Origin of the sequence: Streptomyces sp. NPDC127097, assembly GCF_042724075.1 — a bacterium.
In the GTDB taxonomy this organism is placed as follows: Bacteria; Actinomycetota; Actinomycetes; order Streptomycetales; family Streptomycetaceae; genus Streptomyces.
In genome coordinates, this window is record NZ_JBHXFI010000042.1 from 1 (window position 1) to 56,416 (window position 56,416).

51 protein-coding genes, 1 pseudogene and 1 riboswitch (1 of these 53 cut by a window edge) are annotated in these 56,416 nt (G+C 71.2%); of the genes and pseudogenes, 12 read left to right on the forward strand and 40 right to left on the reverse strand.

Annotation, left to right across the window (positions count from 1 at the left end):
• The first annotated feature begins 635 nt into the window (after positions 1-635).
• Entirely contained in the window at positions 636-1,289 is a 654-nt protein-coding gene (locus tag ACFWJW_RS26780; RefSeq protein WP_387246193.1) for a phosphatase PAP2 family protein, read from the forward strand.
• A 53-nt stretch (positions 1,290-1,342) separates the two neighbouring features.
• Here ACFWJW_RS26780 and ACFWJW_RS26785 read toward each other — a convergent pair whose 3' ends face one another.
• From ACFWJW_RS26785 to ACFWJW_RS26810, 6 genes are all read right to left on the reverse strand, one after another.
• The gene (locus ACFWJW_RS26785) at positions 1,343-2,761 is read right to left on the reverse strand and encodes an NAD(P)/FAD-dependent oxidoreductase (protein WP_387246195.1); all 1,419 of its coding nucleotides are present in this window, start codon (positions 2,759-2,761) and stop codon (positions 1,343-1,345) included.
• 5 nt (positions 2,762-2,766) lie between these two features.
• The gene (locus tag ACFWJW_RS26790; RefSeq protein WP_387246197.1) at positions 2,767-3,612 is read right to left on the reverse strand and encodes an ABC transporter permease; all 846 of its coding nucleotides are present in this window, start codon (positions 3,610-3,612) and stop codon (positions 2,767-2,769) included.
• On the reverse strand, positions 3,612-4,550 hold the full coding sequence (locus ACFWJW_RS26795; RefSeq protein WP_387246199.1) for an ABC transporter permease: 939 nt from the start codon (positions 4,548-4,550) through the stop codon (positions 3,612-3,614). The genes ACFWJW_RS26790 and ACFWJW_RS26795 overlap by 1 nt, the downstream gene beginning before the upstream one ends.
• On the reverse strand, positions 4,547-5,710 hold the full coding sequence (locus ACFWJW_RS26800; protein ID WP_387246201.1) for an ABC transporter ATP-binding protein: 1,164 nt from the start codon (positions 5,708-5,710) through the stop codon (positions 4,547-4,549). Before ACFWJW_RS26800 ends, ACFWJW_RS26795 begins: the two co-directional genes overlap by 4 nt.
• Before the next feature lie 59 nt (positions 5,711-5,769).
• Positions 5,770-7,017, reverse strand: a complete 1,248-nt coding sequence (locus tag ACFWJW_RS26805; protein ID WP_387246203.1) for a PotD/PotF family extracellular solute-binding protein — start codon at positions 7,015-7,017, stop codon at positions 5,770-5,772.
• 154 nt (positions 7,018-7,171) lie between these two features.
• The gene (locus ACFWJW_RS26810) at positions 7,172-8,689 is read right to left on the reverse strand and encodes a gamma-aminobutyraldehyde dehydrogenase (RefSeq protein WP_387246205.1); all 1,518 of its coding nucleotides are present in this window, start codon (positions 8,687-8,689) and stop codon (positions 7,172-7,174) included.
• Between the two features lie 201 nt (positions 8,690-8,890).
• Here ACFWJW_RS26810 and ACFWJW_RS26815 point away from each other — a divergent pair, with 201 nt between their 5' ends.
• Positions 8,891-9,514, forward strand: coding sequence for an NADAR family protein (locus tag ACFWJW_RS26815; protein ID WP_387246207.1), 624 nt, complete (start codon positions 8,891-8,893; stop codon positions 9,512-9,514).
• A gap of 157 nt (positions 9,515-9,671) precedes the next feature.
• Positions 9,672-10,691 carry an adenosine deaminase gene (locus tag ACFWJW_RS26820; protein ID WP_387246209.1) on the forward strand — a complete coding sequence of 340 codons (1,020 nt, stop codon included), beginning with the start codon at positions 9,672-9,674 and terminating at the stop codon, positions 10,689-10,691.
• Between the two features lie 226 nt (positions 10,692-10,917).
• Here the strand turns inward: ACFWJW_RS26820 and ACFWJW_RS26825 are convergent, their stop codons facing one another.
• Positions 10,918-12,099, reverse strand: coding sequence for a spermidine/putrescine ABC transporter substrate-binding protein (locus tag ACFWJW_RS26825; protein ID WP_387246211.1), 1,182 nt, complete (start codon positions 12,097-12,099; stop codon positions 10,918-10,920).
• Positions 12,100-12,245: 146 nt separating this feature from the next.
• On the reverse strand, positions 12,246-13,700 hold the full coding sequence (locus ACFWJW_RS26830; protein ID WP_387246213.1) for a gamma-aminobutyraldehyde dehydrogenase: 1,455 nt from the start codon (positions 13,698-13,700) through the stop codon (positions 12,246-12,248).
• A gap of 170 nt (positions 13,701-13,870) precedes the next feature.
• On the opposite strand from ACFWJW_RS26830, the gene ACFWJW_RS26835 reads away from it, so the two are divergent.
• The 4 genes from ACFWJW_RS26835 (at position 13,871) to ACFWJW_RS26850 (ending at position 17,844) form a co-directional block, all read left to right on the forward strand.
• Positions 13,871-14,365: an Lrp/AsnC family transcriptional regulator gene (locus ACFWJW_RS26835; protein WP_006602804.1), complete on the forward strand. Its 495-nt coding sequence runs from the start codon at positions 13,871-13,873 to the stop codon at positions 14,363-14,365.
• A 2-nt stretch (positions 14,366-14,367) separates the two neighbouring features.
• The gene (locus ACFWJW_RS26840) at positions 14,368-15,729 is read left to right on the forward strand and encodes an aspartate aminotransferase family protein (protein WP_387246216.1); all 1,362 of its coding nucleotides are present in this window, start codon (positions 14,368-14,370) and stop codon (positions 15,727-15,729) included.
• Between the two features lie 214 nt (positions 15,730-15,943).
• Positions 15,944-16,684 (forward strand): ABC transporter ATP-binding protein, encoded by a 741-nt coding sequence (locus ACFWJW_RS26845; RefSeq protein WP_387246218.1) that lies wholly within the window; start codon positions 15,944-15,946, stop codon positions 16,682-16,684.
• Positions 16,666-17,844 (forward strand): hypothetical protein, encoded by a 1,179-nt coding sequence (locus tag ACFWJW_RS26850; protein WP_387246220.1) that lies wholly within the window; start codon positions 16,666-16,668, stop codon positions 17,842-17,844. Before ACFWJW_RS26845 ends, ACFWJW_RS26850 begins: the two co-directional genes overlap by 19 nt.
• A 215-nt stretch (positions 17,845-18,059) precedes the next feature.
• Here the strand turns inward: ACFWJW_RS26850 and ACFWJW_RS26855 are convergent, their stop codons facing one another.
• Positions 18,060-18,770: a VC0807 family protein gene (locus tag ACFWJW_RS26855; RefSeq protein WP_387246222.1), complete on the reverse strand. Its 711-nt coding sequence runs from the start codon at positions 18,768-18,770 to the stop codon at positions 18,060-18,062.
• Positions 18,767-19,411, reverse strand: a complete 645-nt coding sequence (locus tag ACFWJW_RS26860; protein WP_387246224.1) for a TetR/AcrR family transcriptional regulator — start codon at positions 19,409-19,411, stop codon at positions 18,767-18,769. Before ACFWJW_RS26860 ends, ACFWJW_RS26855 begins: the two co-directional genes overlap by 4 nt.
• Positions 19,412-19,847: 436 nt before the next feature.
• On the opposite strand from ACFWJW_RS26860, the gene ACFWJW_RS26865 reads away from it, so the two are divergent.
• Both ACFWJW_RS26865 and ACFWJW_RS26870 read left to right on the forward strand, forming a co-directional pair.
• Positions 19,848-21,014, forward strand: a complete 1,167-nt coding sequence (locus tag ACFWJW_RS26865) for an LOG family protein (RefSeq protein ID WP_387246226.1) — start codon at positions 19,848-19,850, stop codon at positions 21,012-21,014.
• Between the two features lie 164 nt (positions 21,015-21,178).
• Positions 21,179-22,117: a hypothetical protein gene (locus ACFWJW_RS26870; RefSeq protein WP_387246228.1), complete on the forward strand. Its 939-nt coding sequence runs from the start codon at positions 21,179-21,181 to the stop codon at positions 22,115-22,117.
• Between the two features lie 93 nt (positions 22,118-22,210).
• Here the strand turns inward: ACFWJW_RS26870 and ACFWJW_RS26875 are convergent, their stop codons facing one another.
• The 4 genes from ACFWJW_RS26875 to rlmN form a co-directional block, all read right to left on the reverse strand.
• Entirely contained in the window at positions 22,211-23,284 is a 1,074-nt protein-coding gene (locus ACFWJW_RS26875) for an ABC transporter ATP-binding protein (protein ID WP_387246230.1), read from the reverse strand.
• Complete coding sequence (locus tag ACFWJW_RS26880; protein ID WP_387246232.1) at positions 23,285-25,057, reverse strand: ABC transporter permease; 1,773 nt, start codon at positions 25,055-25,057, stop codon at positions 23,285-23,287. It lies immediately after the preceding gene.
• Complete coding sequence (locus ACFWJW_RS26885; protein WP_387246234.1) at positions 25,033-26,109, reverse strand: thiamine ABC transporter substrate binding subunit; 1,077 nt, start codon at positions 26,107-26,109, stop codon at positions 25,033-25,035. The genes ACFWJW_RS26880 and ACFWJW_RS26885 overlap by 25 nt, the downstream gene beginning before the upstream one ends.
• 103 nt (positions 26,110-26,212) lie before the next feature.
• A riboswitch (TPP riboswitch) is annotated at positions 26,213-26,333 on the reverse strand.
• Between the two features lie 34 nt (positions 26,334-26,367).
• Entirely contained in the window at positions 26,368-27,474 is a 1,107-nt protein-coding gene (gene rlmN / locus ACFWJW_RS26890; protein WP_026169186.1) for a 23S rRNA (adenine(2503)-C(2))-methyltransferase RlmN, read from the reverse strand.
• 241 nt (positions 27,475-27,715) lie between these two features.
• Here rlmN and ACFWJW_RS26895 point away from each other — a divergent pair, with 241 nt between their 5' ends.
• Entirely contained in the window at positions 27,716-28,513 is a 798-nt protein-coding gene (locus ACFWJW_RS26895) for a hypothetical protein (RefSeq protein ID WP_387246236.1), read from the forward strand.
• 71 nt (positions 28,514-28,584) lie between these two features.
• Here the strand turns inward: ACFWJW_RS26895 and ACFWJW_RS26900 are convergent, their stop codons facing one another.
• The 5 genes from ACFWJW_RS26900 to rpsB all read right to left on the reverse strand — a co-directional run bounded on the left by ACFWJW_RS26900 (position 28,585) and on the right by rpsB (position 33,246).
• Positions 28,585-29,751 (reverse strand): phosphatidate cytidylyltransferase, encoded by a 1,167-nt coding sequence (locus ACFWJW_RS26900; protein WP_387246238.1) that lies wholly within the window; start codon positions 29,749-29,751, stop codon positions 28,585-28,587.
• Complete coding sequence (frr, locus tag ACFWJW_RS26905) at positions 29,751-30,308, reverse strand: ribosome recycling factor (RefSeq protein ID WP_006602824.1); 558 nt, start codon at positions 30,306-30,308, stop codon at positions 29,751-29,753. The genes ACFWJW_RS26900 and frr overlap by 1 nt, the downstream gene beginning before the upstream one ends.
• Before the next feature lie 175 nt (positions 30,309-30,483).
• On the reverse strand, positions 30,484-31,254 hold the full coding sequence (pyrH, locus tag ACFWJW_RS26910) for a UMP kinase (protein ID WP_018087130.1): 771 nt from the start codon (positions 31,252-31,254) through the stop codon (positions 30,484-30,486).
• 162 nt (positions 31,255-31,416) lie between these two features.
• On the reverse strand, positions 31,417-32,253 hold the full coding sequence (gene tsf, locus ACFWJW_RS26915) for a translation elongation factor Ts (RefSeq protein ID WP_387246241.1): 837 nt from the start codon (positions 32,251-32,253) through the stop codon (positions 31,417-31,419).
• 108 nt (positions 32,254-32,361) lie between these two features.
• Positions 32,362-33,246, reverse strand: coding sequence for a 30S ribosomal protein S2 (gene rpsB / locus ACFWJW_RS26920; protein WP_387246243.1), 885 nt, complete (start codon positions 33,244-33,246; stop codon positions 32,362-32,364).
• Between the two features lie 340 nt (positions 33,247-33,586).
• Between rpsB and ACFWJW_RS26925 the strand changes: the two genes are divergently transcribed.
• Entirely contained in the window at positions 33,587-35,149 is a 1,563-nt protein-coding gene (locus ACFWJW_RS26925) for a murein hydrolase activator EnvC family protein (RefSeq protein WP_387246245.1), read from the forward strand.
• Positions 35,150-35,521: 372 nt separating this feature from the next.
• On the opposite strand, the gene ACFWJW_RS26930 is transcribed toward ACFWJW_RS26925, so the two are convergent.
• From ACFWJW_RS26930 to ACFWJW_RS27010, 17 genes and pseudogenes are all read right to left on the reverse strand, one after another.
• Positions 35,522-36,061: a TetR/AcrR family transcriptional regulator gene (locus ACFWJW_RS26930; protein WP_387246290.1), complete on the reverse strand. Its 540-nt coding sequence runs from the start codon at positions 36,059-36,061 to the stop codon at positions 35,522-35,524.
• Between the two features lie 128 nt (positions 36,062-36,189).
• Positions 36,190-37,026: an RNA polymerase sigma factor WhiG gene (whiG, locus tag ACFWJW_RS26935; protein WP_042149406.1), complete on the reverse strand. Its 837-nt coding sequence runs from the start codon at positions 37,024-37,026 to the stop codon at positions 36,190-36,192.
• A gap of 362 nt (positions 37,027-37,388) precedes the next feature.
• Positions 37,389-38,699, reverse strand: coding sequence for a DNA-processing protein DprA (gene dprA, locus ACFWJW_RS26940; protein ID WP_387246247.1), 1,311 nt, complete (start codon positions 38,697-38,699; stop codon positions 37,389-37,391).
• Positions 38,696-40,360 carry a YifB family Mg chelatase-like AAA ATPase gene (locus tag ACFWJW_RS26945; protein WP_387246249.1) on the reverse strand — a complete coding sequence of 555 codons (1,665 nt, stop codon included), beginning with the start codon at positions 40,358-40,360 and terminating at the stop codon, positions 38,696-38,698. Before ACFWJW_RS26945 ends, dprA begins: the two co-directional genes overlap by 4 nt.
• Positions 40,360-40,710: pseudogene (locus ACFWJW_RS26950) on the reverse strand (YraN family protein); the annotation flags it as partial. The gene ACFWJW_RS26945 and the pseudogene ACFWJW_RS26950, both read right to left, overlap by 1 nt.
• Before the next feature lie 558 nt (positions 40,711-41,268).
• Entirely contained in the window at positions 41,269-41,577 is a 309-nt protein-coding gene (locus tag ACFWJW_RS26955; RefSeq protein WP_003980220.1) for a DUF2469 domain-containing protein, read from the reverse strand.
• Positions 41,578-41,615: 38 nt separating this feature from the next.
• Entirely contained in the window at positions 41,616-42,092 is a 477-nt protein-coding gene (locus ACFWJW_RS26960) for an NUDIX hydrolase (protein ID WP_387246251.1), read from the reverse strand.
• A 151-nt stretch (positions 42,093-42,243) separates the two neighbouring features.
• Positions 42,244-42,972, reverse strand: coding sequence for a signal peptidase I (gene lepB, locus ACFWJW_RS26965; protein ID WP_387246253.1), 729 nt, complete (start codon positions 42,970-42,972; stop codon positions 42,244-42,246).
• 54 nt (positions 42,973-43,026) lie between these two features.
• Positions 43,027-44,007 carry a signal peptidase I gene (gene lepB / locus ACFWJW_RS26970; protein WP_387246255.1) on the reverse strand — a complete coding sequence of 327 codons (981 nt, stop codon included), beginning with the start codon at positions 44,005-44,007 and terminating at the stop codon, positions 43,027-43,029.
• Complete coding sequence (lepB, locus tag ACFWJW_RS26975; RefSeq protein WP_387246257.1) at positions 43,940-45,058, reverse strand: signal peptidase I; 1,119 nt, start codon at positions 45,056-45,058, stop codon at positions 43,940-43,942. The genes lepB (ACFWJW_RS26970) and lepB (ACFWJW_RS26975) overlap by 68 nt, the downstream gene beginning before the upstream one ends.
• A complete protein-coding gene (lepB, locus tag ACFWJW_RS26980; RefSeq protein ID WP_387246259.1) occupies positions 45,051-45,815 on the reverse strand; it encodes a signal peptidase I in 765 nt (254 codons plus the stop codon). The genes lepB (ACFWJW_RS26975) and lepB (ACFWJW_RS26980) overlap by 8 nt, the downstream gene beginning before the upstream one ends.
• 96 nt (positions 45,816-45,911) lie before the next feature.
• Positions 45,912-46,259: a 50S ribosomal protein L19 gene (rplS, locus tag ACFWJW_RS26985; protein ID WP_018087148.1), complete on the reverse strand. Its 348-nt coding sequence runs from the start codon at positions 46,257-46,259 to the stop codon at positions 45,912-45,914.
• Between the two features lie 132 nt (positions 46,260-46,391).
• Entirely contained in the window at positions 46,392-47,201 is an 810-nt protein-coding gene (gene trmD, locus ACFWJW_RS26990; RefSeq protein WP_387246261.1) for a tRNA (guanosine(37)-N1)-methyltransferase TrmD, read from the reverse strand.
• On the reverse strand, positions 47,201-47,746 hold the full coding sequence (rimM, locus tag ACFWJW_RS26995; protein ID WP_387246263.1) for a ribosome maturation factor RimM: 546 nt from the start codon (positions 47,744-47,746) through the stop codon (positions 47,201-47,203). The genes trmD and rimM overlap by 1 nt, the downstream gene beginning before the upstream one ends.
• Before the next feature lie 168 nt (positions 47,747-47,914).
• On the reverse strand, positions 47,915-48,154 hold the full coding sequence (locus tag ACFWJW_RS27000; RefSeq protein ID WP_003980229.1) for an RNA-binding protein: 240 nt from the start codon (positions 48,152-48,154) through the stop codon (positions 47,915-47,917).
• Between the two features lie 2 nt (positions 48,155-48,156).
• On the reverse strand, positions 48,157-48,597 hold the full coding sequence (gene rpsP / locus ACFWJW_RS27005; RefSeq protein WP_387246265.1) for a 30S ribosomal protein S16: 441 nt from the start codon (positions 48,595-48,597) through the stop codon (positions 48,157-48,159).
• Positions 48,598-48,753: 156 nt separating this feature from the next.
• A complete protein-coding gene (locus tag ACFWJW_RS27010) occupies positions 48,754-49,344 on the reverse strand; it encodes a hypothetical protein (RefSeq protein ID WP_085928598.1) in 591 nt (196 codons plus the stop codon).
• Positions 49,345-49,876: 532 nt separating this feature from the next.
• On the opposite strand from ACFWJW_RS27010, the gene ACFWJW_RS27015 reads away from it, so the two are divergent.
• Positions 49,877-50,743: a methyltransferase domain-containing protein gene (locus ACFWJW_RS27015; RefSeq protein WP_387246266.1), complete on the forward strand. Its 867-nt coding sequence runs from the start codon at positions 49,877-49,879 to the stop codon at positions 50,741-50,743.
• Positions 50,744-51,078: 335 nt separating this feature from the next.
• Here ACFWJW_RS27015 and ffh read toward each other — a convergent pair whose 3' ends face one another.
• From ffh to ACFWJW_RS27035, 4 genes are all read right to left on the reverse strand, one after another.
• Positions 51,079-52,638 carry a signal recognition particle protein gene (gene ffh / locus ACFWJW_RS27020; RefSeq protein ID WP_387246268.1) on the reverse strand — a complete coding sequence of 520 codons (1,560 nt, stop codon included), beginning with the start codon at positions 52,636-52,638 and terminating at the stop codon, positions 51,079-51,081.
• 97 nt (positions 52,639-52,735) lie between these two features.
• A complete protein-coding gene (locus tag ACFWJW_RS27025; protein WP_387246270.1) occupies positions 52,736-55,312 on the reverse strand; it encodes a [protein-PII] uridylyltransferase in 2,577 nt (858 codons plus the stop codon).
• 197 nt (positions 55,313-55,509) lie between these two features.
• Complete coding sequence (locus tag ACFWJW_RS27030; protein WP_042149346.1) at positions 55,510-55,848, reverse strand: P-II family nitrogen regulator; 339 nt, start codon at positions 55,846-55,848, stop codon at positions 55,510-55,512.
• A protein-coding gene (locus tag ACFWJW_RS27035; RefSeq protein WP_387246272.1) for an ammonium transporter crosses the window boundary here: on the reverse strand, positions 55,845-56,416 show its 3' end. 757 nt of this gene lie beyond the right edge of the window; only the last 572 of its 1,329 coding nucleotides appear in the window; the start codon falls outside the window, past its right edge; the stop codon is at positions 55,845-55,847. Before ACFWJW_RS27035 ends, ACFWJW_RS27030 begins: the two co-directional genes overlap by 4 nt.

The following is a 56,416-nucleotide window of genomic DNA, read 5'->3' on the forward strand; positions in this document are numbered from 1 at the left end:
GCCCGGGGCACGGCTCAGGTCGTGCCCCGGGCCGCGCCCCGTTCCGGGCGGTGGGCGGGCGGCCGGGCGGGCCAGTGGGGGGGGCCGGCCGTGCGGCCCGTGCGCGCCCCTGACCGCCCCTTCTTTCCGCCCCCCTTCTGTCCTCATTTCTGGGCTCATTTCCGCATGGACGCGCGTAGCTGGAGACATGGCGTGAAGAAGATGTGCGGGGCCGATGGCGGCCGGGTGATGCGCCTGTCGGGTGCGCTCGCCGTGCCGTACGGTTTCTGCAGATGAGAGAAACACCCCGCTCGCAGGGGACTGCGGGCGACGCCCGGTCGGCGCTTCCCCGGCTCCGATCAGGCCGTGCCCTCGCGCACAACACCGGAACCCCCGGTTCCGGGAATCCTCACCGATCGGATGTCCGCCCGCCCCATGCCCCCCGGGGCGCGCGGGACACCGGTCCACGCGGCCGCCTCGGAACCACCCCCCCTGTTCCGAGGCGGCCGACCCCTTTTCCGGGTTTTCCGGGTTCTCCGGGTTCTCCGGGTTCACCGGACTCTGCTGACGCACCGCGCTCCCCGGGCCCGTCCGGCGACGGCTCCCGGCGGCGCTCCCTGTGGTGGACCGGTGCCGTCAGCGCGCTGCTCTTCGCCGTGTTCACCTGGCAGGTGGCCGGCCACGGCCCGCTGCGCGTCCTCGACGAACGGCTCGGCCGCGCGCTGGCCACCGGTCATCTGCCCGCCGGGCCCGCCGAGTTCTGCGCCGATCTCGGCAACACGGCAGTGGCGCTACCGGTGTTGTGCGTGGTCATGGTGTGGGCGGGGTGGCAAGGGTGGCGCGGCAGGAGCCAGGAGGCGCCCAACGAGGGGGCCCGCGTGCGGTGGTGGCTGCCGCCGCTCGCCGCCGGCCTCACGCTGGCCGTGGTGCCCGCGCTGGTCGTCCCGCTCAAACGGTGGCTCGCCCGGCCGGGCCCGCCGGAGATGGCGGGCGGGGCGCCCGACGGCTTCTATCCGTCGGGCCATGGCGCCACGGCGGCGGTGGGTTACGGGGTGGCCGCGCTGTTGGTGCTCCGCGGGGTACGGCGGAGGCGGGCGGGCCGCTCGGCCGTCCCGCCGTTCGCGCCCGCGGTCGTCGCCGTGGTGGCGCTGATCGACGTGGCCGTCGGACTCGGTCTGGTGCGTCGCGGCTATCACTGGCCGTTGGACGTGCTCGGCAGCTGGTGTCTGGCCGCCGTGCTGCTGGCGGTGTGGTGTGCGGTGTGCGACCGGTGGGCGGGGGCGGGCGCCGGGCGGGCGTCGAGGCCCTGAGGTACGGCGCAGGGGGCGGACGGCTGCCCGCCGCCCGCCCCCTGCGCCGTGCCTCAGCTGTCGAAGCCCAGCCCCACCTTGTCCATGGCCTTCAGCCACAGATTGCGGCGGCCGCCGCGGCTGTCGGCCTGGGTCATGGACCACTGGGTGATCCCGATGCCGGCCCAGCGCAGCGGCTCGGGCGGGAAGGGCAGCGGCTTGCTGCGGACCATCTCCAGCTCCGTACGCTCGGTGCGCTCGCCGGACAGCAGGTCGAGCATCACATCGGCGCCGAAGCGGGTGGCCCCCACACCGAGGCCGGTGTAGCCGGCGGCGTAGGCGACCCGGCCGGCGTGTGCGGTGCCGAAGAACGCGGAGAAACGGGAGCAGGTGTCGATCGCGCCGCCCCAGGTGTGGGTGAAGCGCAGCCCCTCCAGCTGCGGGAAGCAGCGGAAGAAGTGCCGGGCGAGCTTCTCGTAGGTGGCGGGGTGGTGGTCGTACTCGGCCCGGACGCGGCCGCCGTAGCGGTAGATGATGTCGTAGCCGCCCCACAGGATGCGGTTGTCGGCGGTGATGCGGAAGTAGTGGAAGTGGTTGTTGGAGTCCGAGAGGCCCTGGCGGTTCTTCCAGCCGATGGCGGCGAGCTGCTCCTCGGAGAGCGGCTCGGTCATCAGGGCGTGGTCGTAGACCGGGGCGATGTACGGGCGGACCCGCTTGACCAGTGACGGGAAGGCGTTGGTGCCGAGCGCGACATGGCGGGCGAAGACCCGGCCGTAGGGCGTACGGACGGCCATGCCGATGCCGTCGGAGGCGAGGTCGGTGGCGGGGGTGCGCTCGTAGATCCGGACGCCGAGGCCGAGGCATGCCTGCTTCAGGCCCCAGGCGAGCCGGGCCGGGTTGACCATGGCGACGCCGTCGCGGTCCCACAGTCCGGCGCGGAAGGTCGGCGAGTCGACCTGGGCGCGCAGCTCGTCCTCGTCGAGGAAGGTGTGCCGGTCCAGGCCGAGCCCGGCGGCGTCCTCGGCGAACTCCTTGAGTTCGGCGACCTGGTGGGGCTCGGTGGCGATGTCGATCTCACCGGTGCGCTCGAAGGCGCAGTCGATGCCGTAGCGGGCGACCGCCTCCTCGATGGCGTCGAGGTTGCGGATGCCGAGCTCTTCGAGGGTGGCGAGTTCACCGGGCCAGCGGGCCAGGCCGTTGCCGAGGCCGTGGGTGAGGGAGGCGGCGCAGAAACCGCCGTTGCGTCCGGAGGCTGCCCAGCCGATCTCGGCGCCCTCGACGAGGACGACATCGCGCTGCGGGTCGCGTTCCTTGGCGAGCAGCGCGGTCCACAGGCCGGAGTAGCCGCCGCCGACGACGAGCAGATCGCAGGTCTCGTCGCCGACGAGGGCGGGTCGGGCGGCCGGCCGGTCCGGGTCGGTCAGCCAGAAGGGGGTGGGTTCGGCGTCCGCGAGCGCATGCGCGGCGGACGGGGTCATGGCAGCTCGTGCCATGGTTCTCAGCTCCTCTTGCTCCTCTTGCGGGCCCCGGCCAGCTGGCCGACGACTACACACACCACGGCGACCAGGAACATCGCCGTGCCGATGACGTTGATCTGAACGGGCGTGCCCCGCTGCGCCGATCCCCAGACGAACATGGGGAAGGTCACGGTGGAGCCGGCGTTGAAGTTGGTGATGATGAAGTCGTCGAAGGACAGGGCGAAGGACAGCAGCGCGCCGGAGGCGATGCCGGGGGCGGCGATCGGCAGCGTCACCCGGAGGAAGGTCTGGAGCGGCGAGGCGTAGAGGTCCTGGGCGGCCTGTTCCAGACGCGGGTCCATGCTCATCACCCGGGCCTTGACGGCGGTGACGACGAAGCTCAGACAGAACATGATGTGCGCGATGAGGATCGTCCAGAAGCCGAACTGGATGCCCATGTTGAGGAACAGGGTCGCCAGCGAGGCGGCCATGACGACCTCGGGCATCGCCATCGGCAGGAAGATCAGGGTGTTGACGCCGGAGCGGGCCCGGAAGCGGTAGCGGGCCAGCGCGAACGCGATCATGGTGCCGAGGACGGTCGCGCCGACGGTGGCCCACAGCGCGAGCTGAAGGCTCAGGCCCAGCGAGCCGCACAGGTCGGCGACGCCGCACGGATCGCGCCAGGCGTCCGTGGAGAAGCGCTGCCACTGGTAGTTGAAGCGGCCGTTGGGCTTGTTGAAGGAGAAGACCATCACCACGATGTTGGGCAGGATCAGGTAGCCCAGCGTGCACAGGCCCGCGATCGCGACGATGTTGCGGCGCAGCCGGCGCAGGCCCCGGTTCGGGGTGCGGACCGCGGTGGCTTCGGTGGTCCCGTGGACGGCCATCAGACCAGATCCTCCGTCCCCGACTTGCGGATGTAGAGCGTGACCATGGCGAGGATGGCCGCCATGAGGATGAAGGAGAGGGCGGCGGCGGTCGGGTAGTCCAGCACCCGCAGGAACTGCGACTGGATGACGTTGCCGATCATCTTCTGGTCGGTGGAGCCCAGCAGTTCGGCGTTGATGTAGTCACCGGCGGCCGGGATGAAGGTGAGCAGGGTGCCGGCGACGACACCGGGCATCGACAGCGGGAAGGTCACCCGGCGGAACGTGGTCGACGGGCGGGCGTAGAGGTCCCCGGCGGCCTCGTGCAGGCGCGGGTCGATGCGCTCCAGCGAGGTGTAGAGCGGCAGCACCATGAACGGCAGGAAGTTGTAGGTCAGTCCGCAGACCACCGCGAGCGGGGTGGCCAGCACCCGCTGTCCCTCGGTGAGGCCCAGCCAGCTGGTGACGTCCAGGACGTGCAGCGAGTTCAGCAGCCCGACGACCGGTCCGCCGTCGGCCAGGATCGTCTTCCAGGCGAGCGTACGGATCAGGAAGCTGGTGAAGAACGGCGCGATGACCAGGATCATCACGAGATTGCGCCAGCGGCCGGCCTTGAAGGCGATGAGATAGGCCAGCGGGTAGCCCAGGAGCAGACAGAGGGCGGTGGCGGTGGCGGCGTAGGCCACCGAGCGGATGAACTGCGGCCAGTATTCGCCGAGCGCGTCCCAGTACGTCGCGAAGTGCCAGGTGACCTTGAAGCCCTCTTCGAGGGAGCCGGTCTGGACCGACGTCGACGCCTGGTAGACGAGCGGGGCGGCGAAGAAGATGATCAGCCACAGGATGCCGGGGAGCAGCAGCCAGTAGGGGACGAGCCGCTTGCGGACGGGGGTCTTGCGCACCTCCAGGGGTGCCGTCCCGGCCTGGCCGTCCGGTGGTGCGGGCGTCTCGGTGGTGGTCACGCGGCCTCCTCGTCGAGGTCCGCGCCGGCCTGGATGTCCTGTGCGGCGTCCAGACCGAAGGTGTGCGCCGGGCTCCAGTGCAGGACGATCTCCGCGCCGGGGACGAGGCGCCCGTCGCGCTCCACGTTCTGCTCGTAGACGGCGAGTTCGCCCAGGCCGGGTACCTCGACGACGTACTGGGTGGAGACGCCGATGAAGCTGGCGTCCTTGATGCGGCCGGGCAGCCGGTTGCGGCCTTCGGCAATGGTGCCGGCGTCGTCGGTGTGTTTGAGGGCGACCTTCTCGGGCCGTATACCGGCCAGCACCTTCCCGCCGGTACGGGCCGGGGCGCTGCACCGGGCGGCGGGCAGCCGCAGCTTGGCGTCCGCCGCCTTGAGCAGCAGCTCGTCCCCGCCGGCCTCGACGACCTCGGCCTCGATGAGGTTGGAGGTGCCCAGGAAGTTGGCGACGAAGGTGGTGGCGGGGTTCTCGTAGAGGTCGGCGGGGGCGCCGAGCTGTTCGACCCGGCCGCCGTTCATCACGGCCACGGTGTCGGCCATCGTCATGGCCTCCTCCTGGTCGTGGGTGACATGGACGAAGGTGATGCCGACCTCGGTCTGGATGCGCTTGAGCTCCAGCTGCATCTGGCGGCGCAGCTTGAGGTCGAGGGCGCCGAGCGGCTCGTCGAGCAGCAGCACCTGGGGGTGGTTGATCAGCGCGCGGGCGACCGCGACGCGCTGCTGCTGGCCACCGGAGAGCTGCTGCGGCTTGCGGCGCGCCATCGGGCCGAGCTGGACCAGGTCGAGCATCTCCTCGACCTGCTTCTTGACGGACTTGATGCCGCGGCGGCGCAGCCCGAAGGCGACGTTCTCGTAGATGTCCAGGTGCGGGAAGAGCGCGTAGTTCTGGAAGACGGTGTTGACCTGGCGCTTGTACGGCGGCAGCACCGTGACGTCCTGGCCGGACAGCTCGACGGTGCCGGTGGTGGGCTCCTCCAGTCCGGCGATCATGCGCAGCGTGGTCGTCTTGCCGCAGCCCGAGGCGCCCAGGAGCGCGAAGAAGGAGCCCGCGGGGACGGTCAGGTCGAGCGGATGGACGGCGGTGAAGGAGCCGTAGGTCTTGCTGATCCCTTGGAGGCGGACGTCGCCGCCGCTGCTCTGGGGGGTCGCGGAGTGGGTCATGTCGGTCGTCCCGTGGGTCGGAGGGCGAAACGGCTCGGGCGGGCCTGCGAGGTGGGGGATCAGGCGCCGGTGAGGTCGGAGAACTTCTGGGTGAACGCCTTGTTCTCCTTGGCGGACAGGGCGCGGAAGGAGTGGGACTTCTCGGCCATCTCCTCGTCCGGGATGATCAGCGGGTTGGCGGCCGCCTTCTTGTCGATCTTGGCGAGTTCCTCGCGTACGCCTTCCACGGGGCAGACGTAGTTGATGTACGCCGCGATCTTCGCCGCCACCTTCGGCTCGTAGAAGTAGTCGATGAGCCGTTCGGCGTTCTGCTTGTGGCGGGCCTTGTTCGGCACCATGAGGTTGTCGGTGGACGTCATGTAGCCCGCCTTGGGGACGGCGAAGCCGATGTCCGGGTTGTCGTTCTGGAGCTGGACGACGTCGCCCGCCCAGGCCACACAGGCGGCGAGGTCGCCCTTGTCCAGGTCGGTGGTGTAGTCGTTGCCGGTGAAGCGGCGGATCTGCTTGGAATCCACGCCCTTCTGGATCCGGGCGATCGCCGCGTCGTAGTCGTCGGCGGTGACGTCCTCGGGCTTCTTGCCCATGTCCAGCAGGGTCAGCCCGACGCTGTCGCGCATCTCCGAGAGGAATCCGACCCGGCCCTTGAGCTTCGGGTCCTCCAGCAGCTGGCTGATCGAGTCGACCTTGCGGCCCCCGGTGGCCTTCTTGTTGTACGCGATGATCGCCGGGATGCCCTGCCAGGGGTAGGAGTGCGCGCGGCCGGGGTCCCAGGCGGGGTTGCGGAACTGCGGCGAGAGGTGGGTGTAGGCGTGCGGCAGGTTGGCCGGGTCCAGCGACTCGATCCAGCCGAGGGAGATCATCCGCGCGCACATCCAGTCGGTGAGCACGATCAGATCCCGGCCGGTGTCCTGGCCCGCCGCGAGCTGGGCCTGGATCTTGCCGAAGAACTCGTCGTTGTCGTTGATGTCCTCGGTGTATTTGACCGCGATGCCGGTGCGCTTGGTGAAGTGCTCCAGGGTGGGCCGGTGCTTGCCGTCGTCGGTGACGTCCATGTACTCGGTCCAGTTGGAGAAGTTGATCCGCTTCTCCGCCCTGGAGTGGTCCGCGGAACGGCCGGCGTCCGTACGGCCCGCGGGCGGGATGCCGCAGGCCGACAGGGCGCCGAGGCCGCCGATCGCGGCCGCCATGGCGCCGCTCGCACGCAGCAGGGAGCGGCGGGTCATGGCGAGCCGGCCATCGGTCAGGCTGCGGCGCACGGCGGTGAGTTCGGCCGGGGACAGGGGTTCGGGCTGCTCGTGGTGCTCCATGCGCAGTGCCCTTTCAGGGGATGAGCCCGGCGCTCGGCCGGTGGTGACGATGCCGCGCGGCGCTGGCCGCTGGGTGGGCCCGTGGTGGGGGTGGGGCCAGTGGGGGGCTCGGTGGTGCTGGTGGTGCTGGGTGGTGCCCTGCGGCGGACAGCCCTTACGGGCGGTCCCCGAAGATCGTGCGGTGCCAGTCCTTGCGCGCGACCGCGGTGTTGTCGTACATCACGTGCTTGACCTGGGTGTACTCCTCGAAGGAGTAGGCCGACATGTCCTTGCCGTAGCCGGACGCCTTGGCACCGCCGTGCGGCATCTCGCTGAGGATCGGGATGTGGTCGTTGACCCAGACGCAGCCCGCGTTGATCTCGCGGGTGGCGCGGCCGGTGCGGTAGACGTCCCGGCTCCAGGCGGAGGCGGCCAGCCCGTAGGGGGTGTCGTTGGCCAGCGCGATGCCCTCGTCGTCGCTGTCGAAGGGCAGCACGACCAGCACCGGACCGAAGATCTCGGACTGCACGATCTCGCTGTCCTGCGCGGCCCCGGCGATCAGCGTCGGCCGGTAGTAGGCGCCCTTGGCCAGCTCACCACCGGGAGCCTCGCCACCGGTGACGACCGTGGCGTAGCCGCGCGCCCGGTCGACGAAGCCCGCCACCCGGTCGCGCTGGGTGTGCGAGATCAGCGGGCCCAGGTCCGTGGACGGGTCGAAGGGGTCGCCGAGCCGTACGGTCGCCATCAGGTCGGCGACGCCGCTGACGAAGGCGTCGTAGAGCGGGCGCTGGACGTAGGCGCGGGTGGCGGCGGTGCAGTCCTGGCCGGTGTTGATCAGCGATCCGGCGACCGCTCCATGGACGGCGGCCTCCAGATCCGCGTCGTCGAAGACGACGAAGGGGGCCTTGCCGCCGAGTTCGAGGTGCAGCCGCTTGACCGTGCCGGTGGCGATCTCGGCGACGCGCTTGCCGACGGCGGTCGAGCCGGTGAACGAGGTCATCGCGACGGAGGGGTGGCCGACGAGGCGCTCACCGGCGTCCCGGCCCGCCCCGGAGACGATGTTGAGCACCCCGTCGGGCAGCCCGGCGCGCTGGGCGGCCTGGGCGAACAGCAGCGAGGTGAACGGGGTGATCTCGGCCGGCTTCAGCACGATGGTGTTGCCCGCGGCGATGGCCGGCAGCACCTTCCAGGCGGCCATCTGGAGCGGGTAGTTCCAGGGGGCGATGGAGCCGACCACACCGATCGGTTCGCGGCGGATGACGGAGGTGTGGTCGGCGCTGTATTCGCCGGCCGCCTTGCCCTCCAGGTGACGGGCGGCGCCCGCGAAGAAGGCCGCGTTGTCGATCGAGCCCGGTACGTCGAACTCGTTGCTGAGCTTGATCGGCTTTCCGCAGTTCAGCGATTCCGCGTAGGCGAGATCGGCGGCGTCCTCGGTGAGCGCGGCGGCGAAACGGTGCAGGGTGTCGGAGCGCTCCCCCGGGGTGGCGCCGCCCCACTCCGGGAACGCCTGCCGGGCGGCGTCCACGGCCGCGTCGACATCCGCCGTCCCCGCGAGCTCGTAGGAGTACACCGTCTCGCCGGTCGCCGGGTCCACGACGTCCTGGGTGCGGCCGGAACTGCCGGCGCGGAGACCGCCCGCGATGAATTGCGCGCCCTCGGCGAACCGCTCGGTGACATCGAATCGGTGATCCATGGTGCTCTCCTCCGCCGGGCGCCGGAGCCGCTCAGCGGCATTGTCTGGCGTAGCTATTTCCGGAATCGATGGCCGATCTTGACAGAGGTAAGCGACCTCAACAAGGGATTCCGTTGTTGCCTTTTGGTTACGCGACGGATTCTGCGATTTCACCCTCGGGGACCCCGACACGTTGTCAGTGCCCGCTGACAGAATCCCGGCATGATGCACGACAGCACGGGGATCACCACGGGGGACGCGGCCGGGACGGTCGCGGACGGGCCCCGCTCGGTCGAGGAGCTGCGCCGGCGGACGGCCACCGGCAAGCGTCGCAAATACGTCCATTTCTGGGGCCACAGCCCCCGGCGCGACGGCAGCCTGGGTGTGAGCTGCTTCAGCCAGTGGTGGCCCGCCCCCTTCACCGTCGAGGGCGTCCGCTACGCCACCGCGGAACACTGGATGATGGCCGGCAAGGCCCGGCTGTTCGGCGACGCGGAGGCCGAGCGGCGGGTACGCGCGGCGCGCCACCCCCAGCAGGCCAAGGACGCCGGGCGCACGGTCCGCGGCTTCGACGAGGAGACCTGGCGGCGGCACCGCTTCGGCCTGGTCGCCGAGGGCAGCGTCCACAAGTTCGGCCAGGACGCCGCCCTGCGCGAGTATCTGCTCGGCACGAACTCCCGGGTGCTGGTCGAGGCCAGCCCCGTGGACCGGATATGGGGCATCGGCCTCGCCGCCGACGACGAGCGGGCGGCGGACCCGGCGCGCTGGCGGGGTCTGAATCTGCTGGGCTTCGCGCTGATGGCGGCCCGCCAGCGGCTCCGGGAAGCGGCCGGCGCGGGGGCATAGGACAAACCGTGCGGCCCGGCCGGGGGCGGACGATGTCCGCATGCGGGCGGCCGGTTGCGGGCGATATCCACGGCCCCCGCCCCGGCCGGCCCCGTCCCGCTTAGCATGGCCAGGCCGTTCCGCGCACCCCTGCGCGCCCTTTGACCAGGAGGAACCGTTGTCCGATCTCGATGCCTTCATCGCGGGCCTGCCCAAGGCGGAGCTGCACGTCCACCACGTCGGATCGGCCTCCCCGCGCATCGTCTCCGAACTGGCGGCGCGGCACCCCGACTCCGCCGTCCCCACCGACCCCGAAGCGCTGGCCGACTACTTCACCTTCCGCGACTTCGCGCACTTCATCGAGGTCTATCTCTCCGTCGTGGACCTGATCCGCGACGCCGAGGACGTCCGGCTGCTGACGTACGAGGTCGCCCGCGACATGGCGCGCCAGCAGATCCGCTACGCCGAGCTGACCCTCACCCCGTTCAGCTCGACCCGCCGCGGTATCCCCGACGCCGCGTTCGTCGAGGCCATCGAGGACGCCCGGAAGGCGGCGGAGTCGGAGCTGGGCGTGGTGTTGCGCTGGTGCTTCGACATCCCCGGTGAGGCGGGGCTGGAGTCCGCGGAGGAGACCGCCAGGATCGCCTGTGATCTTCAGCCCGAGGGCCTGGTCTCGTTCGGTCTCGGCGGCCCGGAGATCGGGGTACCGCGCCCGCAGTTCAAGCCGTACTTCGACCGCGCCCGCGCGGCCGGTCTGCACTCCGTACCGCACGCCGGGGAGACCACCGGCCCCGGCACGATCTGGGACGCCCTCAACGAGCTGGGCGCCGAGCGCATCGGCCACGGCACCAGCGCCACCCAGGACCCCCGGCTGCTGGCCCATCTCGCCGAGCACCGCATCCCGTTGGAGGTCTGCCCCACCTCCAACATCGCCACCCGCGCGGTGCGCACCCTGGAGGAGCACCCGCTCAAGGAGATGGTCGACGCGGGCGTACTGGTCACCATCAACAGCGACGACCCCCCGATGTTCGGCACGGACCTCAACACCGAATACGCCATCGCCGCCCGCCTGCTGGGCCTCGACGCCACCGGCCTGGCCGCCCTCGCCAAGAACGCCGTCACCGCATCCTTCATGGACACCGCCGCCAAGGCCCGCCTGACGGCCGAGATCGACGCATACACGACGTCCTGGCACTGACCACCACGCAGCCCCGCCCCACACAACGCCACATCACCCAGCACCACATCACTCAACGCCAGGGAACCAACTACTCTCCGTAATCGTTGCCGGAATATAAGGAGGCCCCTCACGGCAGCGAACACCGCACGGCACACAGCGCCGCACGGTCAGAACACACGCACAGTCAGAACACACCACACGGCCGCCACACCCCACAGACCCACAGGCCCACTGGCTCACAGGCTCACAACCCCACGATCCCGTTCCACTCCTTGGCGAACTCGGTCCGCTCCTTCGATGTGATGTCGCGGGCGATGGCCAGCCGCTTGCGCATCGCGTCGTCGGGGAAGATCAGCGGATCCTCGGCGAGCGCGGCGCGTTCCTTGTCCTTGGAGGAGGCCAGGATGTCGCGCGCGGCCGGCACGGGGCAGACATAGTTGACCCAGGCGGCCAGGTCCGCGGCCACCTCCGGGCGGTAGTAGTGGTCGATCAGCCGCTCGGCACTGCGCTTGTGCTCCGCGAGGTCGGGGATCAGCAGGCTCTCGGCCCAGAGCTCCGCGCCTTCCTCCGGCACCACGAACTCGATGTCCGGGTTGTCGGCCTGGAGCTGGATCACATCGCCCGAGTACGCCTGCGCGGCGAGCACGTCCCCGGAGTCCAGGTCCTTGATGTAGTCGTTGCCGGTGAACCGCCGGATGTGGCCCTTGCTCACCAGGCGGCGGATCCGGTCGGTCATCCGGTGGAAGTCGTCGGCCCTCCAGCGGGTGACGTCCACCCCGTCGCCCTGCATGAGCAGGGCGAATGATTCATCGAGCCCGGAGAGCAGGGTGACCCGGCCGCGCAGGTCGTCCTTCCACAGGTCGGCGGTGTGCTTGATCTCCCGGCCGAGCTTCTTGCGGTTGTAGGCGATGCCGGTGATCCCGGACTGCCAGGGCACCGAGTGTGTGCGGCCGGGGTCGAAGTGCGGGTTCCGCAGCAGCGGATCGAGATGCCGGGCGACGTGCGGCTGGGCGGCGCGGTCCATTTCCTGGACCCAGCCCAGCCGGACGAACCGGGCGCACATCCAGTCGCTCATGACGATCAGATCGCGGCCGGTGCTCTGGTGGTTCATCAGCGCCGGGCTGATCTTGCCGAAGAACTCGTCGTTGTCGTTGATCTCCTCGGTGTACGTGACGGAGATCCCGGTGCGCCGCTCGAAGGCGTCCAGGGTGGGGCGGCGCTGTTTGTGGTGGTCGTCGACGTCGATGTAGAGCGGCCAGTTGGCGAAGGTGAGCCTGCGGTCCCGTGCCGACCGGTCCGGACCTCCGCGGTCCGCCGCCTCGACGTAGGCCGGCGGCACCCCGCATCCGGTCATGGCGGCCAGCGCCCCCGTCACACCCAGTCCGACCGTGCCCCGGAGCAGCGCCCGCCGCGAATGATCTGCCATGGCGTGCACTCTCACGTGCCGCGGGCGGAGGCGGCAAGCGACAGAGCGTCAGTTGCCGGGCCTCCGCCCGCGACGGTGTGTCGAGCGTTCCGTGGCGCCCGACCGTGCAGATCTCCCGGGTCAGCCGGCCGGACCGGCCGGCCGGCTCAGCCGTCCAGCGAGGTCATCACGTGCTTGATCCGGGTGTAGTCGTCGAAGCCGTAGGCCGAAAGGTCCTTGCCGTAACCGGACTTCTTGAATCCGCCGTGCGGCATCTCGGCGACCAGCGGGATGTGGGTGTTGATCCACACACAGCCGAAGTCGAGGCTCTTGGACATCCGCATGGCGCGGGCGTGGTCCTTGGTCCACACCGAGGAGGCCAGGGCGTACTCGACGCCGTTGGCCCACTCCACGGCCTGCTTCTCGTCGCTGAAGGACTGGACGGTGATGACCGGGCCGAAGACCTCGTGCTGGACGATCTCGTCGTCCTGCTTGAGCCCGGAGACGACGGTCGGGGCGAAGAAGTAGCCCTTCTCGCCGACCTGTTCGCCGCCCGCCTCGATCTTGGCGTGTGCGGGCAGCCGCTCGATGAAGCCCTTGACCTGCTTGAGCTGGTTGGCGTTGTTCAGCGGGCCGTAGAGCACGTCCTCGTCGTCGACCGCGCCGGTCTTGGTCTCCGAGGCGGCCTTGGCCAGTGCGGCGACGAACTCGTCGTGGATGGACTCGTGGACGAGGACGCGGGTGGCGGCCGTACAGTCCTGGCCGGCGTTGAAGTAGCCGGCGACGGAGATGTCCTCGACGGCCTTGGGGATGTCGGTGTCCTCGAAGACGACGACCGGGGCCTTGCCGCCCAGCTCCAGGTGGACCCGCTTGAGGTCCTTGGAGGCGGACTCGGCGACCTGCATACCGGCGCGTACCGAGCCGGTGATCGAGGCCATCGCCGGGACCTTGTGCTCGACCATCAGCCGGCCGGTCTCGCGGTCACCGCAGATGACGTTGAACACGCCGCGGGAGTGGCCCAGTTCGTCCAGCACGCTGCCGATGATGTCGGCGATCAGCACCGTGGAGGCCGGGGTGGTGTCGGACGGCTTGATGACGACGGTGTTGCCCGCGGCCAGCGCCGGGGCGAACTTCCACACGGCCATCATCATCGGGTAGTTCCACGGCGCGACCTGGGCGCAGACGCCGACCGGCTCGCGGCGGATGATGGAGGTGAAGCCGTCCATGTACTCGCCGGCCGAGCGGCCTTCGAGCATCCGGGCGGCACCCGCGAAGAAGCGGATCTGGTCCACCATCGGCGGGATTTCCTCGGAGCGTACGAGCGCGACCGGCTTGCCGCAGTTCTCCGACTCGGCGGCGATCAGCTCCTCCGCCCGCTCCTCGAAGCGGTCGGCGATCTTCAGGAGGACCTTCTGGCGCTCGGCCGGGATCAGGTCGCGCCAGGCGGGGAAGGCGGCCTCGGCGGCGGCCATCGCCGCGTCCACGTCGGCGGCGGCCGAGAGCGGGGCGGTGGCGTACGCCTCACCCGTGGCGGGGTTGACCACCTCCGTGGTCCGCCCGTCGGCGGCGTCCCGGAACTCCCCGTCGATGTAGTTGCGCAGACGACGCAGTGCGGTGGTCACTGTGCGCCCCCTTCAGTCAGAAGTCTGGTGGTTTGGACATCCACCCTAGCCATGGAACCCACGTTTTCAACACACCCGCCACCCAGGAACAACGGAATCAGTGAAATTCTGATCGCTACACGACTAATTTCATCGGTTTGGGGTTGCAAGACCGACGAGGCTCGTGCACAGTGAACGACGTGGCGGCCTCTCGAAACAGTCATGACAGAACCGGAACCCCGACGATCGACTCCGTCTCCCTGGCGATCATCGAGCAGCTCCAGGAGGACGGGCGCCGTCCGTACGCCGCGATCGGCAAGGCCGTCGGCCTGTCCGAAGCGGCGGTACGCCAGCGCGTACAGAAACTGCTCGACCAAGGCGTGATGCAGATCGTCGCGGTCACCGACCCCCTCACGGTCGGTTTCCGTCGGCAGGCAATGGTCGGCATCAACGTCGAAGGTGACCTCGACCCCGTGGCCGACGCCCTGACGACCATGGAAGAGGTCGAGTACGTCGTCATGACGGCAGGCTCCTTCGATCTCCTCATCGAGATCGTCTGCGAGGACGACGACCACCTTCTGGAAATGATCAACAAGCGGATCCGCACGCTTCCCGGCGTCCGATCCACCGAGAGCTTCGTGTACCTCAAGCTCCGGAAGCAGACCTACACCTGGGGAACGAGATAGCAATGAGCGGCGACCTCTCCAAGACGGCATACGACCACCTGTGGATGCACTTCACCCGCATGTCGTCGTACGAGAATGCCCCCGTGCCCACGATCGTGCGCGGCGAGGGCACCAACATCTACGACGACAAGGGCAAGCGCTACATCGACGGGCTCGCCGGCCTCTTCGTGGTCAACGCCGGCCACGGCCGGGTGGAGCTCGCCGAGACCGCCTTCAAGCAGGCGCAGGAGCTGGCCTTCTTCCCCGTGTGGTCCTACGCCCACCCCAAGGCGGTGGAGCTGGCCGAGCGGCTGGCGCACGAGGCCCCCGGTGACCTCAACAAGGTCTTCTTCACCACCGGTGGCGGCGAGGCCGTCGAGACCGCCTGGAAGCTGGCCAAGCAGTACTTCAAGCTCACCGGCAAGCCGATGAAGCACAAGGTGATATCCCGCGCGGTGGCCTACCACGGCACCCCGCAGGGCGCCCTGTCCATCACCGGCCTGCCCGGCCTGAAGGCCCCCTTCGAGCCGCTGGTCCCCGGCGCGCACAAGGTCCCGAACACCAACATCTACCGCGCCCCGATCCACGGCGACGACCCCGAGGCGTTCGGCCGCTGGGCCGCCGACCAGATCGAGCAGCAGATCCTCTTCGAGGGTCCGGAGACGGTCGCCGCGGTCTTCCTGGAGCCGGTGCAGAACGCCGGCGGCTGCTTCCCGCCGCCGCCCGGCTACTTCCGGCGGGTCCGCGAGATCTGCGACCAGTACGACGTACTGCTCGTCTCCGACGAGGTCATCTGCGCCTTCGGCCGCCTCGGTACGACGTTCGCCTGTGACAAGTTCGGCTACGTCCCGGACATGATCACCTGCGCCAAGGGCATGACCTCGGGCTACTCCCCGATCGGCGCCTGCATCATCTCCGACCGGCTGGCCGAGCCGTTCTACAAGGGCGACAACACCTTCCTGCACGGCTACACCTTCGGCGGCCACCCGGTCTCCGCGGCCGTCGGTGTCGCCAACCTCGACATCTTCGAGCGTGAGGGTCTCAACCAGCACGTCCTCGACAACGAGGCCAACTTCCTGAACACCCTGGAGAAGCTGCACGACCTGCCGATCGTCGGCGATGTCCGCGGCAACGGCTTCTTCTACGGCATCGAGCTCGTCAAGGACAAGACCACCAAGGAGTCCTTCAACGACGAGGAGACCGAGCGCGTCCTGTACGGGTTCCTCTCCAAGGCGCTGTACGACAACGGTCTCTACTGCCGCGCCGACGACCGTGGCGACCCGGTCATCCAGCTCGCCCCGCCGCTGGTCGCCGACCAGTCGGTCTTCGACGAGATCGAGCAGATTCTGCGCACGGTGCTCACCGAGGCATGGACCAAGCTCTGACCCTCACGGCACCTAACGGTCCACTCGTACACAATTGAATATCCAGCGGCCCGGATTCGCTCACTTCAAGCCATACGAGTGAATCTGGGCCGTTGTGCTGCCAAGCGGCGAATACCGGGGGTCACCAATCCTTACCGTGCTTGTGACCGATACCCTCCATGGTCGTTCACCCGGTCGGGGGAACGATTCGACGCCTACAACAAGAGGTGCGCAGATGGTGGCCCCGCCTGACAACGACGTTCTCTGGGCCCGCGGCCTGCACCACGCGTACGGCGGCACCTCCGCCCTCACCGGAGTCTCCGTCGGCGTCCCCGAAGGCGAGATCCTCGCCGTCACCGGCCCGCGCGGCAGTGGCAAGACCACCCTGCTGAAATGTCTCTCCGGTCAACTCGTCCCGGCCGAGGGCGAGGTGTGGTTCAACAGCTCCCCCGTGCACACCCTCTCCTCCCCCGGCCGCGAACGGCTGCGGCTGGACCGGTTCGGCTGGATCGACACCGAACCGCACCTCGTCGCCGAGCTCACCGCCTGGGAGAACGCCGCCCTCCCCCTCCTGCTCCGGGGCACCGGCACCCGCTCCGCCAAGCACACCGCCCTCGAATGGCTGGACCGCCTCGACGTCGGCATGTGCGCGAACCGCCGGCCCGCGCAGCTCGACCAGTCCCAGCGCCAGCGGATCGCCATCGCCCGTGCGCTCGCCGCCACGCCGCAGGTGCTGTTCGCCGACGAGCCGACCGCCCCGCTGCACCGCGCCGACGGCACCCAGGTGCTGCGCACCCTCACCACCGCGGCCCGTTCGCACCAGATCACCGTGGTCCTGGCGACCCATGACCCCGATGTCGCCACGCTCGCCGACCGGTCCCTCGCGCTCCTCGACGGCCACCAGTCGAGCGGTGCGCCCGACACCACCGGCGCCTCCGATGAGGAAAGCAGGGCAGAGTGCTCGCTCTCCGTCTAGCCCGCGGCTCGCGCCCCCTCGTCCTGCTGCGCCGCCTCGCCGTCACCGCCGCGGCGGCCGGCACCGGCTTCCTTCTGCTCTCCACCCTCGGCCATGCCGCCGGTCATCCGTCCGCGGCCGACGAGTCGCTGGTGCGCCTGCTGTGGTGCGCGGCCCCGCTCGCCGCCACCGCCCAGTTGGCGGTGTCCACGGCGCGTACGGACCCGGCCGCCCGCCTCCAGCGCGGGATGACCGCCGCCGGCCTGGGCCCCCTCCGGCTCACCCTGCTCGCCACCGCCTCCACCGCGCTGACCTGCTTCCTCGGCGTCGCGCTGGCCCTGCTGGCCTTCCTCCGGCTGCGCGGCGACCTCGGCCCGGGCCAGCTCGGCGGCCCGTCCGCCCTCGGTCTCGACCGCGACCTGCTCGGTACCGGCCACCCGGTGCCGCTCGTCGGCGCCCTGCTGCTGCTGGCGACCGTGCCGCTGACCGCCGCGGCCGCGACCGCCGTCTCCCTGCGCCCCCGTGACGAGGCCGGCGCGCCCGAGCGCGACAGCCGCCCCAGGACCGCCCCGCCCTCCGGCCTCCCCTGGGGCATCGCGCTGGCCGCGGCCGGCCTGGCGATCGAGGCGTACACCAGCCGCGGCGCCCACGCTCCCGGCGGCCTGCTGCCGCTGCCCGGCCGGCTGGTCGGCAGCCCGCCCGGGGTGCTGGCCGGCTGGGCGCTGTCGGCCTTCGGTCTCGTGCTGGCGGGTCCCGGGCTGGTGCATCTGTGCGGGCGGCTGCTGTGTGCCGGCCGCCCCGGCGCCCTGCGTCTGCTGTCCGGTCGTGTGCTCCAGGAGGAGTCGCACCGCCTGGGCCGCCCGCTCGGGGTGCTGTGCGCGGTCGCCTCCGCCGCGTATGCCGCCATGAAGGTCTACGAGGCTTCGCCCGCCAGTCCGTTCGGCCCGCTCACCGCGGTCGGCGCGGCGGTCGTCCTCGCCTGTGTCACCGCCAGCGCGCTGACCGCCGCGGTGGAGTCCCGCTCGGCCCGTGCCCACACCACGGCGGCCCTCCGTCGCCTGGGCGCCTCCGCCTCGGTGCTCCACCGCGCCGCGGCCCTGCGCTTCCTGGCACTGGTCCTCGTCCTGGCCCCCCTGACCTGGACCGTCGCGGAGATGGCCACACTTCCGCTGGTGCGTTGAGGGCACCGGGCCGGGGCGGTCCGTCCCGCTGACGGCGCCGTCCCCGTCATCGCGGCCGCGTCCCGGCGCGCCGCCGTCGGGCACCGGCGCGGACGGCTCCGTGGCGGCGAGTTCGGCCGTCCGCACCCCGGCCGGGCCCAGCTCGTTGGCGAGCCGCAGGCCGGTCGGGCCCGCCCCCGCGATCAGCGCCTCGACGTCGGGGTCCGCGGCTCCCGCTACAGCTTCATGCCGTGCCGGGTGAGGTACCAGTTGTGCCAGGTGAGCAGCCCGCCGAGCAGTGCCAGCCAGAGCACGGTGCTGGTGAGGGGAAAGGCGTCCACCGGGATCGTGTACGCCAGCACCACCCGCAGTACCGCGTCGAGCAGGAAGACCGCGCCCCACACCGCCGTGACCAGGCGCAGGTGGTGACGGAACGTCGGCTCCGCGTCCCACCGCGCCTCCCATTGGGCCAGGCCGGCCTCGCCGACCTTGGCGATGACGATGCCGCGCGAGGCCGACATGATGAACGGGCGCCGGGTGAGCAGCGTGCCGAGCACCCAGAGCCCGATCGCGGCGGTCAGCCAGCTGTCGCGGATCATCACCACCCGTGGGCTGCCGCTGATCAGGGACAGCAGGGTGCCGGCCACCACCAGGCTCAGGGTGAACACGGCCATCGCCTCCACGCGGCGCCGGCGCACGATGCCGTAGCCGATCCACGGCAGCAGCAGCACACCGCCGGCGACCATCGAGAGCCACTGGCCGGCGCCGGCCGCGCGCAGCCCGTAGTAGGAGCCGAGCGGGAGGACGAGTTCGAAGAGCAGCTGTGCGGCGAGCCGCCGGCGCAGCGCGGCCGTGCGGCCCGGGACGGGCGTCGTGGCGGGCCCGTCGGTGTCGGTCTGCGGTGCGTGTGGCGTGGCCATGGTGTGTTCCCCCGTGTCTGTGGTCATGCCGTGCTTCTGGTGGCGCGGTCGAACAGATCCGCCAGTTCGCGGCCGGCGGCCCGCACGTCGAGGCCGGGATCGTGGGTGGCGCGGCGCACCACGTCGTCGATGGCGGCGCGGATCGCCCGCATCATCACCCAAGGGTCGAAGTCGCGGAACTCGCCGGTCCGTTGTGCCTTGCGGAGCTGTTCCACCTGGACGGCGAGGTTGGCCTCCGTCGTGTCGAGGAAGGCGACCATGCCGGGGTCGCCGCCGCGGAGGTTGGCGAGGATCTCGACGATCGCCGCGAGGTGGTTCGGGTAGGCGGCGAACAGGTCGAGGTTGCCCTCGATGGAGGCGCGCAGCCGGGCCGCGTAGCTCTCGTGGGCCTCGATACGGGGGCGGAGGTAGCCCTCCGCGAGCCGCATCACCTCGGTGACGACCTCGCGCATCAGGTCGTCCCGCCCGTCGAAGTGGTACGAGATCATCCCCGTGCTGCTCAGCCCGGCGTGCTTCGCGATCTTCGCGAAGGAGGCCCGGTGGTACCCGGTTTCGGCGATGACCTCGATCGCCGCGGCGACGATCTGTGCGCGGCGTCCCGTCTCCGTGAAGGAGGGCCCGGCCCCGCGCGCCGCCTTTTGCTTGGCCGTGCTGTTTTTTGCTTGCATGAGCAAGAAGGTAGCGAGGTTTGCTCGGCCGAGCAACACCAGGGCGGCGGAACAGAGAGCGGCGAGTGCCGTGCGACCACGGACGAGGGCCGGAAAGGTACGGCAGCGGACGGGCCTAGGGGGTGTCGTTTGGATCATGGTGGATCAGGGAGCGGGGTCTGGTGCACTTCGCTCGCTGCGCTCCCTCCGTCTCGGCTCCTCATTGGGCCACCGGATGCCGAGCGCGATCGCAAGGCGGAGGAGGGAGTCGACGCGGAGCGGTTGGGGTCTCCCCTGCTCGAGCGAAGCCGAGAGCTTGGGGAAGAGTGACGACAACGCGGATGGGGGTCCCCCCCGCGCCGTTCAGGCGTGGGGGAGTGCGTGCCAGGCGTCGCGAGGCAGGCGGGACTTTGAAGACAGGCCCTAGCCCCCTTGGCGGCGGCACCCCGGCCCTAACATGTCGGACGTGCAGTCGAATTCACAGCCGCCGGCGCCCCGCCGCACCCACGCCCATGCCGACCACGACGACCGGGAGATCGAGTCCCTGGAGGAGTTCGACCGGGTCGTCGCCTCGGGGAGTCTCGCCGGACATCGCGTCCAGTCGGTCGACCTGACGGACCGTACGTTCGCGCTGCTCAGCGCGGACACCACGGAGTCCGTGTTCCTCGGCTGCACCATGGAGCCGGACGCCGCCGCCAAGGTGCGTGCCGGTGGCGCGCTGGTCTTCCCGCCCGTGCCGGGCCTGCCGTTCGATCCGTACCGGGGCGGTCTGTACGGCCCGGACGAGCTCTTCGAGGGGCTGGCCGACGGCGGCTTCGACGCGACCCCGGACGCCCGGACCTACCGCTGGTACCAGGAGACCAAGTCGGACGGCGACATCTTCGCCTCGATGCTGCGCAGCATCCACGACGACGCCGTGTCCGACGCCCTGGACGAACACCTCGCCGGTGCCCAGGTGGTGGGCATCATGGGCGGCCATGCCCTGGAGCGCGGTTCCGCGGCGTACGCGGGCGCGGCCCGGCTCGGGCGCCGGCTCACCCGCGACGGGCTGACCGTGGCGACCGGCGGCGGCCCCGGCGCGATGGAGGCGGCGAACCTCGGGGCGTACGCCGCGCCCTTCGAGGACGAGATGCTCGACTGGTCACTGGCGCTGCTCGCCAAGACCCCGCACTTCAGCCCGTCCGTCACGGACTGGGCCCGGGCCGCCTTCGAGATACGCCACAGCCGGCCGGGCGGCGGCATCTCGGCCGGCATTCCCACCTGGTTCTACGGCCATGAGCCGCCGAACGCCTTCGCGTCCCACATAGCCAAGTACTTCGTCAACGCGGTGCGCGAGGACGGGCTGCTGGCGCGCTCCAACGCCGGCGTCGTGTTCCTGCCGGGCGCGGCCGGGACCGTACAGGAGATCTTCGACAACGCGACCCCGAACTACTACCGGTCGCGGGGCGAGCCGACGCCGATGGTGCTGGTGAACCGCGCGCACTGGACGGAGCAGCTCCCCACCTGGCCGCTGCTCCAGGCGCTGGCCGCGGACCGGCCGATGGCGTCCCGGATCGCCCTGGTCGACTCGGTGGACGAGGCCCCGGAGGCGCTGGCCCGCCTCCGTGACCGGGCGCCTTCCTGACCCGTCCGCCGCCCGCCGGCCTCCCGGCGTCGACGGCTCTGCGCGACTGCGGTTCGGCGGCGCGCCGGTGTATTTGCCGGCGGAGGCAACTCCCGTCCCCGAATGCACGTCTGCCAGGAAGGTAATGAACGAGTAATGCGGACAGCGGGCGAACGGAGCTCTTGGTGATCATCGGCCTTCTGACGGCCGTGGCGGCGTCGGCCTGCTACGGCACGGGATCGGTCCTCCAGGCGGTGGGCTCCCGCAAATCCGCTCGCCGGGAGGCGGCCGAGTCCTCCACCGCCGGGGTCACCCAGCATGGCGGGCCCAGCCTGTCATCGACCGCGAAGGCGGCCGTGACCTGGGAGTTCATGGTCGGCACGGTGCTGGACTTCGTCGGGTTCGGACTGGGCGCGCTGGCCGCCCGGATGCTGCCGCTGTTCCTCTCCCAGACCGTGATCAGCGCCAATCTCGTGATCACGGCCGTACTGAGCATCAAGCTTCTCGGCATCCGGCTCAGCCGGGCCGAGTGGTCCTCCATCGCGGTGGTCTGCGCGGCCCTGGTGCTGCTGGCCACGGCCGCGGGGCCGGAGGGCAGCGGCCACACCCCGATCGCCGCCCACTGGTGGCTGCTGGTCGCCTCCGTCGTGCTGATCGGCGGCGGCATCCTGATCGTGCGGCTGCTCGGCGGGCGGGCCGCGATCCTGGCGGGTCTGCTGTCCGGTCTGGGGTTCGGTGCGCTCGGCGTCGGCGTACGGGTGCTGAACGGGGTGGACCCCTTCCATCTGCCGTCGCTGCTCGGCGACCCCGCCCTGTACGCGATTCTCGTGGCCGGCATCGGGGGCATGTATCTGCACACCGTCGCCCTCCAGATCGGCTCGGTGAACGGCGCCACGGCGGCGCTGGTGGTGGGCGAGACGGTGGTCCCCGGCATTCTCGGGGTGCTGTGGCTGGGGGACTCGTCCCGGCCGGGCTTCGCCTGGGTCGCCGTCCTCGGCTTCGTGGTGGCGGTGGCCGGCGCCGTCGCGGTCGCCTGGTTCGGCGAGCCGGAGCCGGAGCCCGGCGCGCCCGGGGCCGTGGCGCCGGAGGCCGGCGAGCGGCCCACGGAGGTCGCGGCCCGCTGAGGCGCGTCTCCCTTCCCGGCCGGCGCGACTGCCGGACGTGGGGCGCCTGTTGAGCGGCCCACGCCCCGGCGCCCCACGGGTCCGCCCCTGTGGTCAGCCTGCCGGGGCGGAGGCGTCCAGTACCACCACGTCCTGCGCCTGGAAGGCGATCCCCACCCGCTCGCCCACTTCGGGCGCGTCCCGCAGCGCGCAGGCCGCCTCCACCTGCGGTCCGGCGGCCGGCTGGAGCAGCAGCGCGACATGGGTGCCGCGGAAGGTACGGGCCGCGACCGTGCACGGCAGGCCGTCGGCGGCGGCCGTCAGCCGTACCCCGGCCGGGCGGACGAGCAGCCGGCACGGCCCGTCCGGGGTGGCCGCCGGAACGGGCACCTTCCCCCAGGGGGTGGCGGCCGCCTCGCCCTGCACCGTCGCCTCGACCACGTTGTCGAAGCCGAGGAAGCGGGCGACGAATTCGGTGGCGGGCCGCTGCCAGACCTCCAGCGGGGTGCCGGACTGCGCGATCCGGCCGTCCTGCATCACCACGACCCGGTCCGCGAGCGCGAACGCCTCCCCCTGGTCGTGGGTGACGGCCAGCACGGTCGTCCCCAACTCCTGGAAGAGCCGCCGGAGTTCGACGACCAGCCGTTCCCGCAGCCCGCGGTCGAGCTGGCCGAGCGGCTCGTCCAGCATCAGCAGACGGGGGCGGGGGGCCAGGGCCCGGGCCAGGGCGACGCGCTGCTGTTCGCCGCCGGACAGCGAGGCCACGGCGCGCCGCTGGGCGCCCGGCAGCCCGACGAGGTCCAGGAGTTCGGCGACCGTACGCTCCTGGCCGGCGCGCGGGGTACGCCGCATCCGCAGCCCGAAGGCGACGTTTCCCGCGACATCGCGCTGCGGGAAGAGCTGGTGGTCCTGGAACATCAGGCCGACCCCGCGCCGGTGGGTGGGCACCCCCGACTGGTCCCGCCCCTCCAGCGACACCCGTCCGGCGTCGGCCTGTTGGAGCCCGGCGACCACCCTCAGCAGCGTGGACTTGCCGCTGCCGCTCGGCCCCAGGACGCAGACGATCTCCCGGGCGGCGACCTCCAGATCGACCGCGTCCAGCGCGGGACGCCCGTCCGCGCCGAAGCGGACGGTCACCCCGCCCAGCCGCAGCAGCTCCCGTGCCGTGCTCCCGGCCCGTGCCGTCATCTAGAACTCCCCGGATCGGTCGAGGGGGCGCAGCCGCTCCAGTACCAGCAGGGCGGCGGCGCACACCACCATCAGGATGGTCGACAGGGCCATCGCCTGCCCGTAGTTGAGCTCCCCCGCACGTCCCAGCAGCCGGGCCACGGCCACCGGCAGCGTCGGCCGGTCCGGCCGGGCGAGGAAGACCGTCGCGCCGAACTCACCGAGCGACACGGCGAAGGCGAAGCCCGCGGCGATCAGCAGCGCCCGGCGCACCATCGGCAGGTCGACGGCGCGCCACACCTGCCAGGGCGAGGCGCCGAGCACGGCGGCCGCCTCCCGCAGCCGGCCGTCGACCGCCCGCAGCACCGGCAGCATCGTCCGGACCACGAAGGGCACCCCCACCAGCGCCTGGGCGAGCGGCACCAGCCACCACGAGGCACGCAGATCGAGCGGCGGCTCGTCGAGGGTGATCAGAAAACCGAAGCCGACGGTCACCGCGGAGACTCCCAGGGGCAGCATCAGCAGTGCGTCGAAGCCGCGGACGAACCGGCTGATGACGGGGGTCCGCCCGGACGGGCCGCGGCGCAGCCGGGGAAGGGCCAGCGCGGCGGCCGCCAGTCCGCCCACCACCAGCGCGATCCCGGTGGCCGCGGCCCCGTAGGCGAGAGAGTTCCACAGCGCGTCCAGGGGGGCGACGGCGAAGGTGCTGTCGGCGTTCGCGGCGGAGCCCAGCGCGGCGTAGAAGACCGCCCCGTAGCCGTCCGGCCCGGCGAACGAGCGCTCCACGAGCACCACCAGCGGCGCGAGCAGCAGAACGGCGATGACCGCGAACGTCCCCCACAGCAGCGCCCACTGACCGCGGCCGCGCGGCCGGCGGGCCGTCTGCGAGGCGTCCACGAGCCGGAGCGCGGATTCCCGGCGACGGACGGTCCAGGCGTGCAGCGCCAGGACGCCCAGCACCGCGGCGAACTGGATCAGGGTGAGGACGGCGGCCGTCGGCAGATCCAGGAAGTCCGCGGTCTGCCGGTAGATCTCCACCTCCAGCGTCGAGAAGGTGGGGCCGCCCAGGATCTGCACCACCCCGAAGGAGGTGAAGGTGAACAGAAAGACCATCAGGGCGGCGGCCGCGACGGCCGGCCCCAGCGCGGGCAGCGTCACCCGCCGCCAGGCCGCGAACCGCCCGGCTCCCAGCACCCGCGCCGCCTCCTCCTGCCGCGGGTCGAGCTGCCCCCAGAGCCCGCCGACGGTCCGGACGACCACGGCGTAGTTGAAGAAGACATGCGCCAGCAGGATCGCCCACACCGAGGTGTCCAGACGCACGCCCCACAGGTCGTCCAGCAGCCCGCCCCGCCCGACCAGCGCCAGGAACGCCGAGCCGACGACGACGGTCGGCAGCACGAACGGCACCGCCACGACCGCCCGCAGCAGTTGTTTGCCGGGGAAGTCGAAGCGCGCGAAGACATAGGCGCCGGGCAGCGCGATCAGCAGCGTCAGCCCGGTCGAGGCGGCCGCCTGCCAGCCGGTGAACCACAGCACCTGCACGACATCCGGGTCGCTCAGCACGGCACCGAACCGGCCGAGCTGCCACTGTCCGCCGTCCTTGAGCCCCCGTCCGACGATCGCCACGACGGGATAGGCGAAGAACAGCGCGAAGAAGGCGAGCGGCACCGCCATCAGGCCGAGCCGCACCGCCGTCCCCCGCGCGGGCCTGCCACGCCGGGCGCCCGTGGCGCCCGTGACGTCCGTGGCGTCCGTACCGTCCGACCGCGTTACTTCAGAACGAGCGAGGACCACTGCTTGATCCACTGTTCGCGGTTCTCGGTGATCGTCCCGGGCGCCAGGGTGGTGGGCTTGTCGATCGTCGTGCCGTACTTGGTGAACAGCTCCGGCACCGCGGCGTCCTGACGGGCCGGGTTGACGAACATCGTCAACGGCACGTCCTCCTGGAACTTCTTGCTCAGCAGGAAGTCCAGCAGCGCCTTGCCGCCCTTCTCGTTCTTCGCGCCCTTCAGCAGACCGCCGAATTCGATCTGCCGGAAGCAGGTGCCGGCCGCGACACCGGTCGGGGCCTCCTTGGGCGCCGGCTTCTTGCCGAGCACCTCGGCGGGCGGGCTGGAGGCGTAGGAGACCACCAGCGGCTTGTCGCCCTTGCCCTTGCCCGCCGCGGAGCCGGAGAACCGGTCGTTGTACGCCTGGTCCCAGCCGTCGACGACCTCGACGCCATTGGCCTTGAGCTTCTTCCAGTAGCTCTGCCAGCCCTTCTCCCCGTACTTCGCGATGGTGCCGAGCTGGAAGGCGAGGCCCGGGGAGGAGGTGGCGGAGTTCTCCGTGACGAGCAGCCCCTTGTACCGGGGCCGGAGCAGATCGTCGAAGGTCTTCGGCGGTGCGATCTTGTGCCGGGTGAAGTAGCCGCGGTCGTAGTTGACGCAGATGTCGCCGTAGTCGAGCGGGGTGACCCGGTGCTCGCCCTTGTCGAGCTGAAGCCCCGCGGGGACGCTCTCCAGCCCCTTGGCTCGGTAGGGGCTGAAGAGGCCCTCGTCCAGACCGCGCGAGAGCAGCGTGTTGTCGATGCCGAAGAACACATCGCCCTGGGGGTTGCCCTTGGACAGGACCGCCTGGTTCACGGCCTTGCCGGCGTCCCCGCCCTTGAGCATCGTGACCTTGTAGCCGCTCTCCTTCTCGAAGGCGGCCAATACGGACTTGGAGACGTTGAACGAGTCATGGCTGACGAGCGTGACGGTCTTGGCGTCCGCGCTGCCGCCGCCCGAGCCTCCGCAGCCGGCGAGGGCGGTCATCCCGACCGCGGCGGCCACCACCGTCGCGGCGATCCTGCTCCTGGTGCTCACTGATTTCCTCCTGGCTGGCCAGGAAGAGACGCGGCCCTGCCCGGTGTCCACGGCTCCCGGCGTCCGGGGACGCGGGGAGGGAACTCCGGGCAGGGCGCAACAGCATGAGTGACGACCGAACTTCCTACCCGGAATGACCCGGGCGAGGTTCAAGGGTCTGCGGGCACCGTAGGACTACGACGCTTCCGCACTCTCAGCGCTGTGGCGCTCCCCTGTCGGAATGTGCATTTGTTCGACCACACCGTATCAGCGGGGTGGTCAGCGCTCCGAGGCCGCGAGCTGCCCGCAGGCGCCGTCGATCTCCTGGCCGCGGGTGTCGCGGACGGTCACCGGCACCCCGTGCGCCTCGATGGCCTGGACGAACGCCCGCTCGTCCTCGGGCCGCGACGCGGTCCACTTCGAACCGGGCGTCGGATTCAGCGGAATCAGGTTCACATGGACCCGCTTGCCCTTCAGCAGCCGCCCCAGCAGGTCACCGCGCCACGCCTGGTCGTTGATGTCCCGGATCAGCGCGTACTCGATCGAGATCCGCCGCCCGGACTTCTCGGCGTACTCCCACGCCGCGTCCAGTACCTCCCGCACCTTCCAGCGCGTGTTGACGGGCACCAGCGTGTCGCGCAGCTCGTCGTCCGGGGCGTGCAGCGACACGGCCAGCCGGCACTTGAAGCCCTCGTCGGCGAACCGCAGCATGGCCGGCACCAGCCCGACCGTGGAGACGGTGATCCCCCGCTGCGACAGCCCCAGCCCGTCCGGCTCGGGATCCGTCAGCCGCCGGATCGCGCCGACCACCCGCTTGTAGTTGGCGAGCGGCTCCCCCATCCCCATGAAGACGATGTTGGACAGCCGCGCCGGCCCGCCCGGCACCTCCCCGTCGCGCAGCGCACGCATCCCGTCGACGATCTGGTGCACGATCTCGGCGGTGGAGAGATTACGGTCCAGCCCCGCCTGCCCCGTGGCGCAGAACGGGCAGTTCATCCCGCACCCCGCCTGCGACGAGATGCACATGGTGACCCGGTCCGGGTACCGCATCAGCACCGACTCGACGAGCGTCCCGTCGTGCAGCTTCCACAGCGTCTTGCGCGTGGTGTCGTCATCGCACGAGATGTGCCGCATGACCGTCATCAGCTCCGGCAGCAGCTCACTCGCCAGCTTCTCGCGCGCCGCCGCCGGAATGTCCGTCCACTGCGCCGGATCGTGCGCATAACGGGCAAAGTAGTGCTGCGACAACTGCTTGGCACGAAACGGCTTCTCCCCGATCGCCGCCACCGCTTCACGACGCTCGACGGGACTGAGATCAGCAAGGTGCCGCGGCGGCTTCTTGGCCCCGCGCGGCGCGACAAAAGTAAGTTCTCCGGGTGCAGGCATGGTGGGTCCAGTGTGGCAGATCGTCCGGCGCGGCCCAGGCCGCAGGCGGTGAGAGGACGGTCACCGCCAGGGCGCGGGGTGCCGCGGGCGGACCAGGCCCCTCCCCGCCGTACGGATCCCGATCCGCCGCCGTACCCCTCACCGAAGGGACGCACCAGGCGTATCCGCAGCCCCGTGGCCTCGTTGGCCACCGCGCCGGTGGTGGCGGGTGTGGTGTGGGGTACGTCAGGAGCGTGGAACAGTGGCTGTGACCCGTTGGATCGTGATCAACATCCCTTCCTGGTTGCTGCTGGCAGGGCTCGTCGTCGTGATCGCGGGCGGGACCGCGGTCGTCCAGGCACTCGTCCGGCACCGGGTCCCCCGCATCAAGCAGGGCAAGCAGAACGAGATCGCGCAATTCCTCTTCCCCGTGATCGCGGTCGTCTACGGGTTCCTCATCGGCTTCATCGTCCTCGCGCTCTGGGGTCAGGTGAACACGGCGGACCAGACGACACGGACCGAGGGCGCCATGGTGGCGCAGCTGGCCAGGGGCCGCGAGGTGTTCGGCAAGGCCGAGAGCGCACGGATCAGGCAGAGCCTGCTGGCGTACGGACGGGCGGCGGCCGCCGAGTGGCCCAGCGCCGCGGCCGGCGGCACCACGCCCGAGGCCGAGAACGCGCTGAACCGCCTGCACAGCACGTACGAGAGCATCCGGCCCCGCGACGACACCCAGCGGGCCTTCCTCACCAGCTCCATCGCGTCCCTGAAGGAATTGAGCGTCGCACGCACGGAACGGCTGCTCGAGGCGCGCACCAACATCGGCCCACCCCTGTCCCTGTGGCTGGCGATCCTGCTGACCAGTGGACTGGTCCTCGGTTTCTCCGCCACCTTCGGCTCCGAGCAGGCCCTGATCCACTACGGGATGGTCGCGGCGGTGAGTGTCCTCGTTGCCACCAACCTGTTCCTCGTCACGGAACTCTCGTATGCCTTCCTCGGCGAGTTCGCCACGTCGCCGGAGCCACTGCGCGCGGCGGTCGAGGTGCTGTCGCCGCCTCGGTAGACGGGCGGCGGACACGGAAGAGGGCAGGGAGAGGAATCCTCTCCCTGCCCTCCGCCGCGAGAACCCTGTGGTCAGCCGGCTCCCACGAAGATCACGAACAGCAGCCAGACGACCGGTGCGGTCGGCAGCAGGGAGTCGAGCCGGTCCATGATGCCGCCGTGGCCGGGCAGCAAGGTGCCCATGTCCTTGATGCCGAGGTCCCGCTTGATCATGGATTCGCCGAGGTCGCCGAGGGTCGCGCTGGCCGCGACGGCGAGGCCGAGCAGCAGGCCCTGCCACCAGGCGCCGTCCGCGATCAGGAACTCCATGCACAGCGCGCCGGCCGCCATCGCGAAGAGCACCGCGCCGACGAGTCCCTCACGGGTCTTGCCGGGGCTGATGCGCGGGGCGAGCTTGTGCTTGCCGAACCGCCAGCCGACCGCGTACGCACCGGTGTCGCTGACGACCGTGAGCAGCAGGAACGTCATCACCCGCTGCGGCCCGTCGGCCTCGGCCGCGAGCATCAGCGCCACGAACGTCGCGAGGAAGGGCACGTAGAACGCCGCGAAGACGCCGGCGGTGACGTCCCGCAGATAGTTCTCGGGCGCCTCGGTCATCCGCCAGACGAGCACGGCGAGGGCGGTGAGCGCCATCGCCACCCAGGCTCCCTCGGCGCCGCGGACATAGCCGGCGACCACCATGGCGGTGCCGCCGACCGCGAGCGGCACCAGCGGCACCCTGATGTCCTTGCGCTCCGCCAGCCGCGAGGTCAGCTCCCACAGGCCCACGACCACGGCGATCGCTATCACGCCGATGAAGACGGGCTTGTAGACGAAGAGCGACGCAACAATGATCACGCCGAGGCCGACGCCGACCCCTATGGCGGCGGGCAGGTTGCGGCCCGCGCTCTTCTTCTTCGGCTTCTCTGAGTCCGGCGAGCTGTCGGACCCGGAAAGAGAGGTGGGCATGGGCTCCTGCGGCTTTTCGTCGCGGAACAGGGGGCCGCTCCGTCGAGCAGCCCCCCGGTCGTCCAGGTGATCCCGGTTGTCCCGGATATCCCGATGTTCCCGGTTGTCATCCTGGTGTCCGCCTTGCCCGGGCACAAAGGGCATGGGCCGAGTCTGCGCCGCATCGCCCCAGTCGTACACCGGACCCGCCGGAGCGGGGGGCGCCGCCCCGCGAAGCGAGGGGGCCGGTCCGTGGTCGGGCGGTCCCCATTGACCGGCGCCGGGCGGGGCCCCCCAGGAAGACTCGTTCATCAGACCTCGAGGAGCTCGGATTCCTTGTGCTTGAGCAGCTCGTCCACCTGCGCGACGTACTTCGCGGTGGTGTCGTCGAGCTCCTTCTCGGCGCGGCGCACCTCGTCCTCGCCGCTCTCCTTGTCCTTGACCAGCTTGTCGAGGGTCTCCTTGGCCTTGCGCCGGACGCTGCGGATCGAGATCTTCGCGTCCTCGCCCTTGTTCTTGGCGACCTTGATGAACTCCTTGCGGCGCTCCTCGGTCAGCTCCGGGAACGTCACTCGGATGATGTTGCCGTCGTTGCTCGGGTTGACGCCGAGGTCGGAGTCGCGGATGGCCTGCTCGATGTTGCGCAGCGCGCTCTTGTCGAACGGGGTCACCACGGCCATCCGCGGCTCGGGCACCGAGAACGACGCCAGCTGGTTGATCGGCGTCATGGCGCCGTAGTAGTCCGCCACGATCTTGTTGAACATCGCCGGGTGCGCACGCCCGGTGCGAATCGCGGCGAAGTCCTCCTTGGCGACCACGACGGCCTTCTCCATCTTCTCCTCGGCCTCGAGGAGGATCTCTTCGATCACCACTTGCTCCTGGTCTTTTCGGTAAGAAGCAGAGCCTCGCCCCTGCCGCGCGTCTTCTCCTGCACGGTGTCCGACCGGCAGGCCGTTGTCCATCCCCGTACCGGGGTCCTACCCCGGTCGGGAGTTGCCGCCCGTACGGGCCGATGCCCGTACGGAATCACGGCAGTTGAGGCCGTCAGGCCCGGGTGTCCTGATCGCTGACGAGCGTGCCGATCTTCTCACCCTTCACCGCACGGGCGATGTTGCCCTCGGCGAGCAGTTCGAACACGAGGATCGGGAGCTTGTTGTCCCGGCACAGCGTGATGGCGGTGGCGTCGGCGACCTTCAGGTCGCGGGTGATCACCTCGCCGTATTCGAGCGCGTCGAACTTCACCGCGTCGGGGTTCTTCTTGGGGTCGGAGTCGTAGACGCCGTCCACCCCGTTCTTCCCCATCAGCATGGCCTCGGCGTCGATCTCCAGGGCACGCTGGGCGGCGGTGGTGTCGGTGGAGAAGTACGGCATGCCCATACCGGCGCCGAAGATGACGACCCGGCCCTTCTCCAGGTGGCGCACCGCACGCAGCGGAATATACGGCTCCGCGACCTGTCCCATGGTGATGGCTGTCTGGACGCGGGAGTCGATGCCCTCCTTCTCCAGGAAGTCCTGGAGGGCCAGACAGTTCATGACCGTGCCGAGCATGCCCATGTAGTCGGAGCGGGCCCGGTCCATGCCGCGCTGCTGGAGTTCGGCGCCGCGGAAGAAGTTGCCGCCGCCGATCACGATGGCGATCTCGTAGCCGTCGCGCACCACGGCGGCGATCTCGCGGGCCATCGCGTGCACGACGTCGGGGTCGACGCCCAGTCCCCCGCCGCCGGCGAACGCTTCGCCCGACAGCTTCAGCAGGAAGCGTCGCCTGCCGCCGTGACCGGCATGGTCTGTGTGCGCGCCGTCGGCACCGTGAATCATTGAGCTCTCCTCGTGCACATACGAAGAAGGCCATTGCCGTGGGTCTGGTTCAGATCCCTCTGCGGCAATGGCCTCCTCGTCACATCTGCGGCCGGCCGTTGAGCGGCCGACTGCGTACGACCCTAGCGGGGTCGTAGGTCATTCGCTGCCTTCGCGACAGGCTCAGATGCCGACCTTGATGCGCGCGAAGCGCTTCAGGGTGACACCGGCCTCCTGGAGGACCTTCTCGACGGACTTCTTGTTGTCGAGCGCGTACGGCTGGCCGAGCAGCGTCGCGTCCTTGAAGAAGCCGTTGAGGCGACCCTCGACGATCTTCGGCAGGGCGGCCTCGGGCTTGCCCTCCGCGCGGGTGGTCTCCTCGGCGACACGCCGCTCGGCCTCGACGACCTCGGCCGGCACGTCGTCCTTGGCGAGGTACTTCGGGGCGAACGCGGCGATGTGCTGCGCAATGCCCTTGGCGACCTCGGCGTTCTCCTTGTCGAGCTCGACGAGGACACCGATCTGCGGGGGCAGGTCGGGCATGGTGCGGTGCATGTACGCCGACACGTAGCCGTCGGAGAACTGCGCGAAGCGGTCCAGGACGATCTTCTCGCCGAGGTTGGCGTTGGCCTCGTCGACGAACGCCTGGACGGTCTTGCCGGCCGCGATCTCGGAGGCGAGCAGGGCCTCGATGTCGGCCGGGGAGGTCTTCGCGACGTGCGCGGCGATCTCGTTGGCGACGGCCTGGAACTTCTCACCCTTGGCGACGAAGTCCGTCTCGCACTTCAGCTCGACGATGACACCGGAGGTGTTGTCGCCGGCGATCACGGAGACCACCGCGCCGTTCTCGGCGGACCGGCCCTCGCGCTTGGCGACGCCCTTCTGGCCCTTGATGCGCAGCGCCTCGACGGCCTTGTCGACGTTGCCCTCGGCCTCGTCCAGGGCCTTCTTGCAGTCCATCATGCCGGCGCCGGTGAGCTCGCGGAGCTTCTTGACGTCAGCGGCGGTGTAGTTCGCCATGGTCTGTGAATCTCTTCTCGAAATCTCGAAGTCGAAAGATCTACGGGTGGACGGCGGGGGCGGCGCCGGTGGCGCCCTCCCCCGCCGTCATCAGCCGGATGCTGCGGGTCAGGCCTGCTCGGCCGGCTTCTCGGCCTCGGCGGCGGGGGCCTCCGCGGCGGGAGCCTCGGCGGGCTTCTCCTCGGCCTTGGGGGCCTCGTCGTCAGCCTTCTTCTCGCCCTCGAGCAGGTCGCGCTCCCACTCGGCCAGCGGCTCGGCGGCAGCGGCCTTCTCGCCGGGCTTCTGGTCGCCGGTGGCGGCACCGGAGCGGGCGATGAGGCCCTCGGCGACGGCGTCGGCGATCACGCGGGTGAGCAGGGTGACGGAGCGGATCGCGTCGTCGTTGCCCGGGATCTTGTAGTCGACCTCGTCCGGGTCGCAGTTGGTGTCGAGGATCGCGACGACCGGGATGTTGAGCTTGCGCGCCTCACCGACGGCAATGTGCTCCTTCTTGGTGTCCACGATCCAGACGGCGCTGGGCACCTTCTGCATCTCGCGGATACCGCCGAGGGTCTTCTCCAGCTTGGCCTTCTCGCGGGAGAGAACCAGGAGCTCCTTCTTGGTGAGGCCGGAGGCGGCCACATCCTCGAAGTCGATCTGCTCGAGCTCCTTCAGGCGCTGAAGGCGCTTGTAGACGGTCGAGAAGTTGGTCAGCATGCCGCCGAGCCAGCGCTGGTTCACGTAGGGCATGCCCACGCGGGTCGCCTGCTCGGCAATGGCCTCCTGGGCCTGCTTCTTCGTGCCGACGAACATGACCGAGCCGCCGTGGGCGACGGTCTCCTTGACGAACTCGTAGGCGCGGTCGATGTACGACAGCGACTGGAGCAGGTCGATGATGTAGATGCCGTTGCGCTCGGTGAAGATGAAGCGCTTCATCTTCGGGTTCCAGCGGCGGGTCTGGTGCCCGAAGTGGACGCCGCTCTCCAGCAGCTCCCGCATCGTGACGACGGCCATGGCCGTACTCCTTGTTGTTCTCGGTTCCACTGCGGCCGGTCGGCCGCGGTGCCTGACGCCCCGACGCGCCTGCCGGGGAAGACACCTTGCGGAGCCGTCCGAGGACCGAGGGGCGCGGCCGTCGTGCTGCCCGAACGGGACTGGTGCACTGACGGCGGGGCGTGCGAAGTCGACCCGGTGACCCGGATCGCCACCAGAAGTGTACGGGACTGCCGATGCACCGGGCGACACGCACCATTTCGAGCCCCGCCCGAGTGACACCGTTGTCCACAACCGCCCCGTCATCCACAGCTTCAGACCAAGATCCACACGCCGCGGCGGACTGCGTCACCGTCAGCACATGCGACGAAACACGCGACGAAACCCACGACACGACCCGCGACGCCATCCGGTCCCGACCAGGCTCTCCCGTGCCTCCTTCACCGGCTTCACCGGCTTCACCGGCTTCCGGGGACGCCACCCGCGACCGGGCGACGGTGGGCGGCCAAAGCACCGCAGCCGAGCGGGTCGCGGGCCGGGCCCCCTTCCGGCTGCCCCGCACTGGCCCCGGGCCTCGTCCCCGTTCCCCTTTCGGCGTCGGTCCCGGTCTCGCTGCTCGCCCCCGCCCCCGTCCCGCTTCCGGTCGCTCGCGCCTCTACCGGGACCGCGCGGGGAGCCGAAGGGCTACGGGCCGAGCTGCTTCTTCCCCGCCCAAGCGGCATGCGCACTCCTGGCCCCGACCGCGGCCGCGGTCCTCACCCTCTTCCCACCGACCCTCGCGATCGCTACCGCACCGCCGGTGAGCGGGGCGGCGGGGCGTGGGGTGGAGCACGGGGTGGAGCGCGGGGTGGAGCGCGGGGTGGATTGGGCGGTGGAACGACGAGTAGAGGGCGGGCCGGGGCTCGTGGCGGGTCGGGCGGTGCGGCGCGGGGTCGACAGGACGGAGGGGCGTGGGACGGAGGGGCCGGTGTTGCGCGGGGCGGAGAGGCCGGTGCGGCACGTGCCGGAGAGGGCGGTGGGGCCCGGGGCGGAGAAGCCCGTGGGGCGCAGGGCGGAGAGGCCGGTGCGGCCGGTGGGGCACGGGGCGGAGAAAACGGTGGGGCACGTGCCAGAGAGGTCGGTGGGGCGCGGGGTGGATTGGGTGGTGGTTGCGGGACGTGGCGAGGTGGGCGAGGAGGTGGGGCGCCGTGCCGAGAGTGGGGCGCCCGCGGCACCTGCCGCGCCACCGGACGAGGACAGATCCTGGCCGGTGGGAGGAGCCACGGGCGCACAGCCGACGGTGGTCAGGGGCTGGAAACCGCCTCCTGCCCCATGGGCTGCCGGGCACCGCGGGGTGGACCTGGCCGCTCCCGCCGGCGCCGTGGTGCGAGCAGCGGCCCCCGGCCGGGTGGCCTACGCCGGGACCGTCGCGGGCCGCGGCGTACTGACCCTTGAGGTGTCCCGCTCGGGCCGCCCTCCCTTACGCACCACGTACGAACCCGTACGCTCCACGGTCCGGAAAGGTCAGCGCGTCACGGCAGGCCAGCCGGTCGCCGTCCTACAGCACAGCGGCCCGTTCCACTGCCGGGAGCCCTGCCTCCACTGGGGCCTACGCCGCGGCAAGACCTACCTGGACCCGTTGTCCCTGCTGCCCCGGAACATGCTCCGCGGCGGCCCGTCCCGACTACTGCCGATCTTTGGGGTCCCCGTACCGGCAGGCGGCCCCACCACTCCCCGGCATCCGGAACCACCGGAGCCCACAGCGCAGGCAAGAAGCTCGGCACCTACGGCAGTAGCTCTCATCCAGGCGGCTGGACTCGCGGCCGTGGTGATCTGGGCGTTCGGCCGGCTCCCCGTGGCCCGACCAGCAGCGAGAGAGGAGAGCCCACGAAGGCGGCGGGGTGGGGGCGGTCGTGGCGTGTCGTCGGGCGGGAACGATGAGTGAGCGCGGGACGCAGTGATCGCGACGGGTCGGTGATCCCCAACGATGCGGTGCGCGAGGGAGCAGTGATTCCGACACGGTGAAAGCAGCCCCGCCAGCGGGGCGGGGGTGACGTCGCACCGGTAGCGGCACGCGTCAGGCCCAAGCCCAGACCCAGGCGCAGGTGGTGGGAGGGCCGAACAGCGCGTCGGCACCACGGCACGGGCGCGACCGGGCTGCGGGCTGCGGGCTGCGGGCTGCGGGCTGCGGGCTGCGGGCTGCGGGCTGCGGGCTGCGGGCTGCGGGCTGCGGGCTGCGGGCTGCGGGGCCAACGAGCGTGGAGGTGGTGGAGGTGGGTGGGTGGGCCGGGGCCCGGGGGGGGAGAAGCCCCCGAAGTCAGCCGCGAACCCCGCGGAGGGCCATCGCCACCGCCGCCTCCGTGATCTCGCCCGGGTCCTCCGCGGCGCCCAGTTCGATGCGGCGGACCGCGGCGTCGACGACACCCTGGAGGAGCATGGCCGCGAGCCGGGGCTGTTCGTGGCCGAGGGCGGCGAGCGCCTCGACGATCATGGCGATGAGTCCGCCGTGCGCCGCGCGGATCTTCTCGCGCGCGCCCGCGTCCAGCTCGCCGGCCGAAATGGCCACGACGGCTCGGTGTCGCCGGTCGCCGACCAGCGCGAGTTGCCGGCGCACATATGCCTCGACCTTGTCCTCGGGTGTGTCGACGCGCTGCATCGCCGCTTCGACCTCGGCGGCCCAGACCGGGAAGTCGACGGCACACAGCTCTTCGACGACGGCGGCGCGCGAGCGGAAGTACTCATACACGGAGGAGCGCGCGAGGCCCGTGCGCTCGGCGAGGGCGGGGAAGGTCAGCGCCTCCGTTCCGCCTTCGGACAGCAGGGAGCGGGCGGCGTCCAAGAGGGCGCCGCGCTGCATCGACCGGTGCTCGGCCACGGAGGCCGCTCGAATCCTGGGCACGTCACCACTCTACGGATGGCGCGCCCGCCGTGGCACTCCGCATGGCGACACCGCGTGGGAAGGTCCTGCCTCCCGCAACGTGTGACTCAGCGTCCGACGTCGGCGAGCTTCGCCCTGAGCTGGAGTACGGATTTGGTGTGGATCTGGCTGACCCTGCTCTCCGTGACGCCGAGGACATTGCCGATCTCGGCGAGCGTGAGGCCCTCGTAGTAGTAGAGCGTGACCACGGTCTTCTCACGTTCGGGGAGGGTGTTGATGGCACGTGCGAGCAGGCGCCGCAGCTCACGGTCCTCGGCGATCTCGACGGGGTTCTCGGCGGCCGTGTCCTCGAGGGTGTCCATCAGGCTCAGCCGTTCGCCCCCTTCGCCGCCGACGTGCAGCAGCTCCTCCAGTGCCACGACGTTCGCCAGGGACAGCTGGCTGAACACCCCGTGGAGTTCCTCCAGGGCGATGCCCATCTCCTCGGCGACCTCCGCCTCGGAGGGGGTACGGCGCAGTTGCGCTTCGAGGGTGGCATAGGCGCGTTCGACGGCGCGCGCCTTCTGCCGTACGGAACGCGGAATCCAGTCGAGCGCTCGCAGCTCGTCGATCATCGCGCCGCGGATACGGGTGATGGCGTAGGTCTCGAACTTGATGGAGCGTTCGGGCTCGAACTTCTCGATGGCATCGATCAGTCCGAAGACCCCGGAGGAGACGAAGTCGGCCTGTTCGACGTTGGGGGGCAGGCCGACGCTGACGCGGCCGGCGACGTACTTGACCAGCGGGGAGTAGTGCAGGATCAGCTGCTCCCGCAGCCTGCCGTCGCCTGACGCCTTGTAGGCGCGCCACAGCTCGTCGAGCGAGCTGGGCGGAGCGGGGCGCACGCTGCCGCGTGCGGCGGGTGGTACAGCCGCACGGTCAGACCCGGAGGTGTGCTGGGGCATTCGTCGCCTTGAGCCGTTCTGCCGAGACGCGGGTGGATGGATGTATGAGGGTGGAATTTGCCTGTGAGCGTAGCGTGACCACAGCGTCGCGGTGCGCGAGGAAGTCAGGTTCGGGGGTGCGCAGATACGTTCCGCTGCCCGCACCCCAGAGTTACCTCGTACGGCGTGGCGACTTCCGGACACGGTGCCGGGCGCGCGCTTCCGGAGGGCCGTGCGGGCGGACACGGTGACATGACGGGCGGGGCCTCGTGCGTCCCGTGCGCCACATTGCCGTCTCCCCACGAGTCGGGCCCGTGCCACGAAGCACGGCAAACCTGGATTCTGCGGTCATTCCCCTCACCCTTTCACCCGTTCGCCCCAGGTCAAGTACCGCCTCGCCGGGAACGCCCGGTCGCCTCGGCGCGTCGCGCCAACTCCCAGCGATCACCGCACCTTTGAACGAATCCGAGGGACAGCAGCTCGAAGAGTTTGGCGTGGGTGACATCGCGGGGCACGCCGGCCTCTTGAGCCAGATGGCCGGTGTCCGCGCTGCCGCGCGCCGGGAGCGCCTCCAGTACGAGGGTGGCGACGGGGTCCAGAAGGTCGCGGATGCGGGTCCGGCCTTCCCGTTCGGGGGCGAGGTCGCCGATGCTGCCGACGAGCTCGATGGCCTCGTCGGCGTCGGTGACCACCGTGGCCTCGCTGCGCAGGAGTTGATGGACACCGGCGGACAGGCCGCTGGTGACCGGGCCCGGCATGCCCATCGTGAAGCGCCCGAGGGTGTGTGCCCGCCGGGCCGTGACGAGGGAGCCGCTGCGGAGTTCGGCCTCCACGACGACGGTGCCTCTGGTGAGCGCGGCGATCACCCGGTTGCGCTGGATGAAGCGGCTGCGGGTGGGGTGGTCGCCTGGCGGTAACTCGGCTACCACCAGGCCCTGTTGGGCGATCCGGCCGATCAACTCGGTGTGGCCTCGCGGGTAGGGGTGGTCGACTCCGGAGGCCATGACGGCGGTGGTCGCGCCGTCCGCGGCGAGCGCACCGCGGTGGGCCGCGCCGTCCACACCGTAGGCGGCTCCGGAGACGACGGTCCAGCCGCGGTCGGCGAGTCCGGCGCCGAGGGTGGTGGCGAGGTGGGCGCCGTATTCGGTGCAGGCCCGGGCGCCGACGACGGCGACCGAGCGGAGTGCCCAGAGCCGGAGGTTGGCCGTCCCGCGCACCCACAGACCGATGGGGCGGGCGTCGCCGAGGTCGTCGAGCTGGCCGGGCCATTCGTCGTCCCCGGGGCAGATGAACCGGCCGCCGAGTGCGGTGACGGCGTCGAGGTCCGCCGTGGGGCGTGCGCGGGCGGCGCGCAGCCGCAGGCCCGCGACCTTTGCCGGGCTTGCACCCGGTGGCGGGGCCGCCTCGTCGTCGGACAGCGTGTGCCACAGGGCCTGCGGGCCCATCTCGCGCAGCCAGCGGCCGGCGGTTTCATCGCCTGGTTCGAGGATGCGGGTGAGAGCTGCGCGGGCCGTGCGCTGCGGGTCGGGTGCCTCGCCGGATGCGCACCATGGGTCGGTGGTCGCGGAGCTCGGCTCGGTCGTCGCGGGCACGGTATGCCCCGGTCCGGCTGTGGGGTCGAGGGCGCGGCCCCGGTGCTTGCCGTCCGGCTCCGGCTCGTCAGTGGCGAAGCCCCATGCGTCGATGCCGTTCATGGTTGCCCCTGCTGGTGCGGCAGTCGGGCGGTCGCGGTCTCTTGGTGCTTTCCGCCGCCACCGGCCGCCGTCGGTGCGCCGCGGCGTACGCCGGTGCGGAGTTCCAGGGCCCAGTTGACGTCCTCACTGGTGGGGCGGTCGCGGCCGGCCAGGTCGGCGGCCGTCCAGGCGACGCGGAGGACGCGGTCGAGGCCACGGGCGGTGAGGAGGCCGCATTCGAGGTCGCGTTCCGCCTGGGCCAGCGCGCCGGGGTGGGCCTGCCAGCGGGTGCGCAGCTCGTGGCCGGGTACCTCGCTGTTGGTGTGCCACGGTGTGTCGGCGAAGCGGGCTGCGGCCCGTTCCCGGGCGGTCCGGACGCGTTCGGCCACGGCGGCGGTGGTTTCCGTGCCGCGGCCGAGTGCGATCAGTTCGGCGCGGGCGACCGGCTCGACGGCGATCCGCAGGTCCACCCGGTCCATCAGGGGTCCGGAGAGCCGGGCCCGGTAGCGACGGATGGACGAGGGCCGGCATTCGCAGCCACCGCTGGTGGTGCCGTGCCGTCCGCAGGGGCAGGGGTTGGCCGCGAGGGCGAGGAGGATGCGGGCGGGCATGCGCATCATGCCCGCGGCGCGGGCGACGACGACATGACCGGACTCCAGCGGCTGGCGCAGTGCGTCCAGGACGCGTGGGCTGCACTCCGCGGCTTCGTCCACGAACAGCACACCGTGGTGGGCGAGGGAGACGGCGCCGGGGCGGGGCAGTCCGGTGCCGCCGCCGACGAGGGACGCCATGGTCGCGGAGTGGTGTGGGGCGCAGTAGGGCGGCCGGTGGACGAGTGGCTGGCCCGGCGGGAGGGTGCCGGCTACCGAGTGGACGGCGGTGACCTCCAGGGACTCTTTGGGCGACAGGGGTGGCAGCAGCCCGGGGAGGCGTTCGGCGAGCATGGTTTTGCCGGCGCCGGGCGGGCCCTTGAAGAAGATGTGGTGGCGTCCGGCGGCGGCTACTTCCAGGGCGCGGCGGGCGCTGTGCTGGCCTGCGACGTCCGCGAGGTCGGGGGTGTGGTCCCCGGGTGGCAGGCCCGCGCCGACGCTGGTTCCGGGCACGACCAGCCCGGCGAGCGAGGGGTCGGGGCGGCCTTCTTGCCGGGGGTCTTCCTCGTCGGGCACCGGTTCGTCGGCGAGGACGGCGATGAGCTGGCGCAGGCTGCGTACGCCGAGGACGGAGATGCCGGGCACGAGGGACGCCTCGGCCACGGTCTGTTCCGGGACGACGACCTGGCGGTATCCGGCGTCGGCGGCGGCTAATACGGCGGGCAGTACTCCGCGTACGGGGCGGACGCGGCCGTCCAGGCCCAGTTCGCCGATCATCATCAGGTCGGTGAGTTCGCGGGGGTCCAGGCGCTCGGCGGCACCGAGGACCGCGCAGGCCACTGCCAGGTCGAAGCCGCTGCCGCCTTTGGGTACGGAGGCCGGGCTCAGGCCGACGGTGAGCTTCTTCTGCGGCCATTCGGCGCCGGAATTCACGACGGCGGCGCGCACCCGTTCCCTGGACTCGATGAGGCTCTTGTCGGGGAGTCCGACGAGGGTGAAGGCGGCGACGCCGGGTTCCAGGTCGGCCTGGACTTCGACGACGACACCTTCGACGCCTACCAGGGCGACGGAGCAGGTGCGGGCGAATCCCATCAGGCCACCCCTCGTGCGTGCTGGACGACCGGGGCGCCGCGGGCCGGCAGCAGGACGCCGATGACGTCGATCCGTACGCCTCCGGGCGGGGGGCCGCCGTGTTGCTCCAGCCAGCGTTCCGCCAGAAGTCGCAGCCGCGCGGTCTTCTCGGGGCGTACGGCCGCCATGGGGTGTTCGTACCAGCCGGCGCGGCGGGTTTTGACTTCGCAGACCACCAGGGCGTCGCCGTCGGCCGCGACGATGTCGATCTCTCCCTCGCGGCAGCGCCAGTTCCGGTCCAGGATCCGCATCCCGGCCTCGATGAGCCGCCGGGCCGCCAGGTCTTCGCCGTACCGGCCGAGGGCGCGGCGCCGGGTGTCGGGCGGTTTGGCGACCGTGGGGCCGGTGTCTGTCGGGCTGGTGTCTCCCGGGTCGGCGACGGTCCGCCCGGCCGCCGCGGGGGGCTTACGCCCCGCGGGCGGCGCTCCGCCCCTGCGGCCACCGGCCGGCGCAACCTTCGCGGCCCGCCCCGAACCCGTGCTGCGCGCCTCTTCGCCGACCGGCCCCGCGCCGCCGCGCGCCTCGTCCGGTCCGCTCGTCGAACGCGACCCTGGCGCTTCGCCCTGCCCGCTCGCCGAGCCCGACCCGAGCGCCTCGCCCCGGCCGCTCGCCGAGCTCGCCCCCCGTGCCGCGTTCCGGTCCCTCGCGGAGCGCGTCCTCGACCGCTCCTCCGTGACCGCTGCGTTCTTCCCGGCCTGCCGGCCGGCCTGCATGGCGTTCATGCGGTACCACCTCCGGCACCGACTGTGACGCCCCCGACCCGATCTATTGGATCTTGGTGGACAGTGAGCCGGTTGTGGATAACCGGCTCACCCGTCCGGATGACGGTGGGCCGCCCCGGGCCCCGGCAGCCCCGGGCCCCGGCCGGCTCAGCTCCCCGGAAGATCCAGATCGCTCTTGTTGAGCTCCTCGATATTCACGTCCTTGAACGTGAGTACCCTCACCTGCTTGACGAAGCGGGCCGGGCGATACATGTCCCAGACCCAGGCGTCAGCCATCGACACCTCGAAAAAGACCTCGCCCTGGACCGAGTGCACCTGCATCTCGTAGTCATTGGTGAGGTAGAAGCGACGCTCGGTCTCGATCACATATTTGAACAGCCCGACGACGTCGCGGTACTCCCGGTAGAGCTTCAGCTCCATCTCGGTCTCGTACTTCTCGAGGTCCTCGGCGCTCATGGCAGATCCCCTTCAGCCGTGCGTCCCCCCATTGTGCGTCAGACCCGCTCGGTCTCCAGGAGCACCGGCGCATCGGGGGGCCCATCGTCGAGCAGCGTGCGCAGCAGCTCGACGAGTCTGGTCGGATACACCGTCTCACGGGAGGCGGACAGTTCCTCCCAAGTCCACCACCTCAGTCCCGAGACGCTGCGTCGCTCCAGGTCAGTCTGCCCGCCGGTGTGGGTGGCAGTCCGCTCGGTTCTTCCCAGGTAGTACCACTCATCCTGCTCCCAGCGGCGCCCGTCGAACGGAAAAGCGCAGTGGCGCTTCCACAGGACGGGGCCGAGGACGGCGTCGGTGATGCCGGTCTCCTCGGCGAGCTCGCGGCGGGCCGCCTCTTCTCGGCTCTCCGTGCCTTCGAGGCCGCCGCCGGGGGTGAACCACCAGGTCTCGGTGGGGCGGTCCGGTTCGAAGCCGTGGAGCAGCAGGATCCGGTCGTCGGGGTCGAGCAGCACGACGCGGGAGACCTGACGCACGGCAGCCGCCTCCGGTACGTCGGATGCGGCCGCCTCTCGGGGTTCGTCCCGCTCGTCGGCCGCACGGGGCCCGGCCGACTCCTCGGCGGCCGCACCGTCGCCCCCCGCCCGACGCCCCGTCGGTCCCCCGGCGCCCCTCCCCCGCTGCCGTTCAGCCACGCCTGCGCGCCCTGCGCCGGGCGAGCGGCCCGTATGCCGCACCACCGAGGATGAGAACCGCACCGGCGACCACCGCGAGGGTGATGGGCTGCACCGGGCCGGGCTGCGAGATACCGCCGGGCAGCGCGGAGAAGCTGGTGGGGCGGTGCATCACGCCGACGCTGCCGAGCGGCCAGGCGCGCGCGTCGACCCGGGCATTGACGGCGCTGCGCGGCACCGAGCCGTGGTCGCCGTCGGTGAGATGGACCCGGGAGTCGAGGGAGTCGTTGCGGTGGTCGCCGAGCAGGAAGAGCTGTCCGGCGGGGACCTTGGCCTTGAAGCCCACGGGAGAGGCGGGCCCGCTGCCCTGGAGATACGGTTCCTCGACGGGCTTTCCGTTGACGGTCAGCCGGCCCTGCTTGGTGCAGCAGGCGACCTTGTCGCCGCCGGTGCCGACGACGCGCTTGACCATCGGAAGGTCGCCCCAGACGTCGTCCTTGAAGACGACGATGTCACCGCGCCGTATCTCGGAGCCGTGCACCCGCTCGGCCAGGACTCGGGCACCGGCCGCGATCGTGGGCGACATCGAATCGGTCGGCACCGTATAGGGGCGGTAGATCAGCGCCCCCCATACGAAGCCGCCCAGGAACAGCACACAGCCGACGGCCACGGCCAGACCGGACAGCACGCTGCCCGTCGTCCGGCCGCGGCCGTCGGTCCTGTGATCGGTACTGCTGCTCATCCCAGCGCTCCCACCCCGCGGAACCGGCCCGCGTCGAAGATCCGGGACGGCACCTTACCTGGGGTTACGCTCTCCGGTCAGCCTCCGGCGACGCCACAGCACGATCGGCACCGCGCCGGCCAGCCCCAGGGCGGCCGGAGCCGCCCCCATTGCCTTGTTGATCCCGGGCTGGTCGAAAGTGTCGGGTACCGGCAGGGTCGACCAGCGGTTGATCGGCCACGCGATGGTGAACGCCCGGCCGACGACCTCCTCCTCCGAGACCGTCCCATTGCCCTTGAGGTTCTGGTGGTAGCGGGAGTCGAGGGAGTCGTCGCGGTGGTCGCCCATCACCCAGATCCGGCCCTTGGGGACGTGGATCGGGCCGAACGCGCGGTCACCGCAGGGGGTGACGCCGGGGAAGATGTACGAGTCTTCCTTGAGGGCCTTGCCGTTGACCTTGACCGGGCCGGTGCCGTGGCACTCGACGGTGTCGCCGCCGACCGCGATCACCCGCTTGATCAGGTCCTTCTCCTCGGCCGAAGGCATCAGGCCGATGAAGCTGAGGACCTTCTGGACAGGGTTGGGCTCGGGGGTCGGCGTCTCGTTCAGCCAGCCGCCCGGGTCGTGGAAGACCACGACCTCGCCGCGCTGCGGCTTGGAACCGAACCACGGCGTCAGCTTGTCGACCAGCACCCGGTCCCCGCGCTGGAGGGTGTCCTGCATCGAGTCGGACGGGATCGAGAACGCCTGGACCAGGAACGTCTTGATCAGCAGCGCCAGGAGCAGAGCGATGCCGATGAGGATCGGCAGCTCCTTCCAGAAGGCGCGCGGCTTCTTGGCCTTCTTCATGCCGCCGCTCACCTCCTCGCCCGACGATCTGCCCAACGTATCGGATGTGTCCGATTCGTCGGTCCGGGCGGAACGCTGCGACCGCGCCCCTGACTGTGCTGGTGACTGATGCACGGAACTCGTCGCCGGTCCCGCGGCCTCACCACGCCCTGCCGGCTCTTCGGGCTCTTCGGTTCCGGACCGCGCGCCGACCGCCAAGTCCCCCACATCTGCTCCTCACTCCACGCACTCGCCCGCCCGTCAACCGGTGCAGGCCCACCACTCCCATAACGAGCGGGAGTTCCGCAGGGGTCGGGAGTACGGACAAACTCTCGGATGACACCTTATGCGGCGTACCTGCCGAGGACGCCTTGGCGCCCGGCGCGTCGCGCACCGTCGCAAAGGTGTCGGGCTCTTCGAGGCGCCGCCAGTGGCTGAACGGCCAGGCGATCACCACGGCCCGGCCCACGACGTTGTCCTCCGAGACCGTGCCACGGTACGGCTCGTCCAGGTGGAAGCGCGAATCCGCGGAGTCCGAGCGGTGGTCGCCCATCACGAAGATCCGTCCGGTGGGGACGGCCACCGTGAACTTCAGCGTGGAGGGCGGGTTGCCCGGGTGGACGTACGGCTCGGTCAGGGGCTTGCCGTTGACGGTGACCCGGCCCTGCTTGTCGCAGCACTTGACGGTGTCGCCGCCGACCGCCACGACCCGCTTGATCAGGTCCTGTTCATCGGCCGAGGGCAGCAGCCCGATGAAGGTCATGGCGTCCTTGACCGGCTGGAAGGCGCCCCCGTCGGAAGGGGGCTTGGTCTGCTCGCCCTTGAGCCAGCCGCCGGGGTCCTTGAAGACGACGACGTCACCGCGCTCCGGCTTGGAGCCGAACCACGGCGTCAGCTTGTCGACCAGCACCCGGTCGCCGATCTTGATCGTCTGCTCCATGGAGCCGGACGGGATGACGAACGCCTGGACCAGGAAGGTCTTCAGAACGAGGGCGATGGCCAGCGCCACGCCGACCAGGATCGGGATTTCCTTCAGGTAGGAGCGTTGTCTGCGGCGCTTGATGCGCTTCGCCTGGCGCCGCCGCGCGGCACGCCCACCGGTCGCGACCCGGGCCGACCGCCGGCCGCCGTGCCCGGCCGTCTCCTGCGGGCCGCCGTCCGCGCCGGAATCGCCGTACGCCTCGTCGCCCTGTCCCGTTGGGCCGGCACCCCGCGCCCGGCTCTGCTTCGGCGGGCCGTCGCCCTGGCTCCCGTGGCGGGGGCGTCCGCGCTTACCCATGGGGGCCTGCCGCGGCGGGTATCCGGTCGAAGGTCCCTGGGGCGTCGAAGGTGCGCCAGCGGCTCATCGGCCAGGTGATCAGGTCCGCACGGCCGATGACCTTGTCCACGGGGACCGTGCCGCCGCCCGGCTGGCCGAGGTGGTCGCGGGAATCACTGGATCTGGCGCGGTGGTCCCCCATGACCCACAGCCTGCCGTCCGGCACCACGATGTCGAAATCCACCGAGGACGGCGCGTCCCCGGGGTGGAGATACGCCTCGCTCACGGGCTCACCGTTCACTTTGATCCGTCCCCGTTTGTCGCAGCAGGTCACATGGTCGCCGCCGACGCCGATCACACGCTTGACGTAGTCGGTCTCGGCGGGGCGGGCCAGGCCGAGCGCCGCGCCGGCTCCGCGCAGCAGTCCCGTGACGGGATTCTCCCCCTGTTCCCTGTGAACGAAGGATCCGGTGCCGTCGAAGACCACCACATCGCCCCGCGCCGGTGGGCTGCCGAAACGGTACGCCAGCTTGTTGACCAGCACTCGGTCCCCGATCCGCAGGGTGTTCTCCATGGAGGAGCTGGGGATCAGAAAGGGCTGGGCGATGAACGTGCTGAGCAGCAGCGCGAAGGCCAGGCAGAGCGCGAGCAGGGTGACCGGCCGGTGGCGCAGACCGGCCGCACGGGCGCGGAAACGCGCGAAGCGCGACCCCTGCTCCGGCCCCTGGTCGGGGGCGGGAGAGGGGTCGCGCTGCGTGAGCTGTGCGTCGGTGTCCATCGGGCCCTGAGCCTATCCGGCCGGATCCGGACGCCGTACGTGAGCGTCGGTTTGCGTTGCCCCGGCGCAAAAAATCGTGCTCCGGGGCGGCCCGGCTCAGTTGTCGCGCTTCTCCTTGATCTTCGCGGCCTTGCCGCGGAGCTCACGCAGGAAGTACAGCTTGGCGCGACGGACGTCACCGCGGGTCACGACCTCGATCTTCTCGACGATCGGGGTGTGCACCGGGAAGGTGCGCTCGACGCCGACGGAGAAGCTGACCTTGCGGACCGTGAAGGTCTCGCGGACGCCGGCGCCCTGACGGCGGATGACAACGCCCTTGAACTGCTGCACACGGGAGCGGTTGCCCTCGATGACGCGGACGTGGACGTTGACGGTGTCACCCGGGCGGAAGGCCGGGATGTCGCTGCGCTTCGACGCGGCGTCGACGGAGTCGAGAAGGTGCATGACCTACTGCTTTCTTCGCTGATGCCACAGGTCATCAACGGGATATGGGAAGGATGTTTCGGATGCCGTTCCGTCGGGCGGGCGTCGTTCCCCCTGTGGCAGGGGCGCGCGCCGGACGCACACAGCAGCGGCCTATTCTTCCACGGCCCCGCTCGTCCGCCCAAATCGGCCCTCGTCGTCCTCCGACCAGCCGAGGGCGGCGAGTATCGCGCGGTCGTGTTTGTCGAATGCGGCGGGGTCGGCGCGTTCGATCAGATCGGGGCGGTTGAGGTCGGTCCGGCGGAATGCCTCGTCCCGGCGCCAGCGCGCGATCTTGCCGTGGTGGCCGCTGAGCAGGACGTCGGGGATACCGCGGCCGCGCCACTCGGGGGGCTTGGTGTAGACGGGCCCTTCCAGGAGGTCGGCCATCGCACCGGGGGCGAACGAGTCGTCCTGGTGGGAGGCGGCGTTGCCGAGGACACCGGGCAGCAGCCGGGCCACCGCCTCGACCATGACCAGGACCGGTGCCTCGCCGCCGGCCAGAACGTAGTCGCCGATGGAGACCTCACGGACGTCGACGCGGTCGCCGTACTCCTCGATGACGCGGCGGTCGATGCCTTCGTAGCGGGCCGGGGTGAACACCAGCCAGGGCTTGGCGGAGAGTTCGACGGCGAGCTGCTGGGTGAAGGGGGCGCCGCTGGGGGTGGGGACGACGATCACCGGTTCCCCGTCACCGGACGCGAGGATCTCGTCGAGCGCCTCGCCCCACGGTTCGGGCTTCATGACCATGCCGGGGCCGCCGCCGTAGGGCGTGTCGTCGACGGTGTTGTGCTTGTCGTGGGCCCATTCACGCAGGTCGTGGATGCGCACATCGAGCTGTCCGCGGGCCCGGGCCTTGCCGACGAGGGAGACGTTCAGCGGCTCCAGGTACTCGGGGAAGATCGTGACGATGTCGAGCCGCATCAGCTGTCCTCGCGGCTGCTGGCGATCTCGGCCTGGCTGTCGTCGAGGAGGCCGGGCGGTGGGTCGATGACCGCGCGCTGCTCCTCCAGGTCGATCTCCGGGACGATTTCGGCGACGAACGGGATCATGACCTCGCTGCCGTCCGGCCGCTGGACGATCAGCAGGTCCTGATAGGGCAGGTGGGAGACCTCGGAGATGCGGCCGACGGCGGTGCCGTCACGGGTGACGACATCGAGGTCGATCAGCTGGTGGTCGTAGAACTCCTCGGGGTCCTCGGGGACTTCCTCGGGGTCGACCTCCGCGATCAGCAGGGTGTTGCGCAGCGCCTCGGCGGCCGTGCGGTCCGTGACGCCCTCGAAGCGCAGCAGCAGCCGGCCGCTGTGCACCCGGCCGGTCGCGATGGTCAGCGGTCCGACGGAGGAGGGTTCGGTGGCGAGGACTGCGCCCGGGCCGAGCCGCAGTTCGGGCTCGTCGGTGCGCACCTCTACCGTGACCTCGCCCTTGATGCCGTGGGCGCGGCCGATTCGCGCCACTACCAACTGCACGCTGTTCTCTCCCGTTTTTGCGGCGGAACCGCCGCCGCTTGCGCGGAGGCGGCGGGGGCCGTCGTGGTTTCTCGATGGAGGGTGACGAGGGTGGGTCCACGCTCACCAACGAACTCGGGCCGGGGACGACCCGAGGGCCCTCCCCGGCCCGAGCCGGTGTTCAACTTGTCAGCGGACCTGGTCCACGTCGACGAGGTCGACGCGGATGCCACGGCCGCCGATGGCGCCCACGACGGTCCGCAGCGCGCGGGCGGTCCGGCCATTACGGCCGATCACCTTGCCGAGGTCGTCGGGGTGGACCCGGACCTCCAGCACGCGCCCGCGGCGCAGGGTGCGCGAGGCTACCTGCACATCATCGGGGTTGTCGACGATGCCCTTGACGAGGTGCTCGAGGGCTTCCTCGAGCATGCTCAGGCCTCGGTCGACTCGGAGGTGGACTCGGCCGCAGCCTCGTCCGCCTTCTTGTCAGCCTTCTTCGCCTTCGGGGTGATGGCCTCACCCTTCGGCTCGTCGCCGGAAGCCTTGGCGGCGGCCTCGAAGAGGGCGCGCTTGTCGGCCTTCGGCTCGGCGACCTTCATGGGCGCCGGGGCGGGCAGGCCCTTGAACTTCTGCCAGTCGCCGGTGACCTTGAGGATGGCCATGACGGGCTCGGTCGGCTGCGCGCCGACACCCAGCCAGTACTGGACACGCTCGGAGTCGACCTCGATGCGCGAGGGGTTCTGCACCGGGTGGTACAGGCCGATCTCCTCGATGGCCCGGCCGTCACGGCGGGTACGGGAGTCGGCGATGACGATGCGGTAGTGAGGCGAACGGATCTTGCCCAGACGCTTCAGCTTGATCTTGACTGCCACGGGAGTGGTGTCTCCTGGTCTTGACGTGGTGGGGCACAACGGGATGCCACGTGGGGTTGCGGTACTCGGGGTGCCCGATGGACGCGTCAGCCGGAGGAGAGAGGGGTCCTGTGCGACTGTCGAGTACAGCTAGCCATTGTGCCACACGCCCTCGGGTCAGCCGACCGCGGCCACCTCGGGGATCCGGAAAGGCTTCCCGCAGCCGCCGCAGACGATCGGCGCCTGGGCGAGCACGGACGGCACGACGCGGACATTGCGTCCGCAGTCACAGACGGCCTTGACGCGGACGCCGCCTCCGGAGGAGCCGTGCCGGGCGGCCGGGCCCCGGAAGCTGCGGGTGGTGTCGGTGGCGGTGGCGGCGGTGTGCGCCTTGAGGGCTCTGCCGAGGCGTTCGATGGTGGAGCGGTAGCGCCTTCTGGCTTCGGGGTTGAGCGTGACCAGGGAGAAGCCGCTGCTGGGGTGCGGCTCGTCGATATGGTCCAGGCCCAACTCCTCGGCGATCGCCAGGAATCGGCGGTTGTGGTAGCGGCCTGCGCGGGAGGTGTCACGGACGCCGCGGGCGGCGGCGATGCCATGGACTGCCTCATGGAGCAGCCGTTCGAAGGAGAGTTCCGCGCCACAGGCGGACGAGGACTCCCCGATCAGGGACTCGGGCGCGGCCAGATCCGGCAGCTCGGGGTGGTGCCGTTGAATATCGGCCCAGGCGAGCGCCAGTTCGGCGGCGAGGACAGGCGGTGTCGTGCTCACGTCGTGACAACGAGCCGGGGTCGCCGAGTGTTCCGATTCCGGGGCATCTCAAATAATTTGCACGTACCAGTCAGTTTCCGGTCATGAGTCGTGCCGAGGGCGGGTGCGCAGATCTGCGCAGAAGGCGCCCAGCGGCCCGCAAGCCGGTACGTATCCCCGCGTACGCCGCATGGCGTAGCCGACCGTATCCGGTCGTATCCCGGGGCAACGATCATGGCGGCGATGGTACGGGGCGTTCCTGTGCCCGGCCGCACCGGCTCGAATCCCACCGTAGGCCCGTCGGACCCGGGCGTCCGGGGAACCGGGCGGCGGGCGCTGCCGTGGCGGAACGGCGCCGGCCGGGGCACGCTGGAACGGCGCTCCAGGGAGCAGGCCCGGCGCACACGGGGGCGCGCGGGAGACAACCCCGGCGCACCCCCTGGACGCTTGGACGAATGCGCAGTTGTCTGGATCGCGGGGGCGCACCACGCGCGAACACGGGGGCGATCGGTACGGAACAGCTTCGGGTTCTCGGCGAATAGGGGCGCTATCGATGTCACCGACGCTCGTGCGGCACCAGCTTCCGCACTCCGGATCCATGCGCTGCGACGACCCGCCCGCTCCGGCCCGGTCGCGGGCGCGCACCCGCGACTGGGCCGAGATCCAGGAGCGGATGCTGGTGCCGCTGTACGAAGCCGCGTACGACCGTCTGGGAATCGGTCCCGGTACCCGGCTGCTCGGGCTGGGCTGCGGGTCCGGTCTGGCGCTGCTGCTCGCGGCGGCACGCGGCGCGCAGGTCAGCGGGGTGGACGCGGACGAGTCCCGGCTGGAGCTGGCGCGTGAGCGGCTCACCCCGGACGGCATGCCGGAGCACACCCGGCTGGTCAGCGGCGGTCTGGAGGCCGCGGCGCCCGGGGACGCCGCGTTCAACGTCGTCACGGCGTTCCACCCGGTGGGCTGTGTGAGCACGGTCGAGGGGCTGACGGCGTCGCTCACGGCGGCGGCCGGGATGGCGGAGCGCGGCAGCCCGGTGGTGCTCGGCGGCTGGGGCCCGGTGGAGCGGTGCGCCACCGCCGGGGTGCTACGGGTGGCGCAGCGGCTGGCCGATCCCCCCGGCGGCCACGTCATCGGCTCCCGTGGGTGGCGGCCCAGTGAACGGGACGACCTGGAGGAGCTGGCGGACCGGGCCGGGCTGCGGCCGGACGGCTCGGGGCGGGTGGCCTGCCCGTTCGGGTACGCGGATCCGGCGAGTGCGGTACGGGGGCTGTTGTCGACGGGGCTGTTCGACGCGGCCCTGGAGGTGACGGAGCAGCGTCAGGTGGAGAAGGAACTCGCGGAGGCGCTGCATCCGTATCAGCGGGCGGACGGCACCGTGTGGATGCCGAATGTGTTCCGGTACCTGATCGCGCGGACGCGGTAGGGAGCGGGGCTCTCGGCTTGCCCTGCGGCCCCGGGGGCCCTGACTTCGCACGGCCCCCAAGGCCCTGGATTTTCCCCGCCGCCCACCCCCCTTCGGGGGGTGGGCGGGTGTAGAGGCTCGGTTTCGGTAGCCGTGAGCCCTACGCGGTGACCATGGGCGTGACCCTACGCGGTGACCATGGGCGTGACCCCTAGGCGGTGACCATCGGCGTAAGCCCTACGCGGTGGCCATAAGCATGAGCCCTACGCCGTAGCCCAAAGCATGAGCCCCCGGCTGCCTCCACAAGGAGGGCCAGGGGCTCATGCGGTGGAGCCGGGGGCAACCCGGGAACCGGGTCAGCCCATGAACTTCTTGAATTCCTCGGGGAGTTCGAAGTTCTGCGGGTCCTGGCCGCCGCCCTGCGGCAGGCCCAGCGGGTTGCCGGCCTGGGCGGCCTCGCGGCGCGCGGCCGCCGCCTCTTCCTCGGCCTTGCGCTTCATCGGGTTGCCGCTCTTGCGCTTGCCCTTGGCTTGCTTGACCTGCTTCTTCTTGCGTGCGCCGCCACCCATGCCAGGCATCCCCGGCATGCCGGGCATCCCGGGCATGCCGCCGCCCTGGGCCATCTTCGACATCATCTTGCGGGCGTCGAAGAACCGCTCGACCAGGCCCTTGACCGCGCTGACGTCGACACCGGAACCCTTGGCGATACGGGCCCGGCGCGAGCCGTTGATGATCGTCGGCTCCTGGCGCTCGGCCGGGGTCATGGACTTGATGATGGCGGCGGTGCGGTCGACCTCGCGCTCGTCGAGGTTGTTGATCTGGTCCTTCATCTGCCCCATGCCGGGCAGCATGCCGAGCAGCTTGGAGATGGAGCCCATCTTGCGGACCTGCTCCATCTGGGCCAGGAAGTCGTCGAGGGTGAACTCCTTGGGGCCCTTCGCCAGCTTGGCCGCCATCTTCTCGGCCTCGGCCTGGCTGAAGGTCTGCTCGGCCTTCTCGATGAGCGAGAGCATGTCGCCCATGCCGAGGATGCGGGACGCCATGCGGTCCGGGTGGAACGCATCGAAGTCGTCCAGCTTCTCGCCGTTGGAGGCGAACATGATCTGCTTGCCGGTGACGTGCGCGATGGACAGCGCGGCACCACCGCGGGCGTCACCGTCGAGCTTGGAGAGCACCACACCGTCGAAGCCGACGCCGTCGCGGAACGCCTCGGCGGTGTTGACCGCGTCCTGACCGATCATCGCGTCGACGACGAAGAGGACCTCGTCGGGGCTGACCGCGTCGCGGATGTCCGCGGCCTGCTGCATCAGCTCCTGGTCGATGCCCAGCCGGCCGGCGGTGTCGACGATGACGACGTCGTGCTGCTTGCCGCGGGCGTACTCGATCGAGTCCTTCGCGACCTGGACCGGGTCGCCGACGCCGTTGCCCGGCTCCGGCGCGAAGATCGCCACGCCGGCGCGCTCGGCGACGACGGAGAGCTGGTTGACGGCGTTGGGGCGCTGGAGGTCACAGGCGACCAGCATCGGGGCGTGGCCCTGGCCCTTGAGCCAACGGCCGAGCTTTCCGGCGAGGGTGGTCTTACCGGCACCCTGGAGACCGGCCAGCATGATCACGGTCGGCGCGGTCTTGGCGAACCGCAGCCGGCGGGTCTCGCCGCCGAGGATGCCGATGAGCTCCTCGTTGACGATCTTGATGACCTGCTGGGCGGGGTTCAGCGCCTGGGAGACCTCGGAGCCGGTGGCCCGCTCCTTGACCTGCTTGATGAAGGCCCGGACGACGGGCAGGGCGACATCGGCTTCCAGCAGCGCGATACGGATCTCACGCGCCGTGGCGTCGATGTCCGCCTCGCTCAGGCGGCCCTTGCCCCGGAGGTTTTTGAAAGTACTCGCCAAGCGGTCGGAAAGCGTATCGAACACGGCGGTCGTCGATCCTCGGGGTCGGGGGCGGGGTGCAGTCGGGTTCTAGGGTATCGGCCTCCGCAAGCAAACCGTTCCGGCCCTGTATTCCCGGCCGCTACTGAAGGGCGCGCTCCACGGCCGCCGCCACCTCGTGGGCCGCGGCGTCCGCGAGCGGCGCCCCGTCCGCCCCGGTGACGTAGAACGCATCCACGGCATTGGCGCCCAGGGTGCTGATGTGGGCGCTGCGGACGGCCACGCCGGCCGCCTCCAGGGCGCGCCCGATGCGGTGCAGCAGGCCGTGGGCGTCCTGGGCCCGGACCTCGATCACGGTCGCCGTGTCGGAGCTGCCGGGGGCGACGGTGACCCGGGGTGGCGGGGAGAGCACGGCCCGGGAACGGCGGGCGTAGGCGCGCTCGCGCTCGGCGAGGCGGGCGGGGATGTCGAGGGTGCCGTCCAGGGCGCGGAGCAGATCGGCGCGCAGCCGGTCGGCCTGCGGCAGCGAGCCGTATTCGGCGGCCACCCGCCAGCTCAGTACCAGGACGGGGCCTTCGTCGATGGGGTCGAGGAGGAGCAGGTCGGCGGCGCGGACGGTGAGCCGGTGCAGGGCCAGCACCCCGGCCGCGGCGGGCAGCACGCCCCTCGGAGGGGCTCCCGCGGGGCTCGTCGAGGGGCGGCGGCCGGGCGCCGGGTGGGCGGGGACGGCGATGAGCAGTTCCACCCCGACCGGTTCCTGGGCGGGTGCCGGGGTCTCCGGTCCGGTGCCGGCCTCGGTGGGGGCTCCGCCGGCGGCCTCGGTGGGGGCCTCGGCGCGCCGGTGGAGGGCCAGGACCGGGCCGCCGGTGCGCCGGGCCTCGATCGCCAGCCGCTCCTGTTCCGCGGTCGGCTCGCCGGCGCCGCGCAGATCCGGGTCGGGCTCCCCCGCGAGCCGCGCGGCGACCCGTTTGACCAGGTCGGCGACGAGGCCGCCGCGCCAGGCGCTCCAGGCGGCGGGCCCGGTGGCCAGCGCGTCGGCCTCGGTCAGGGCGTGCAGCAGCTCCAGGGTGCGGGTGCTGCCGACCGCCTCCGCGACCGCGCCGATGGTCGCCGGGTCGTCGAGATCGCGCCGGGTGGCGGTCTCGATGAGCAGCAGATGGTGCCGTACGAGGGTGGCGATCACCGTGGTGTCCCGGGCGTCGAAGCCGAGCCGGGCCGCCACATCGCGGGCGATGGTCTCGCCGGCCACCGAGTGGTCGCCGGGCCAGCCCTTGCCGATGTCGTGCAGCAGGGCGGCGACCAGCAGCAGGTCGGGGCGGTGCACCCGGCGGGTCAGGGCGGCGGCCCGTACGGCGGTCTCGACCAGGTGGCGGTCGACGGTCCAGGTGTGGACGGGGTTGCGCTGGGGGCGGCAGCGGACGCGCTCCCAGTCGGGCAGCAGCCGCGGGATGATGCCTTCGGCCTCCAGGGCCTCCCATACGGGCACGGTGGGAGTGCCCGCACCCAGGAGGGTGACCAGCTGCTCGCGGGCCTCGGCGGGCCAGGGCACCGGCAGCGGCGGGCCGGCGGTGGCGCAGCGGCGGATCGAGTGGGTGGCCAGCGGCAGCCCGGCCTGGGCGGCGGCGGCCGCGGCGCGCAGCACCAGCACCGGGTCCCGCTCGGGGCGCGCGGTGCGGGCCAGCACCGCCTCGCCGTCGAGTTCGACGACGCCCTCGGCGAGCGGGGAGCGCTCGCCCTTGCCCGCGCTGCGTCCGTGCAGCAGCCCGCGCAGGGTGGGCTTGAGGGAGCGGGCGCGCAGGACCCGGCCGACCTCGCGCCAGGTGACATCGGCCGCGTAGGAGATGGTGCGGGCGGATTCGTAGGTCTGCCGCAGCAGGGCGTCCGCGTCCAGCATGCCGAGGGCGGTGGCGACCTGGTCCTGGTCCTGGAGGGAGAGCCGGTCGGTGGCGCGGCCGGTGGTCAGGTGGAGCGCGTCGCGGGCGTCGAGGAGACGGGTGCGGGCGGCTTCCAGGCCGCCGCGCGGGGCGTCGGCGAGCCAGGAGGCGGCGACGGCCCGGAGCGCGGTGGCGTCCCGCAGCCCGCCCCGGGCCTCCTTGAGGTCGGGTTCGAGGAGGTACTGGAGTTCGCCCTGCCGCTCGGCGCGCTCCTGGCACAGGTCGCGGAGTTCCGGGAGCCGCTTGGGGGCGCTCTCGCGCCAGTCGGCGTAGGCGGCGGTGCGCACCTCGGCGGTCAGGTCGGGGTCGCCGGCCAGGTGGCGGGCGTCGAGCAGGCCCAGCTGCACCTTGAGGTCCTCACGGGCCGCTTTACGGGCCTGGGCGGGGGTGCGTACCGAGTGGTCGAGGGCGAGGCCGAGGTCCCAGACGGGGTACCAGAGCCGGTCGGCGAGCGCGGCGAGGGCGCCGGCGTCGGCGCGGCCGTCGTGCAGCAGGACCAGGTCGAGGTCGCTGCGCGGGGAGAGCTCGCCGCGGCCGTAGCCGCCGACGGCGACCAGGGCGGTGCCGGACAGGCCGGCGGCGCTGCCGTGCCGGGCCAGCAGGCCGGCCAGCCAGTCGTCGGTGAGCCGGGCGAGGGCGGCGCGGCGGTCGGGTCCGGTGGTGGTCTCGTCCTGGAGGAGGCGCAGCCGGGCCGCGGGATAACCCCCTTCCGGGGCGGTCGCGGGTTCGTTCCCCGGGCTCTGCGTTCCGGCCGGTCCTGCCGTGTCCTCGACGCTGTCCGTCAACGCGCGCGCTCCTTGGTCGTGGTGGTCCCCCGCCGTCCCCGTATCCCGTGCGGCCGCCCCCGTGCCGGCCGGGCCCGCACGATCAGTCTGTGCTGCCGCGGACCGGTCGGCCAGCCGCCGCCGGGGCGGCCGGGCCCGGCCGCGGTCCCCGACGGCGGAGAGCCGCCCGGGGCCGGCGCCGGAGCCCGGCCGTGGTCTCACAGTGCGTCCGGCCCCCGCTCCCCGGTCCGCACCCGTACCGCGTCGTCGACGGGGACGCTCCACACCTTCCCGTCGCCGATCTTGCCGGTGCGGGCCGCCTTGACGATGACGTCGGTCAGTTCCTCGGCGTCGGCGTCCTCGACCAGCACCTCGATACGGATCTTCGGGACCAGGTCGACGGTGTACTCGGCGCCGCGGTACACCTCGGTGTGCCCGCGCTGTCTGCCGTATCCGCTGGCCTCGGTGATCGTCAGGCCGTGCACACCGAATGCCTGGAGGGCGTCCTTCACCTCGTCCAGCCGGTGCGGCTTGATTACTGCCGTGATGAGCTTCACGCGTTCACCTTCTTTGTCAGGGCCTCGCCGAGTCGGCCGACCGTGCCACCGCCCGCACCGGTGAAGTCGTATGCGGTCTCCGCGTGCGCGGCCTGGTCGATGCCGGCGACCTCCTCGTCCTCACCGATCCGGAAGCCCATCACCAGGTCGATCGCCTTGGCAAGGACGTAGGAGACGATCAGGGAGTAGAGCAGCACGCTGAACACACCGACGGCCTGCCGGCCGAGCTGTTCGAAGCCGCCGCCGTAGAACAGGCCCTTGGCCTCGCTCTGCACCCCGCCGGTGGCGAACAGGCCGACCAGCAGCGATCCGGCGACACCGCCGACGAGGTGGACACCGATGACGTCGAGGGAGTCGTCGTAGCCGAACTTGTACTTCAGGTTGACCGCCATGGCGCACAGCACACCGGCGATCACACCGACCGCGATGGCGCCCAGCGGGCTGACCGCGCCGCAGGCCGGGGTGATCGCGACGAGTCCGGCGACCGCGCCGGAGGCCGCGCCGAGCGTGGTGAACGAGCCGTGCCGGAGCTTTTCGTACGCCAGCCAGCCGAGCATCGCGGCGGCGG

Bases quoted from the DNA above. Each gene is read 5' to 3' on its own strand.
- ACFWJW_RS26785 (WP_387246195.1), bottom strand. From the start codon at position 2,761: ATGGCACGAGCTGCCATGACCCCGTCCGCCGCGCATGCGCTCGCGGAC.
- ACFWJW_RS26790 (WP_387246197.1), bottom strand. From the start codon at position 3,612: ATGGCCGTCCACGGGACCACCGAAGCCACCGCGGTCCGCACCCCGAAC.
- ACFWJW_RS26800 (WP_387246201.1), bottom strand. From the start codon at position 5,710: ATGACCCACTCCGCGACCCCCCAGAGCAGCGGCGGCGACGTCCGCCTC.
- ACFWJW_RS26805 (WP_387246203.1), bottom strand. From the start codon at position 7,017: ATGGAGCACCACGAGCAGCCCGAACCCCTGTCCCCGGCCGAACTCACC.
- ACFWJW_RS26810 (WP_387246205.1), bottom strand. From the start codon at position 8,689: ATGGATCACCGATTCGATGTCACCGAGCGGTTCGCCGAGGGCGCGCAA.
- ACFWJW_RS26815 (WP_387246207.1), top strand. From the start codon at position 8,891: ATGATGCACGACAGCACGGGGATCACCACGGGGGACGCGGCCGGGACG.
- ACFWJW_RS26825 (WP_387246211.1), bottom strand. From the start codon at position 12,099: ATGGCAGATCATTCGCGGCGGGCGCTGCTCCGGGGCACGGTCGGACTG.
- ACFWJW_RS26840 (WP_387246216.1), top strand. From the start codon at position 14,368: ATGAGCGGCGACCTCTCCAAGACGGCATACGACCACCTGTGGATGCAC.
- ACFWJW_RS26845 (WP_387246218.1), top strand. From the start codon at position 15,944: ATGGTGGCCCCGCCTGACAACGACGTTCTCTGGGCCCGCGGCCTGCAC.
- ACFWJW_RS26855 (WP_387246222.1), bottom strand. From the start codon at position 18,770: ATGACCACAGACACGGGGGAACACACCATGGCCACGCCACACGCACCG.
- ACFWJW_RS26860 (WP_387246224.1), bottom strand. From the start codon at position 19,411: ATGCAAGCAAAAAACAGCACGGCCAAGCAAAAGGCGGCGCGCGGGGCC.
- ACFWJW_RS26865 (WP_387246226.1), top strand. From the start codon at position 19,848: ATGTCGGACGTGCAGTCGAATTCACAGCCGCCGGCGCCCCGCCGCACC.
- ACFWJW_RS26875 (WP_387246230.1), bottom strand. From the start codon at position 23,284: ATGACGGCACGGGCCGGGAGCACGGCACGGGAGCTGCTGCGGCTGGGC.
- rlmN (WP_026169186.1), bottom strand. From the start codon at position 27,474: ATGCCTGCACCCGGAGAACTTACTTTTGTCGCGCCGCGCGGGGCCAAG.
- ACFWJW_RS26900 (WP_387246238.1), bottom strand. From the start codon at position 29,751: ATGAACGAGTCTTCCTGGGGGGCCCCGCCCGGCGCCGGTCAATGGGGA.
- pyrH (WP_018087130.1), bottom strand. From the start codon at position 31,254: ATGATTCACGGTGCCGACGGCGCGCACACAGACCATGCCGGTCACGGC.
- tsf (WP_387246241.1), bottom strand. From the start codon at position 32,253: ATGGCGAACTACACCGCCGCTGACGTCAAGAAGCTCCGCGAGCTCACC.
- rpsB (WP_387246243.1), bottom strand. From the start codon at position 33,246: ATGGCCGTCGTCACGATGCGGGAGCTGCTGGAGAGCGGCGTCCACTTC.
- ACFWJW_RS26925 (WP_387246245.1), top strand. From the start codon at position 33,587: ATGCGACGAAACACGCGACGAAACCCACGACACGACCCGCGACGCCAT.
- ACFWJW_RS26930 (WP_387246290.1), bottom strand. From the start codon at position 36,061: ATGCAGCGCGGCGCCCTCTTGGACGCCGCCCGCTCCCTGCTGTCCGAA.
- whiG (WP_042149406.1), bottom strand. From the start codon at position 37,026: ATGCCCCAGCACACCTCCGGGTCTGACCGTGCGGCTGTACCACCCGCC.
- dprA (WP_387246247.1), bottom strand. From the start codon at position 38,699: ATGAACGGCATCGACGCATGGGGCTTCGCCACTGACGAGCCGGAGCCG.
- ACFWJW_RS26945 (WP_387246249.1), bottom strand. From the start codon at position 40,360: ATGGGATTCGCCCGCACCTGCTCCGTCGCCCTGGTAGGCGTCGAAGGT.
- ACFWJW_RS26955 (WP_003980220.1), bottom strand. From the start codon at position 41,577: ATGAGCGCCGAGGACCTCGAGAAGTACGAGACCGAGATGGAGCTGAAG.
- lepB (WP_387246253.1), bottom strand. From the start codon at position 42,972: ATGAGCAGCAGTACCGATCACAGGACCGACGGCCGCGGCCGGACGACG.
- lepB (WP_387246257.1), bottom strand. From the start codon at position 45,058: ATGGGTAAGCGCGGACGCCCCCGCCACGGGAGCCAGGGCGACGGCCCG.
- lepB (WP_387246259.1), bottom strand. From the start codon at position 45,815: ATGGACACCGACGCACAGCTCACGCAGCGCGACCCCTCTCCCGCCCCC.
- rplS (WP_018087148.1), bottom strand. From the start codon at position 46,259: ATGCACCTTCTCGACTCCGTCGACGCCGCGTCGAAGCGCAGCGACATC.
- trmD (WP_387246261.1), bottom strand. From the start codon at position 47,201: ATGCGGCTCGACATCGTCACGATCTTCCCCGAGTACCTGGAGCCGCTG.
- ACFWJW_RS27000 (WP_003980229.1), bottom strand. From the start codon at position 48,154: ATGCTCGAGGAAGCCCTCGAGCACCTCGTCAAGGGCATCGTCGACAAC.
- ACFWJW_RS27015 (WP_387246266.1), top strand. From the start codon at position 49,877: ATGTCACCGACGCTCGTGCGGCACCAGCTTCCGCACTCCGGATCCATG.